Below are 57529 nucleotides of genomic sequence, written 5' to 3' on the forward strand. Positions count from 1 at the left end.
CACGCGGCTGTTCGCCGAGGGCGAATTCTGGTTTTCGCTCATCAAAGTGGTAACCATCGTGGCGTTTATCCTGCTGGGCGGGGCGGCGATGTTCGGCATTCTGCCGATGAAAGACGGCTCGCCCGCGCCGCTATTCCACAACCTGACCGCCGCAGGCTGGTTTCCTGCCGGGACGCTGCCGATTCTGATGACGATGGTGGCGGTTAATTTCGCGTTTTCCGGCACCGAGCTTATCGGCATCGCGGCTGGCGAGACTGAAAACCCGCAGCAGGCCGTGCCGGTCGCGATTCGCACGACCATCGTGCGGCTGGTGATTTTCTTCCTCGGCACCGTGCTGGTGCTGGCGGCGCTGATCCCGATGGATCAGGCGGGCGTCGTGAAAAGCCCGTTCGTGCTGGTGTTTGAGAAAATCGGCATCCCTTATGCCGCCGATATCATTAACTTCGTGATCCTCACCGCGATTTTATCAGCGGCTAACTCGGGCCTGTACGCCTCCGGGCGGATGCTCTGGTCGCTTGCCAATGAGCGCACGCTGCCGCGCGGTTTCTCGCGCCTTACGCGTCGCGGCGTGCCGCTGACGGCGCTGTCGGTGAGTATGCTGGGCGGCGTGCTGGCGCTGTTCTCCAGCATCGTGGCGCCGGATACCGTCTTCGTGGCGCTCTCGGCGATTTCCGGTTTCGCGGTGGTGGCGGTGTGGCTCAGCATCTGCGCCGCGCATTTTATGTTCCGCCGCCGTCATCTGGCCGAAGGTCGGGCACTCGATGAATTACATTACCGCGCGCCCTGGTATCCGCTGACGCCTGTCCTGGGCTTCGTACTCTGTCTTATCGCCTGCGTCGGGCTGGCGTTCGATCCTGGCCAGCGCATCGCGCTCTGGTGCGGGCTGCCGTTTGTGGCGTTCTGCTACGGCGCGTATTATCTGACGCAATTTTTCCGCACGCGCCGCACCGAGGAGCCTCGCCATGTCGCTGAATAACCCGTTAACCCCTCTTTTAAACCAGCAACCGTTTGTGGTGCTGGACGGCGCGCTGGCGACCGAGCTGGAAGCGCGCGGCTGCAATCTCGCCGACAGCTTATGGTCGGCGAAAGTCCTGATGGAGCAGCCGGAGCTGATTTACGCGGTGCATCTCGATTACTTCCGCGCCGGGGCGCAGTGCGCCATTACCGCCAGCTACCAGGCGACGCCTGCCGGTTTTGCCGCGCGCGGGCTGGATGAGGCGCAGTCGCGGGCGCTGATTGCGCGAAGCGTCGAGCTGGCGCGTCAGGCCCGTGAGGCGTTTTATAAAGAACAGCCGGATGCCGGGCCGCTGCTGGTGGCGGGCTCCGTCGGGCCGTATGGCGCGTATCTGGCGGACGGTTCGGAATACCGCGGCGACTATGCGCTCTCTGCGGCTGAGTTTGCGGATTTCCATCGCCCGCGCGTGGAGGCGCTGCTGGCGGCGGGCGTGGATCTGCTGGCCTGCGAAACGCTGCCGTCGCTCTCTGAAGCCCGTGCGCTCGCCGCGCTGCTGGAAAGCTACCCGCAGGCGCGCGCGTGGTTTACCTTTACGCTTCGCGACAGCGGCCACATCAGCGACGGGACGCCGCTTGCCGACGTCGCGGCCGCGCTCGCGCCGTATCCGCAGATAGTGGCGCTCGGCATCAACTGCGTGGCGCTGGAGAAAACCACCGCCGCGCTGGCGCATCTGCATGACGCCACCCGGTTGCCGCTGGTGGTTTACCCGAACTCCGGCGAGCAGTATGACGCAGTGAGCAAAACCTGGCATCACAGCGGGCACGCCTGCCAGACGCTGGCGCACTATCTGGCGGAGTGGCGCGCGGCGGGCGCGGCGCTGATTGGCGGTTGTTGCCGCACCACGCCTGCGGATATCGCGGCGCTGAACGCGCAGCGTTGAGCATCATTGCCGGGTGCGCTTCGCTTACCCGGCCTACAAAATACGCAGCATGTAGCATGTAGGGCGGGTAAGCGCAGCGCACCCGCCATTTTTACCAGAGGATGGCCTGAATTGTAGGGCGGGTAAGCGAAGCGCACCCGCCAGTTGGGAAGCGCGAGCAGGACACATATAAGAGGCCGGTGAAATCGTTCCGTTCGCCATCACGTCATTTCCCTCTGTGCCTTTCTCTCACGCGAACGTGCAAAAGGGGCTCGCCGCCGCCCCCTCTGCAATCCCGGCTCCCGGCGGAAATCGGCCCTCATGGGCCGATTTTTTTTAGCCGGAGCAAAACCATTCCCATTACCGTTAATTTATTTTGAAATGTAGGGCGGGTAAGCGAAGCGCACCCGCCATTTTTACCAGAGGCTAACCTAAGACTCCTTCACCGCTTCCCACCGCACAAAATTCGCTAACCTTTGCCGGTTTTTTTCTAAAAACGATTCGGCATTAACGATGCTTTTTTATTCCTTTATCTGACGTCCCGCGCCGGAAATACTGCCCCTATAACAAGAGACTACAGGGGCAGACAGTATGGCAATCACATCGCGTATTACGCTCATCGGCGCGCTGGCGCTGTGGGCATTTCAGGCACAGGCGGTGGACGTCACCGTCGCTTACCAGACGTCCGCCGAGCCCGCCAAAGTGGCGCAGGCGGATAACACCTTTGCCAAAGAAAGCGGCGCCACGGTGGACTGGCGTAAATTCGATAGCGGCGCCAGCGTGGTGCGCGCGCTCGCCTCAGGCGACGTGCAGATAGGCAATATCGGCTCCAGCCCGCTGGCCGTCGCGGCAAGTCAGAATGTCCCCATCGAAGTCTTCCTGCTCGCCTCGCAGCTCGGCAACTCCGAGGCGCTGGTCGTGAAAAAATCGATTCGCACGCCGCAGGATCTTATCGGTAAACGCATCGCCGTGCCGTTTATCTCCACCACGCACTACAGCCTGTTGGCGGCCCTGAAACACTGGGGTATCCGCCCGGATCAACTGAGCATCGTTAACCTTCAGCCGCCCGCCATTATCGCCGCCTGGCAGCGGGGCGATATCGACGGCGCCTACGTCTGGGCGCCAGCCGTCAACGCGCTGGAAAAAGAGGGCACCGTACTGACCGACTCCTCGGAAGTCGGGAAATGGGGCTCGCCGACGCTGGATGTCTGGGTGGTGCGTAAAGATTTCGCCGAAAAACACCCCGACGTGGTGACCGCGTTTGCCCGCAGCGCGCTGGCGGCCCAGCGGGGATATCTCGACGATCCCGACGGCTGGCTGAAGCAGCCGGATTATCTGGATAAGCTCGCGCGCTTAAGCGGCGTGCCGCAGACCGATGTGCCGGGGCTGGTGAAGGGCAATACCTACCTTACCGCTCGCCAGCAGGTGGAGCAGCTTAACGGGCCGGTGAATCAGGCGATTGTCGATACCGCCGCGTTTTTAAAAGCGCAGGGCAAAGTGGCGCAGGCCGGGCAGGATTACCGCGCGTTCGTCACCGATCGCTTTGTGAAGCCGCTGGCTCAGCCGTAAGGGGGCGCGATGCTACAGGTCTCTCACCTTCACGCCAGTTTCGACGACAAGCCCGCGCTTGCCGATATCAGCCTGACGCTCAATGACGGCGAGCTGCTGGTGGTGCTCGGCCCGTCCGGCTGCGGCAAAACCACGCTGCTGAATCTCATCGCCGGGTTTTTACCGGTGGAAACCGGCAGCATTACGCTCGACGGCCGCGCCGTCACCGGGCCGGGCGCCGACCGCGGCGTGGTGTTTCAGCATGAAGGGCTGCTGCCGTGGCGCAGCGTGCTCGATAACGTCGCGTTTGGGTTGCAGCTTCAGGGCGTCGGTCGTGAAGCACGCCGCGCGCTGGCGCGGCAGATGCTCGCGAAAGTGGGGCTTGAGGGCGCGGAAAATCGGTTTATCTGGCAGCTTTCCGGCGGGCAGCGGCAGCGCGTCGGCATCGCCCGCGCGCTGGCCGCCGACCCGCAACTGTTGCTGCTGGATGAGCCCTTCGGCGCGCTGGACGCCTTTACGCGCGAGCAGATGCAGACGCTGCTGCTGCGCCTGTGGGCGGGGAGCGGCAAAAAAGTCCTGCTGATTACGCATGACATCGAAGAAGCCGTGTTTATGGCGACCGATCTCGTGCTGCTGTCGCCGGGGCCGGGGCGCGTGCAGGAGCGGCTGAGCCTTGATTTTGCGAGGCGGTTTGTCGCGGGCGAACCGGCGCGCGCGATCAAATCCGATCCGGCGTTTATCGCCCGTCGCGAATATGTCCTGAACCGGGTCTTTGAACTACGGGAGAGCGCCCATGAGCGTACTGATTAACGATAACGCAACGCGTGCGCCGGTGCGCCGCCGCCGTGTGGCCGCGCGTCCGGTGACGATAAGCCTCGCCACGCTTGCCACGCTGCTGGCGCTCTGGTGGGCGGCGACGGCGCTGCAACTGGTGAGTCCGTTGTTTCTGCCCGCACCGCAGCAGGTGCTGCGCCAGCTCCTGACGATTGCCGGGCCGCAGGGCTTTATGGACGCCACGCTCTGGGCGCATCTTGGCGCGAGTCTCGGCCGGATGCTGACCGCGCTGCTGGCCGCGGCGCTTATCGGCATTCCGGTAGGCATCGCCATGGGGCTGAACCCGACGCTGCGCGCTATTCTCGATCCGCTGATCGAGCTATACCGGCCCATTCCGCCGCTCGCCTATCTGCCGCTGATGGTTATCTGGTTCGGCATCGGCGAGACCTCCAAAGTGCTGCTGATCTATCTGGCGATTTTCGCCCCGGTGGCGATGTCGGCGCTCGCGGGCGTAAAAAGCGCGCAACAGGTGCGCATTCGCGCCGCGCAATCCTTAGGCGCGAGCCGCTGGCAGTTGCTGTGGCATGTGATTTTGCCCGGCGCGTTGCCGGAGATTTTAACCGGCCTGCGCATCGGGCTTGGGGTCGGCTGGTCGACGCTGGTCGCCGCCGAGCTTATCGCCGCCACGCGCGGGCTTGGGTTTATGGTGCAGTCCGCCGGTGAGTTTCTGGCGACAGACGTCGTGCTGGCGGGCATCGCGGTGATAGCCCTGGTGGCTTTTATTTTAGAACTGGGGCTGCGCGCGCTGACGCGCCGTCTGACGCCCTGGCATGGAGAAACGCAATGAGCGAACGCATAACCATCACGCCGCTGGGGCCGTATATCGGCGCCCTGGTTTCCGATATCAACCTGGCGCGACCGCTGAACGACAGCCAGTTCGAGCAGCTGTATCACGCGCTCATTCGCCATCAGGTGCTGTTCGTGCGCGACCAGCCGATGACTCCGCAACAGCAACGGGCGCTGGCGATGCGCTTTGGCGATCTCCATATCCACCCGGTTTACCCGCATGCGGAAGGGGTGGAGGAGATTATCGTGCTGGATACCCATAACGATAACCCGCCGGATAACGATAACTGGCACACCGACGTGACCTTTATCGATACGCCGCCTGCGGGCGCGATCCTGGCGGCCAAAGCGCTGCCGCCCACCGGCGGCGATACGCTCTGGACGAGCGGCATCGCGGCTTTTGAGGCGCTCTCCGCGCCCTTTCAGCAACTGTTAAGCGGCCTGCGCGCCGAACACGATTTCCGTAAGTCGTTCCCGGAGTGGAAGCATACGAAAACGGCGGAGGAGCATCAGCGCTGGCTCACGGCGGTGGAGAAGAATCCGCCTCTGTTGCACCCGGTGGTGCGCACGCATCCGGTGAGCGGCAAACAGGCGCTGTTTGTGAACGAAGGCTTTACGACGCGCATTGTCGATGTGTCGCCCAAAGAGAGCGATGCGCTGCTGAGTTTTCTTTTCGCGCACATTACAAAGCCGGAGTTTCAGGTGCGCTGGCGCTGGCAGGAAAACGACGTGGCGCTGTGGGATAACCGCGTAACGCAACACTATGCCAACGCCGATTATCTCCCCGCCCGGCGCGTGATGCACCGCGCGACGATCCTCGGCGATAAGCCCTTTTACCGGGCCGGTTAATCTGCGGGCGCTACGGCGCCCTTTCTTTTACGCAGCGCTTGTACATTCGGTTACACGCCGATACCAATCACTCACTGAAGCGGCGGTATGGGTTCTCTATAGTGATTTCCAGAGCCCCGACGCGGGGTAACTAAAAGCCAATTCGAGGGTATAGAGATGAAAAAAGTATTAGCGCTGGTTGTTGCCGCCACTATGGGTCTGTCTGCTGCTGCGTTCGCTGCTGATAACACCGCTGCACCGGCTCCGGCTGCTGCTGCAACCACCACCACTGCTGCGCCGGCTAAAGCGCCTGCGGCTAAAACGCATCACAAAAAATCGCATAAAAAAGCTGTTGAGCAGAAAGCTCAGGCTGCGAAAAAACACCACAAAAAAGCCGCTGAGCAGAAACCGGCTGCTGAGCAGAAAGCCCAGGCTGCTAAAAAGCACCACAAAAAAGCGGCCGCTCAGAAACCGGCTGTAGAGCAGAAAGCTCAGGCTGCGAAAAAGCACCACAAAAAAGCAGTAAAACATGACGCTGCTAAACCGGCTGCCCAGCCTGCTGCATAAGTTGTACGATTCCCCCAGTAATTAAAAACACCCGGCTTGCCGGGTGTTTTTTTATGGCTGGCGTTCAGGCTGGCTGACTGGTGGGTGCGGCTTCGCTTACCCACCCTACGATGAGCATTGTTCTGTTTGTAGGGCGGGTAAGCAAAGCGCACCCGCCGTTCGGGGTTTCTCGATCTCGTTCAGAAAGAGCGTCGGTATGAGAGAATATATACCAGGGCGGTGAATAGGTTCCGTTCGCCATAAAGTCACCTTCATATGGGCGCTTTGCTCACGCGAACGTGCAAAGGGGGCTCGCCGCCGCCCCCTTTGCAATCCCGGCTCCCGGCGGAAATCGGCCCTGAGGGGCCGATTTTTTTTAGCCGGAGCAAAACCATCCACTTTACCAACCGATTAACGCCCGCGCGGAAAAAACGGTGGGTGCGCTTCGCTTACCCACCCTACGGGCGAAACATAATTTGTAGGGCGGGTAAGCGAAGCGCACCCGCCAACAACACCGATTACGGCGATTCAACCGCGGGCGCAGGCGCGCCGATATACCGCTCCCGACGTGACGCTTTAAGACGCGTTAAATCCACTAACACCAGTCCGTCCACACAATCGTTAAACGCCGGATCGCTGCCGAAATCGATAAACTGCACGCCGCCGGGCTCGCACAGCTCTGAATATTGCTTGTAAAGCGGCGGAATACCGCACCCCAGATTCCCCAGCAGCGACTTCAGCCGCGTTAAATCTTCCTGATAACTTTCGCCGCCAAACTGCGCCAGCGCCTCCGGCAACGACACCGGGTAAGGGCGGCGCGAGGCGGCGAGCGGATGCTGCGCCGGGAACCAGAGCCGGTAGAACGCCACCAGCAGATCCCGCGCGGCAGGCGGCAGGCCGCCGGATATCGACACCGGCCCGAAGAGATAACGGTATTGCGGGTAGCGCGCCAGATACGCGCCGATGCCCGACCACAAATAATCGAGCCCGCGACGTCCCCAGTACTGCGGCTGGATAAAGCTGCGGCCAAGCTCAATTCCCTGGCTTAAGATCGCCTCCATCCGATCGTCATAGTGAAACAGGCTGTAGCTGTAAAGCCCCTGCGGCCCGCGCTGCGCCACCTGGGGCGCGGTCGGGATAAACCGGTACGCGCCGACAATTTCCAGCGCCGCGTCGTCCCACAGCACCAGATGCCAGTAATCGTCATCATAGGCGTCGGTGTCGCGCCGTTTGCCGCTGCCTTCGCCGACGGCGCGAAAGGCGATTTCGCGAAGCCGCCCCAGCTCGCGCAGCACCGGGGCTTCTTCCATGCCGTTGCGTCGCCACAGATAAATCGTTTTGCCGTCCGGCGTCTCGCCCAGCGTCTCCGCCTGGGCCAGCGCCCGGCGCAGCACGGCCCGGTCTTCCGGGCGTGCGATGGCGCATTCGGTTTTAAAGCAGCCCGGCTGCCCTTTGCCGAGACGCGACACGTGCAGGCGAAAACGCGCCGCCGTGTCGCGCGGGTGCGCGTTTGCGTCATGCCAGGCGCTCCACGGAATTCGCTCGCCGATATTGACCGGCAGCGTCGTGCCGCGTTTGCGAAACATCTCGCGAATAAGCATCAGCATGGCGAGCGGCGGGGCGACCAGCGCCGCGCCATAGAACGCGAGACTGTTGCGCCCGGCGATATGCACCGGCAGCACCGGCGCGTGGTAGCGGCTCGCGAGCTTCACGAAACCGGCGTTCCAGACGCCGTCCTGAATGCCGTCGAGGCCGGGGCGCGATACTTCGCCGGACGGAAAGAAAATCAGCGCGCCGCCGCGCTCAAGATGCGCTTCCATCGCTTTAATGGCGGTTTTGCGGCTGCGGTTGCCGATGTTATCCACGGCGATAAAGAGCGACGACAGTGGCTCCAGATGGCTCAGCATCCGGTTCGCCACCACGCGTACGTCGCGCCGCACGCGGGAGATGGCATAGAGCAGCGCCAGTCCGTCGGCGGTGCCGGTCGGGTGGTTGGCGACGACAACCAGCGGGCCGTTATCCGGGATCTGCTCAAGCGACCGGGCCGGAAGATCGCAGCGAATATCAAGATGTTCCAGCACCTGCTCGACCATATCGAGCCCTTTGAGATGGCGATGCCGGGCGGCGAATTCCTGAAACTCTTGTTCATACAGCAGGCGTTTGAGCGTTTTTTTAAGCCAGGGGGCGGGGGTTTTCTGCGGGTAGAGATCGTCAAGAACGTTATCGATGCTGAACACGGTTGTGTCTCCTCGGGAACCGTCTGCGAACAGTGATAGACCCGGAAGATGACGGCCCGATGTCAGGGGCGTGAAGGAACGGTCACAGCGTGCTGAGGAGGAGACAACGCGGCGGACAGAACGCCCGCCGCGACAGGTCAGAGAATGTTTTTCTCGGCCAGATCGAGCGCGAAGTAGCTGAAGATAAGATCCGCGCCCGCGCGCTTGATGGCGCCGAGGCTTTCGAGGATCACTTTCTCTTCGTCAATCGCGCCCGCCTGGGCGGCGAATTTGATCATCGCGTATTCGCCGCTTACCTGGTAGGCGCCGAGCGGCAGGCTGGTGCGCTCGCGCACGTCGCGCAGGATATCGAGATAAGCGCCCGCCGGTTTGACCATCAGCGCGTCCGCGCCTTCGGCTTCATCCAGCAGCGATTCGCGGATGGCCTCGCGGCGATTCATCGGGCTCATCTGATAGGTTTTGCGGTCGCCTTTCAGCGCGGTGCCCGCGGCTTCGCGGAACGGGCCGTAGAACGATGACGCGAATTTGGTGGAGTAAGAGAAAATCGCGGTGTCCGTGAAGCCCGCGGCGTCCAGCGCCTGGCGAATGGCTTTCACCTGGCCGTCCATCGCGGCGGAGGGCGCGATAAAGTCCGCGCCCGCGGCGGCGGCAACCACAGCCTGACGGCCCAGGTTCACCAGCGTCGCGTCGTTATCCACGCCGTGTTCACACAGCACGCCGCAGTGGCCGTGGCTGGTGTATTCGCAAAAACAGGTGTCTGACATCACGACCATTTCCGGCACGGCGTCTTTGGCGATACGCGACATGCGCGCCACCAGACCGTTTTCATTCCAGGTGTCGCTGCCGCACTCGTCGGTGTGGTGCGAAATACCAAAGGTCATTACGGAGCGGATGCCCGCTTTCGCAATACGCTCAATTTCACGAGCGAGGTATTTCTCCGGAATACGCATCACGCCCGGCATCGCGGCGATCGGTTTGTAGTCGTCCAGCTCTTCCTCAACGAAAATCGGCAGCACCAGATCGTTGCGGCTTAACGAGGTTTCTTCAAACATGGCGCGCAGCGAGGCGTTCTGACGCAGGCGGCGCGGGCGGGAACTCAATGAAAAATCGGCCATAATTGCTTCTTATCAGAGAAATGGGACAGGCTTTATTTTAACCCGAAACAGACAGGGATGTTTGACGATTGTGGGCGCTAAGTCACGCGCCGCCGCAAGGGACAAGGCCTGCCGGGGAGTTTGCACGGGCAGACCCTGACGCGCGCGTTATGAAACGCGTTCCTGGAGCAGCTCAATCAGGCGCTCCAGCGCGAAGACCGCGGCCTGATCGATAACGGTTTTCGGATCGCCGTTGAAGTGACGTTTTTCCGCTACGGTTTCCCCGTCAGGCATACCCCAGCCAAACCACACGGTGCCCGGCGGCGTGCCGTCTGAGCCGCCAGATGGCCCGGCATAACCGCTTACCGCGAGGCTGACATCTTCGCCCGAGCGCTCGCGGGCGCCGGCGGCCATTTCATGCACCGTCTGCTCGCTGACGGCGGTATACAGGCGCAGCGTCTCTTCTTTTACGCCCAGCATGCGCTGCTTGGCTTCATTGGTGTAAGTGATAAAACCGCTCGAATAAAACGCAGTGGTATCTTCGGTGGCGCACAGGGAGTAGGTCACAAGCCCGCCGGTGCAGGATTCCGCGGTCGCCAGACGAAGCTTGTGCTGACTGAGCCAGATACCGGCCTGTTTCGCGGCGTGCTGAAGTTTTTCGTTCATTCGATTCACGTTCTCCATGCCATTAAGATATTCACATTATAGATGAGTATTACGCAGGTAATGGGAAAAGTGCCGGTAACGCAGCGGCGCGCTTTTTTTATAAGTGGTGGCTATTTTATTTTTTAAGCCAATAATCCATGGCAGGATATTAAAATGGATAATCATTTTGCGGCGATTTAAAAAGCCTGCAGAAGACCAGGCGAGAGCGCAAAGGGCGATGAGGAAAAACCAGGTTTTATTCTTAAAGAATAAGCGAGTGTGGAACCGTACAATCCGTAAAGAAGAATTGAACCTTTAATTTTCCAGCGTGCATAATTTTGTCGTTAATACATCACGCTTGTATTACGGCACACCATTTGATGGACCAACTTTGTGACGTCCCTGAGGAGGGATGATAAATGCACTCCTGGAAAAAGAAACTTGTAGTCTCACAATTAGCCGTGGCCTGCACGATGGCTATCGCTTCTCAGGCCTCCGCTGCCACGGATATTTCAGGCAAAAGCTACGACACGTTTTATTATGACGGCGGCATTATGTATCAGGGCTATGTCGGTTACGATTATGGCGCTGATTATTATAACGGCAATATTTATCCGCAAATTTCCGGCGCGCATGTCGATGGCGTTATTTCCACCTGGTATCTCGATGACGGCACCAGCAATAATGCTAACCGCAACGCGCTAACCATTAAAGACAGCACCATTCACGGGATGATCACCTCTGCATGCATGACAGACAACTGCGATAACCGCACCGGAGATTATCGCTATAATCGTCTCGCATTAACTGTCGATAATTCCACCATCGACGATGATTTCGAACACTACACCTATTATAACGCCGACGATAAAACGACGGCGTCTCAGGATATTTTTAACCTTGGCACCGCTATTACGCTGGATCAGGAAACCGATTTGGTTATCCAGAATAATTCCCATGTCGCAGGTATTACTCTGACGCAGGGGTATGAGTGGGAAGATAATCAGGACGTCACTTCTTCTACCGGCGCAAATAGCAGCGAGATTTTTAATAACAGCATTGTGGTAAAAGATTCTGTTTTGAGCTCCGGCTCATGGACGGATGAAGGCACCGACGGTTTTTATGGCCACACCGGTAAAGCCAGCGATTACGACAACGCCATTACCGCTGACGATATTGCGCTGGCCGTGGTCGCCAGTCCGGGGGCGGATAACGCGATGCAGACGACGGCCGCTTTCGATCGGTCAACGATTAACGGCGACATCTATTTCGAAAGCACCTTTGATGAAAACTTTGGCGGTTATGACCGCACCACGCTGGATGAAAACGGCAACCCGGTGACCACGCACGTTGACGCTTATGACGTGAACGGCGACGGCACGCTGGATTCCAACGGCTGGGATAACACCGACCGCCTGGACGTGACGCTCACCAACGGCAGTAAATGGGTAGGCGCGGCGATTTCTAACGTGGAAGCGACCGCCGAGCTGTATGACTATCAGCCGAACAGCCTCTGGCCTGGCTCTACTTTTGGCATCGAAGACAGCGACACCGCGTTTAACGAAGCGGGCCACGTGACGGGGAACGAGGTTTACCAGAGCGGTATTTTCAACGTGACGCTGCAAAACGGCTCCGAGTGGGATACCCGCAAAGCCTCGAACATCGACGCGCTGGCGGTCGATAACTATTCGCAGGTGAATGTCGAAAGCTCATCGCTGCTGGCGGATTCCATCACGCTGACCAATGCTTCAACCCTTAACATCGGCGACGATGGCGCGGTGGCGACGGATTCACTGACGCTGGACAGCGGCAGCCAGGCGACGCTCACGGAAGATACCGCGTCGCTGTACGCCAACACGCTGACCATCGATAACGGCGCGCAGCTCAATCTCGGGCTCGGCCAGGTGGATGCCGATAATGTCGTGCTGACCGACGACGGCGTGCTGAATGTGGCGAGCCGCGACTACGTGCTGGACGCCTCCCTGAATAACGCGCGGTACGTCACCAACGATCCGAATCAGCCGGATTATGACGAAGGTGTGATTGCGCTCAATTCAGACGGCCATCTGGCGGTGAACGGCGATGTGGCGGGCAATTATCGGGTGCGTATCGATAACGCCACCGGCGCGGGCGCGGTCGCGGACTATAACGGCAACGAAGTGCTGCGCGTATATGACGATAACGACGCCACCTCGGCGCGTTTTACCGCCGCCAACAAAGCGGATTTGGGCGCGTACACCTATGAAGCGCAGCAGCAGGGCGACACCGTGGTGCTGAAACAGCGCGAGCTGACCGACTACGCCAATATGGCGCTGAGTATTCCTTCCGCCAATACCAATATCTGGAATCTGGAGCAGGATGTGCTGAGCACACGCCTCGCGCAGGGACGCCATACCCCGGCGGATACCGGCGGCGCGTGGGTGACGTACTTCGGCGGCAACTTTAACGGCGATACCGGCGAGCTGAGCTATGACCAGGATGTGAATGGCCTGATGGTCGGTATTGATAAACAAGTGGAAGGCAATCACGCGAAATGGATGATCGGCGCGGCGGCAGGCTTTGCGAAAGGCGATATGGACGATCGTACCGGCAGCGTCGATCAGGACAGCCAGTCCGCGCGCCTGTACTCTTCCGCGCAGTTCGCTAATAACGTGTTCCTCGATTCCAGCCTGAGCTACAGCCATTACAGCAATGACCTGAGCGCGGTGATGAGCAACGGCGAAGCGGTGTCCGGCGATGCGTCCTCTGACGCCTGGGGCTTTGGCCTGAAACTGGGCTATGACTGGCAGTTTAATCAGCAGGGCTACCTGACGCCGTACGCCAGCATTTCCGGGCTGTTCCAGGATGGCGACGGCTATCAGCTGAGCAACGACATGCGCGTCAACAGCCAGTCGTATGACAGCCTGCGCTATGAGCTGGGGGCGGATCTCGGTTACACGTTCAATTACGGTAACGATCAGGCCTTCACGCCTTACGCGAAACTGGCTTACGTCTATGACGACGCAAACGGTAATAACGCCGACGTGAACGGCGACAATATCGATAACGGCGTTGAAGGCTCCGCCGTGCGCGCAGGGCTTGGCGGTAAGTTCAGCTTCACGAAAAACTTCAGCGCCTATGCCGATGCGAACTACCTGGGCGGCGGCGATGTGGATCAGGACTGGGCCGCCAATGTCGGCGTCAAATATACCTGGTAATCTCGTCAGTTAGCGTCAAAAGCTGCCTGTCCCGCGCGGACAGGCAGTTCCCTCCAACACACCTGAAATGGATATCTCGCGTGTTAGATCTGGTCAAACCCTTACATCATCTCGACGCCCTTCAGCGTCATCTCGGCCCGGCAGGAACGCCTTTTGATATTGACGCCCATTGTGAGCTTTCGTTTATCAACGAGCAGGGCGAGCAGCAGTGCTGGTTTTTTAAGGAAGGAAGCCTCAATGTCTGGCGTGAGCAAAACCATATCCACGTCGATTTAATGACCTCGCCGCTCTATTTAAGCTTTTCCGACGCGGTGATCCCGGATCCGCTGCGCTATACGCTGGTGACCGAAACGCCGTGTCGCGGTTTTCGTATGCCGGTGCGGCGGGCTATCGATATCATCGAACACCGCCAGCTGTGGAAAGCCTTCTGCCACTGGCAGACCTGGCTGATGCGCTGGTTTGAGTGGCGCGACGCGCAGTTTATCGGCACCACGACCTATTCGCAGATCCGCGCCACGCTCTTGACGATGGCGGGCTGGAGCCCGGAGGTGCGCGCTCAGGTCGGCGTCATTCACCATATTCAGAACCACACCCACATTTCCCGTTCGGTTATCGCCGAGGTGCTCGCCGAGCTGCGCAAGGGCAAATACATTGAGATGCAGAAGGGAAAGCTGGTGGCGGTGAATAAGCTGCCGCTCAATTACTGAAAGACAACGGCGCCGCGGGGGCGCCGTCTGGCGATTACAGGGCGGGCGTCTGGCGCGGCGTGTTGCCGCTAAGCTCAGTCACCAGATCGTTTACCCCGTCGCTCATGTTGGTAAAGCGCGTCAGCGGCGAGCGGGTCACCACCACAAAAGCGCCGATATTGCTCTGCGGCACCATTGCCATATAGGTGATAAACCCGCCGCCGCCGCCAGTTTTCTGAATGATGCCGGGGCGGCCGTCTTTCGGCGCCATGTAGACCCAGCCCAGCCCCAGCGCGTCCGCTTTGCCCGGCACATCCATGCCGATGACGCGCGTAAGCTGCGTGCGCTGATAAATAAGCGTCTGCATGCGGTCTGCCTGCGCGCTGCGGCGATGGAAATCGGACGCCAGGAACTGCTGCATCCAGCGCATCATATCGTCTGGCGTGGAGTAAACGCCGCCGCTGCCGATGGCCGCCAGCGTGTTATTGCACGGGCTGGCGCCTTTTTCCGCCACCATCAGGCGCTTGCACTGATCGGGCGACGGCGTAAAGGTGGTGTCTTTCATGCCGAGCGGGCGAGTTATCTGCTCTTCAAACAGCTGGGTGTAAGGCTTGCCCGCGGCGTTAGCCAGCGCATCGGCCAGCAAGTCGAAAGCCAGATTAGAATAAGAGGCCGTGGCGCCAGGCGCCGCTTTTAACGTGGCGGTGGAAAGCCACTGCCAGCGCTGTTCGCGCGTCGGCCAGACAAACACCGCGCGTTTTGCCGCGCCGCCGGGCTGTTCGCGGGGCAGGGCGCTGGTATGCGTGGCGAGGTTCACCAGTCTAATCGGCTCGCCCTGATACGTCGGCACGCGCGCGCCGGGCGGCGCGTAGCGGCTTAGCGGATCGTCAAGCTTCACCACGCCCTGATCGAGCATTTTCACCAGCATTTCGCTGGTCATCAGTTTGGTGAGCGAGGCGATGCGGATAACCGAGTCGAGCTGCGGGCGCACGTTATTGCCGGGGCGCGTTTCGCCGAAGCTTCGGAACACGCGCTGGTTGCCGTCAATCACGACAATCGCCATGCCGGTCGCGCCGCTGCCGTAGAAAATATGGTTAGCGTAACGGTCAACGATATCGGACGCGAAGACCGGGTCGGGCGAGGTTGGCGCGGCCTGGGCCGCAGAAAAGGCTGCGCTTATCAGCAGGGCGCAGGAGAGCAGACAACGTTTCAACGAAGCAATCCATTCAGTGAACGAGAATAGAGGGTATTTATACTACTGCGCGCGGATCTGCAAAGGCCGGAAAAGCGCGTCAACGACCGAAAAAACGTAACGATGCGTAACAGCTCGTTTTTTTGCGCAAAATTTTTCCAGCGGTGCTTCGCGTATCGCCTGTGATAATCTCCTGCTTTCCCTGAAAAGGAGTGCGTGATGGCTGTACCACGGGTTGTGATGGTTATCGATATGCAGAACGGCGTTTTCGCCACGCCGCGTTTTGACCGCGAAGGGCGCGTCGCCCGCATCAATCAGCTGATGGCGGGCGCGGAGCAGGTCATCATTATTCAGCATACGGAGCCGGGCGGGCTGGAAGAAGACTCGCCGGGGTTTGCGTTTCTGCCAGAGCTTAACGTGCCGCCGAATGCCTTACGCGTGACCAAAACCGCCTGCGACGCCTTTTACCGCACGCCGCTTGAAGCGCTGCTGCGCGAGCACAATATCAGCGCGTTTGTGGTATGCGGCTGCGCCAGCGACTACTGCGTGGATACCACCATCAAACAGGCGGCGAGCCGCGGCTTTCAGCTGACCATCGCCCGCGACGCCCATACCACCGCCGATCGCCGCGCGGCCACCGCCCCGGTGCTTATCGAGCATTACAACGACGTGTGGAGCACCCTGACGGTGCCGGACAACCCGCTGCGCGTCGTGGCTACCGACGATATTTTGCGCGCCTGGCAGGCGAACTAAACGGCGCGCGTTTTGTCTCAACACGTCGCAGAGGGCTGGCGCGCCGTTACACGTCCGGAAACACTCCGGGCGGCGCTGTCGTCGTCTGCGGCGTTACACTCAAGACCCCCTGCCGCGAGGGCAGGACACAAGCCATACAGCAACAGCAAAAACAAAAATATTTGCAGGAGTGATTGATGTTTAAATCCTTTTTTCCTCGTCCCGGCGCTTTTTTTCTTTCGGCGCTGATCTGGGCGATGATTGCCGTCGTCGTCTGGCAGATGGGCGGCGGCTGGCTTGCCGAACGGTTTGGCGTGACGGGCGAACTGCCCATCAGCGCGGCCCGTTTCTGGTCGGGCAATTTTATCCTTTTCTACGCTTACTACGCGCTGTGCGTGGGGCTGTTCGCCGCCTTCTGGCGCGTCTATTGCCCGCACCGCTGGCAGCGCTGGTCGGTGCTGGGTTCGGCGCTGCTGATCTTCGTCACCTGGTTTATGGTGGAGCTGAGCGTCGCCATTAACGCCTGGTACGCGCCGTTCTTCGATCTGATCCAGACGGCGCTCGGCGCGCCCAATAAAGTCAAAATCGGCCAGCTTTACAGCGGTCTCATGGTGTTTCTGGGGATTGCGCTTATCTACGTCACGGTCGGCGTGATGAATAACTTCTTTATCAGCCACTATATTTTCCGCTGGCGCACTGCCATGAATGAATACTACATGGAGCACTGGCAGCGTCTGCGCCATATCGAAGGCGCCGCGCAGCGTGTGCAGGAAGACACTATGCGTTTCGCCTCCACGCTTGAAGATATGGGCGTGTCGCTGCTGAAAGCCGTGATGACGCTGATTGCTTTCCTGCCTGTGCTGGTGGCGCTCTCGCCGCATGTGAAAGAACTGCCGGTCGTGGGCGAAGTGCCTTATGGGCTTGTGATCGCCGCGATTGTCTGGGCGCTGATGGGCACCGGCCTGCTGGCGCTGGTCGGGATCAAACTGCCGGGCCTGGAGTTTCGCAACCAGCGCGTTGAGGCGGCCTATCGTAAAGAGCTGGTTTACGGCGAAGACGATCCGACGCGCGCCGATCCGCACACGGTGCAGGCGCTGTTCAGCAACGTGCGCTACAACTATTTCCGGCTCTACTTCCATTACACCTATTTCAACATCGCCCGCATTCTCTACCTGCAGGTGGATGCGATTTTCGGCCTGTTTTTGATGTTCCCGTCGATTGCGGCAGGGTCGATTACGCTCGGGCTGATGTCGCAGATAGGCAACGTGTTTGGCGAAGTGCGCGGCGCGTTCCAGTATCTGATTAGCTCCTGGACCACGCTTGTGGAACTGATGTCTATCTACAAACGTCTGCGCAGCTTTGAACGCACGCTGAACGATAAACCTGACCCCGAACCTGAAGCGCAGGAAGCGCTGTAAGGGCGTTTGCCGCTGCGTCTTCGGAGCGATCCGCTTTTCGCGGCGGCAAAAACGTGGCAGGGTAAACGCCCTGAACCCCGCCAGACAGGATTATCATGGCCGCCACGTTTGTCTTGCCCGCCCGCTTTCGTCCTCTTACGCTCGTCGCGCTGCTGACGCTCGCGGGCTGTACCAGCCAGACCACGACCACCGAAAAGGGCGCGAAACCGCTCGACGTGCGCGCCGTGGTAAAGCAAAAAATGCCGGCGAGCGTGAAAGACCGCGACGGCTGGGCGCGTGACATCGCCCGCGCGTTTGAGACGCAGAAAATCCCGGCGACCGAAGAGAATATCTGTTCGGTGCTGGCGGTGGCGGAGCAGGAATCGAATTACCAGTCCGACCCGCAGGTGCCGGGGCTTGGCAATATCGCCTGGAAGGAAATTGAGCGCCGCGCCGGTAAACTGCACATTCCCGCCTTTGTGGTGCGCACCGCGCTGCTTATCAAATCTCCCAACGGCAAAAGCTACAGCGAGCGGCTCGATAACGTGAAATCCGAGCGCGAGCTGAGCGCGATTTTCGATGATTTTATCGGCATGGTGCCGCTCGGCCAGACGCTGTTTGGCAACTTAAATCCGGTACATACCGGCGGGCCGATGCAGGTCAGCATCGCGTTTGCCGAGCAGCACGAACGCGGCTATCCGTATGACATTGACGGCACGCTGCGCCAGGAGGTCTTTACGCGTCGCGGCGGGTTGTGGTTTGGCATTTACCATCTGCTGAACTATCCGGTCGATTATTCGCGCCCGCTCTATCGCTTCGCGGATTTCAACGCGGGCTGGTATGCGAGCCGCAACGCGGCGTTTCAGAATGCGGTCAGTAAAGCGAGCGGCGTTAAACTGGCGCTTGATGGCGATTTGATTCGCTATGACAGCAATGAGCCGGGCGCTACCGAAAACGCGGTGCGTAAGCTTGCCGACAGGCTGGATATGAGCGAGAGCGAGATCCACCGGGCGCTGGCGAAAGGGGATAGCGAGGATTTCAGCGACAGCGCGCTGTACAAAAAAGTCTTTGCGCTGGCGGATAAACGCGCGGGCCGCGCATTGCCGCGTGAGTTACTGCCAGGTATTCAACTGGAAAGCCCGAAGATCACGCATAAGCTCACCACAGCGTGGTTTGCAAAGCGTGTGGACGACCGTCGGGCACGCTGTATGAGTAAAGGTTAAAAGCGACGACGTCGCAGGCGGAAGAAAAACGCCATGACCATCGCAAAGACGCAGCCTGCGAGAAACGGCACCAGTGCAAAGATGGTGCCGACAGCGAGCCCCATTTTGATTTGCGGACGACCGTTTTCCTGCATTTGCATCAGATTATCCAGAACGCCTGGCGCATGCACCACGACATTCAGGAGTTGCGCGCCAACCCAGAAAGAGAACAGTACAAACAGCGCGTAGGCGAGGTTGCCGAGCGCGGTGGATCTTCCTGGTTTCCCGGCGATTATGGGTTTGGGTAACGATATCTCAGCCATACAGACCTCCGGGGATTTTACCTTCGTACTGGCGTCACGCCAGGGTGCTACAAGGGGAAGTTTGGCAGGAGATTTTATTTGTCAATATCGGATTCGTGGTAATTTGGCGGGCAGATTACTCCTGAATGTCAAAATTATGTCGATTCTCACATTTCTGTAACTCAATTAATAAATGCTTAACATTCGGACTTTTCTTGCCTCACAACGCGTTATTACCGGTGCGCTTACGTCAGTTTACTGACGCTTTTAAACGTCTTTAAGCGTAACCGTAACGTGCGTCACACCGCGCGACGCGGGCCACAGACAGGCACGACGCGATATGCGAAGATGCTTTTTTTGACGCTTTCGGAGTAACCATGCAACTCTCTGCCAAAATTCGCCGTGACTGGCACTATTATGCGGTCGCTATAGGCCTGATTTTTATTATGAATGGCGTGATTGGTCTGCTGGGATTTGAGGCGAAAGGCTGGCAAACCTATGCGGTGGGGCTGGTGACCTGGGTTATCTGTTTCTGGATAGCGGGCTTTATTATCCGCCGTCGCCCGGAAGCACCGAGCGCGGCGGAGGCAGAAGAGTAACGCCTGGCGTTTAGCCGGTGATGGAGCTTTTCAGCGCCGCATCGGCCTGATGGCGCTCCAGCGCCAGCTCAATCAGGCGGGTAATCAATGGCTGGTAACCGATACCGCTCGCCTGCCACAGCTTCGGATACATGCTGATATTGGTAAAGCCCGGCAGCGTGTTGATCTCATTAATGATCACCTCGTTGTCCGGCGTCAGGAACACGTCAACGCGCGCAAGACCGGCACATTCCAGCGCCTGGAACGCGCGAACCGCGATAGCGCGGATCTTCTCATTCACGTCAGGCGCGATATCCGCAGGCACCACCACGCGGGCGGCCTGATCGTCGATGTATTTGGTGTCGTAGGAATAAAACTCGCTGCTCACCACGATCTCCCCACAGGTGCTCGCCTGCGGCTCCTCGTTGCCGAGCACCGCGCACTCGATTTCACGGCCTTTAATGCCGGTTTCCACCACCACTTTATGATCGAACTCAAACGCCAGCGCGACGGCCGCGTGATACTGCGCTTCGTCGTTAACCTTACTGACGCCGACGGAGGAGCCCTGGTTCGCAGGTTTGACGAACAGCGGCAGACCAAGCTGCGCTTTTACTTCCGCGAAGGTGATGCGCTGGCGGTTCGCGCGGGTGAGCGTAATAAAGGGCGCGACCGCAAGACCGGCGTCGCGCAGCAGACGTTTGGCGACGTCTTTATCCATGCTGACCGCCGAGCCCAGCACGCCGGAGCCGACAAACGGAATGTTCGCCATGCGCAGCATCCCCTGCAGCGAGCCGTCTTCGCCGAGCGTGCCATGGACTATCGGGAAGATAACATCCAGCTGCGGCAGCGCCTGGCGGTTGTCTGATTCGATGAGTTGCTGCTGGCTGAGGCCCGGGATCAACGCGACATTTTTCTCGGAGCGGTGCAGTGCAATGCGCGCCGGATCTTCGGCGTTCAGCAGATAGCGGGACGCGTCGTTCACATGCCACTGGCCCTGTTTATCAATGCCCAGCAGCACGACGTCGAATTTTTCTTTATCAATCGCATCGACGATATTTTTCGCCGACTGAAGCGACACCTCGTGCTCCGCCGATTTTCCGCCAAACACAATGCCCACGCGCAGTTTTGCCATTTTTACAACCCATCCTCAAAGCAGACGAAAGTCCACAACATAGCACGCCCGGCAGGCGGATTCATGTGGTTCGTGGCGCGCAGCGGCGTGGTGTGGCGCGCAGCGGTTATACTTTGATTTTGTCTCTGGTTTTCTGGCGGTGGCATGGCGAAAAAAGGGATAGCGATGGTGACAACCCTGGCGTTAACGGCGCTCGCAGGCGTCTGGCTGTATGACTATTTGCCGGCCTGGTATAACCCGTTCGCGCCGCTCTCGCCGCTCGATCCGCCCACCATGGTGACGCGCTACAAACTGCGCCAGATGGCGAATAACCCACAGGCGTGCCTGGCGCTGCTCGATGAAGCCCGCAAGCGGGATATGATCCAGTACCGTGTACAGAACGCCACTAAGGGCGACTGCCCGCTGGCGGCGCCCGTGCGGGTGTTACGCTTCGGCGAGGTGAAGCTCAGCAGCTCGTTTCTGGCAAGCTGTCCGCTGGCGCTCAGCAGCGCCATGTATGTACAACAGCAGGCGAAACCGATTAGCGCGTCGATGATGGGCAGCCCGCTGGTGCGCATCGACCACTACGGCAGCTACGCCTGCCGTAATATCTACCATCGCGCCAATGCGCGCTTAAGCGAACACGCGACGGCGGATGCGCTGGACGTCAGCGCGTTTCGCTTCGCCAACGGCCAGCAGATAAGCGTGCTGAAAGGCTGGAAGGAGAGCGGCCCGCGCGGCGACACCCTGCGCGCCCTGTTCGGCCAGAGCTGTCTCTACTTCGGCAATGCGCTCGGGCCGGACTACAACGCCGCTCACGCCAACCATTTTCACTTAGGCATGCGCGGCTTCGGCATCTGCCGCTAAGGATAATCGTCGGCGCCGGGCGCGCTTTGGTGTGATAAATGTCACAAATGATTTTATATTAATAATAAGCGTCCAAAATATTACAGGCCGCACATGTGCGCACTTACACGGCGGCGCATCCTGATACCCTGACTCATCATTAATTTAGATATATTGCGCGTATGGAATCCTGGAAGGTCAATCTTATCTCCGTCTGGTTTGGTTGTTTTTTCACCGGCCTTGCCATCAGTCAAATCCTTCCGTTTCTGCCGCTTTATGTCGCCGAGCTCGGCGTGCAGTCGCACGAGGCGCTGTCGCTCTGGTCAGGGCTTACCTTCAGCGTCACGTTTCTGGTTTCCGCTATCGTCTCGCCGCTCTGGGGGAGCCTTGCCGACCGCAAAGGCCGCAAGCTGATGCTGCTGCGCGCCTCGCTCGGCATGGCGGTGGCGATTTTACTCCAGGCGTTCGCCACCAGCGTCTGGCAGCTCTTCGCGCTGCGCGCGCTGATGGGGCTGACGTCCGGCTATATTCCCAACGCGATGGCGCTGGTGGCTTCCCAGGTGCCGCGCGACCGCAGCGGCTGGGCGCTCAGCACGCTCTCCACCGCGCAGATAAGCGGCGTGATCCTGGGCCCGCTGATGGGCGGTTTTCTGGCCGACAGCGTCGGGCTGCGCCCGGTGTTTTTGATTACCGCGCTGCTGCTGATGATAAGTTTCGCGGTGACGCTGTTTCTGATTAAAGAGGGCGTGCGGCCGACGCTTGCCAAAGGCGAACAGCTGAGCGGCAAAGCGGTGTTCGCGAGCCTGCCGGCGCCGTGGCTGGTGCTGAGCCTGTTTATCACGACCATGGTTATCCAGCTCTCCAACGGCTCCATCAGCCCCATTCTGGCGCTGTTTATCAAAGAGCTGACGCCAGACAGCAGCAATATCGCCTTTTTAAGCGGGATGATCGCGGCGGTGCCGGGCGTGTCGGCATTATTGAGCGCGCCGCGTCTTGGACGATTAGGCGATCGCATCGGCACCGCGCGGGTATTGATGGCGACGCTTATCGTGGCGGTGGTGCTGTTTTTCGCGATGTCGTTTGTCACCTCGCCGATGCAGCTCGCGGTGCTGCGCTTTCTGCTCGGCTTCGCCGACGGCGCGATGTTCCCGGCGGTGCAGACGCTGCTGGTGAAATACTCCTCCGATAACGTGACCGGACGTATCTTTGGTTATAACCAGTCCTTTATGTATCTCGGCAATGTGCTGGGGCCGCTGATGGGGGCCGGGATCTCCGCCGCCGCAGGTTACCGCTGGGTATTCATCGCCACGGCCATCGTGTTGCTGATTAACGTCTGGCAGTTCGGCACGGCATTAAGAAAAAACGCACGTCGTTAATAACAGAGCCGCCGCCTGGCGGTGAATTAATGGGCCCAGTAAGAACAGACGGTGAACCTTTTTTCTGCCGCGCCCATATTTTGCCGGTAAAACGTTTCGCTGACAGCGATTTTTTGTGGCGCCGCACAAAACCGATGCGATGGTAAAAAAAGCCGTTGCGATCACTAGGCAACCTCAATGGGTAATGATAACTTCTTGCCAACAACTTCACGGGAAGACAGTTATGAAAAATCTTATAGCTGAACTACTGGTCAAGCTGGCAGAAAAGGAAGAAGAATCTAAAGAGTTAGTGGCTCAGGTCGAGGCGCTTGAAATTGTCGTCACTGCTCTGCTGCGCCATCTGGACAACGAGACGCAACAGACGCTGATTGCAAGCGTGGAAGGGGCGCTGGACGGCGTTCAGCCTGAAAGCAATGTGCCTCAGCGTGATACCGAGCTGCTTCAGCAATACGTAAAAAAGCTGCTGCGGCACCCCAGAACCTGAGCGTATAACGGGCGAGCCGCGTTATTTTAGTGTCATCGGATTCTGTTACGCTTACCTGCTGTATTATCCGCAGGGGTTTATTCCGGCACGCTTAACACGCTGTTGTCTGAATAAACGCATCGCCTGCGGATATTCCTTTCTTTATTCTGTTGTGCCAGCGCAATGGTGCGGATAATACGCGGCTGTCTGCCGCGTTGTCGCGCTCATACTTTTTTCTTATTGCTCATGCCGATAATTATCCGGGTGGTTATACGCTGGCGCGTAAATATATTCTCTCCTGCCTTATACGCTTATTTTTTTTGGTACGCCTGGCGCGTTGCATAATAATGCACAGCGATTTTTCTGCGCTGTCCGGGTGATGGCGTGGCGCAGGCTGCGCGTACTTCCAGCACAGGCCGTAGCGAGGGAGCACGCGCTGTGAACAGAACCAGAAAGCTCTCTGATTGTCCATGAGATAAACGGCGGATAGCAGATGCGTTGTTTAAAAATTGTCGTGCTGAGTCACATTAAATCGCGCCATGCGGGGTTATATCGCGAGGTGAAGCGATTTTTCGGTTTTATAACCTTCATCACAAAACGTGATGCCACAGCAATTTTATCCATATCTACGGCGTTTCCCGCCTGACGATTTACCGGCGTTACCACTACCGTTATGGCAATGGCCGATTGCCTTTAACGGGAGAAAAAAGATGTCCTCGGTAAGTGAAGTCACGCCTGCTGCCAGCGCTCAGGAACGTAAAGCGCGCCGCATGAATCTGTTTGTTTCTTTTTCCGCTGCCGTCGCGGGCCTGCTGTTTGGCCTCGATATCGGCGTTATCGCCGGGGCGCTGCCCTTTATCACCGATCACTTCAGCTTAAGCAGCCGCGCCCAGGAGTGGGTGGTGAGCAGCATGATGCTCGGGGCCGCGCTGGGCGCGCTGTTTAACGGCTGGCTCTCGTCGCGTCTCGGGCGTAAGTACAGCCTGCTCGCGGGGGCGGCGCTGTTTATTATCGGATCGATTGGATCAGCCTTCGCCCATTCGCTGGAAGTGCTGCTGGCCGCCCGCGTCATTCTCGGCGTGGCGGTCGGGATCGCCTCTTACACCGCGCCGCTGTATCTCTCTGAAATGGCCTCTGAGAAAGTGCGCGGCAAAATGATAAGCCTCTATCAGCTGATGGTGACGCTGGGCATTCTGCTGGCGTTTCTTTCCGATACCGCACTCAGCTACAGCGGCAACTGGCGCGCCATGCTTGGCGTACTGGCGCTGCCAGCGGTGGTTCTGCTGGTGATGGTGGTGTTTTTGCCCAACAGCCCGCGGTGGCTCGCGGCCAAAGGCATGAACATCGAGGCGGAAAGGGTGCTGCGAATGCTGCGTGATACCTCGGAAAAAGCGCGTGAAGAACTGAATGAAATTCGCGAAAGCCTGAAGGTGAAGCAGGGCGGCTGGGCGCTGTTTACCGCTAACCGCAACGTGCGCCGCGCCGTGTTTCTCGGGATGCTGCTCCAGGCGATGCAGCAGTTTACCGGCATGAACATCATCATGTATTACGCGCCGAAAATCTTCCAGATGGCGGGGTTCGCCAGTACCGAAGAGCAGATGATAGCCACCGTCGTGGTGGGGCTGACCTTTATGCTCGCCACCTTTATCGCGGTGTTCACCGTGGATAAAGCGGGTCGTAAACCGGCGCTGAAAATCGGCTTTAGCGTCATGGCGATCGGCACGCTGGTGCTCGGCTACTGCCTGATGAAAGTCGACCACGGCGAAATCTCTACCGGCATCTCCTGGCTTTCCGTCGGCATGACCATGATGTGCATCGCGGGCTACGCCATGAGCGCCGCGCCGGTGGTGTGGATTTTGTGCTCGGAAATCCAGCCGCTGAAATGCCGCGACTTCGGCGTTACCTGTTCAACGACCACTAACTGGGTGTCGAACATGATTATCGGCGCCACCTTCCTGACGCTTATCGACCATATCGGCGCCGCGGGCACCTTCTGGCTCTATACCGCGCTGAACCTGGTGTTTGTCGGCGTCACGTTCTGGCTTATCCCGGAAACTAAAAACGTCACGCTTGAGCATATTGAAAAGAACCTGATGGCGGGCAAGAAGCTGCGCGATATCGGGCAGTGAAGCAACAAAAAGGGCTACTCGTGGTAGCCCTTTCTTTTTAGCCCTTACTGAGCTTTTCCGATTTGGCCATACACTGGGCCATCGCTTCTATCACCGCCGCGCGCATCCCGCGCTCTTCGAGCACCCGCACCGCTTCGATGGTCGTCCCGCCCGGCGAGCAGACCATATCTTTCAGCTCGCCCGGATGTTTGCCGGTTTCCAGCACCATTTTGGCGGAGCCCATCACCGCCTGCGCCGCGAATTTATACGCCTGCGCGCGCGGCATGCCGCCGAGCACGGCGGCGTCGGCCATCGCTTCGATGAACATAAAGACATACGCGGGCGCTGAGCCGCTGACGCCCACGACCGGATGAATCAGATATTCCGCGACCACTTCCGCCTCGCCGAAGCTTCGGAACATCGCGAGCACATTCTGGATGTCCTCTTCGCTGGCGAGCGCGTTCGGGGTGATGGAGGTCATTCCGGCCTGCACCAGCGACGGCGTGTTCGGCATGGTACGAATAATTTTACGATCGTGTCCCAGCACGTGCGCGAGCTGATCCAGCGTGATCCCGGCGGCGACAGAAACCACCAGCGAATCTTTATTCAGGCTGGAGGCGATATCGCTCATGACTTTAAGCATGATGTTAGGCTTGACCGCGCCAAACACGATGTCCGTCGCCTGAGCGACTTCCTGCGCGCTGGAGGCGGTGTTCACGCCAAATTCCTGCCTGAGCGCCTCCCGGCTCTCTTCCGACGGCGTATAGACCCAGACGTTTTCCGCCCGCGCCTGGCCGCTTGCCAGCAGGCCGCTGAGAATGGCCTTGCCCATATTGCCGCAACCGATAAAGCCTGTTTTCTTTTCCACAGCATCACTCCGTTTTATCGCGTCCAGATTCACATGCGCTATAGCTTAACGCGCTTTCCGGCAATCCGTTAAGGCTTCGGCTACGCTTATCCTGAATCCGGGAGGTGGGGAATGGACAAAATCGTTTCTGACGAAAGCGCCAGCCGCGACGCGCCGGTACGTGAGCATATGCACGCCCAGCGTATTGAATGGCGCATCCAGCGGGGCGGCAACTGGCTGCTGTTCGCGATTGTGTTGGTTGCGCTGCTGGGCGGGTTTTCCGACGGCTGGCTGAGTGAAACCTCGGCGACGAATCAGGAGAAAAGCCTGACCGTCGAGTATCAGCGTTTTCTGCGCGCCGAAAGCGACGAGCCGTTTGCGCTGCGCATTCAGGGGCCTAAAAATCAGCCGGTGACTATCGCGTTTGGCGGCGATTTTGCCGATCGCTTCGTGCTGCAAACGCTTCAGCCGCAGCCGGTGGTGACCCATACCGGGCAGCACACGCTGACGCTCACCTTCGCGCCGACGCCCGATGGCGCCCACGCCGTCTGGATAGTGACGCAGCCGCAGTCGGCCGGGCGCTTAACCTCCACCGTGACGCTGGAAGGCGCGTCGCCGGTGCATCTGACCCAGTGGGTTTATCCGTAGGAGAAGATCATGGACAGCGTATTGCGCGCCGCAGGCATGTACTTTCTGCTGCTGGTGGTGCTGAAAATCGCCGGTCGCCGCACGTTGCTGGAGATGAACTCGTTTGATTTCGTGCTGCTGTTAATCATCAGCGAGGCGACCCAGCAGGCGCTGCTCGGCAACGACTTTTCGTTTACGGGGGCGGCGATCACCATCATTACGCTTATCGTGCTTGATATTCTGCTGAGCTATGTAAAAAACGCGTTTCCGCGTCTCGATCTGCTGCTCGACGGCTCGCCGTTGATCCTGGTGGAGAATGGCCGCCTGCTGACCACGCGTATGAAAAAAGCGGGGATCTCGCGGGAGGATATTTTAAGTTCGGCCCGCACCAGCCAGGGGATCGACCGGCTGGAGGAGATAAAATTCGCCATCCTTGAGAAAAATGGCAAAATCTCCATTATTCCCGCCGACAATCAGGAGTCGTAATGCCAGTCTGGGTGGATGCCGATGCGTGTCCGAAAGTGATTAAAGAAGTGCTGTTCCGCGCCGCCGAGCGCACCGAAACGCCGGTGATTCTGGTGGCGAACCAGCCGTTGCGCGTGCCGCCGTCAAAGTTTATCCGCGCCCGCCAGGTGCCTGCGGGGTTTGACGTCGCGGATAACGAAATTGTGCGTTGCTGCGAGCCGGGGGATCTGGTGGTGACGGCAGATATTCCGCTCGCGGCGGAAGTGATAGCCAAAGGCGCCGTGGCGCTCAATCCGCGCGGTGAGCGCTACAGCGAAGCCACCATTCGCGAACGCCTGACGATGCGCGATTTTATGGATACGCTGCGCGCCAGCGGCATTCAGACCGGCGGCCCGGATGCCTTAAGCCAGCGCGACAGGCAGCAATTCGCCGCTGAACTGGATAAGTGGCTCAGCGGCCAAAAGCGTCAGGCTTAAACCCAATTGTCGTCGTCGCCGCCGAAATCGTCGCCGCCAAAGTCATCGCCGGCGAAATCGTTATTCCAGTCGTCGTCGCTGCTGGCAGGCACGTAGTCGTTGCCGTTGTCCTGTTGCAGCCCGGCGTCCTGGTTCAGGAACTGGCTGTCATCCGCCTGGTTGTAATCCTCAACGGCGTTCACCGGGCTGTTGTCCGCCGGTTGCGCCGGTTCGTTAATGATATTGACGATCTCCTCCGGCTGGCTGTGGCTGAACATGCTGGTCAGCATATTGCCGAGCACCACGCCGCCCGCCACACCTGCGGCAGTCTGCAAAGCGCCCGCCATAAAGCCGCCGCCGCGAGGGGCGTTATTGTACTGGCCGGGCGCGGCTTGCGGCGCGTAGCCCGCCTGCGGTGCGCTCTGGTACTGCTGCGCGCCGGGAATAGGGTCGGAGCCGCGCGGCGTCGCCTGCGGGCGCGGGGCTTCCGGCTCGCTCTTGTTGCCGCCGAACAGGCCCGCCAGGAAACCGCCGCTGCTCTGCTGACGGCTTGCTGAATGTTTCAGCTGCGCCACTTCGGCTTCGAGCGCCTGAATACGGCCATTCAGCTGTTTCATGGCCGCTTCCTGGATAAGCAGGGTCTGCGCCATATAATAAGCGGCGCCAGGCTGGTTGCGCATATGCTGCTCAATCCAGCGTTCGGCGTCCGCGTCGCGCGGCGCGCTGTTTTCACCGGCGGCTTTGAGTCGGTCAAAAAGCCCGTCAATCAGACGTTGCTCTTCAGATTGCATGATTCATCCCTCTGTCATTGAACGCGTCAATAGTTAAGTCTGGAGAAAAATCGCCGCTTGTAAATATCCGGCGCGTAAAGGAAATAAGAAATATGTAACCGGGTGCGGCGAACGGTGGGGTTGTGTTCACCGGGTGCTTTCAAGTATGGTGGGCGCGCCTGGCGAATGCTCGCCAGTGGTAGCGTGGCTTTACACCCTTAAGACAGAAGAAGGGTTGCGCGGCGCGGGCCGCCATTCATCTTTAACCTTTTTGTAAGTTTAAATTTACGCCTGTCTTGTGTACTAGTTTGTTGTTAAACTCACGGCTTACGGCCTGCTGTCTAACCCTTTCGCCTTGCGTGAAAGGTGAGGTAATCCATCCATGAATCAACCCATTTATTTAGTCGGCGCGCGCGGCTGCGGAAAAACCACTACCGGCGAGGCGCTGGCACGCGCGCTGGCATACGGCTTTGCCGATACCGACCGCTGGCTGCTGGAGCAGACGCAGATGACGGTCGCCGAGGTGGTGGAGAAAGAAGGCTGGCCGGGTTTTCGCGATCGTGAAAGCGAGGCGTTGCAGGCAGTCACCGCGCCCGCGACGGTGGTCGCGACCGGCGGTGGCATGGTGCTGCGTGACGAAAACCGCGAGTTCATGCGTGCGCATGGCATCGTGATTTATCTCAACGTGCCCGTCGAGGTTTTGGCGCAGCGCCTTGAGGCGTTCCCGGAAGCGGGCCAGCGCCCGACGCTCACCGGCAAGCCGGTGACGGAAGAAATTGCCGATGTGCTGGCGGTACGCGACGCGCTTTATCGTGAATGCGCCCACCATGTGATTGACGCCGCCGACGCGCCCGCGGTGATTGTTTCGCGCATTATTGACGCGCTGCATGTTGCCCATGCCAGCTAAGTGGCGGGATTGTCTATACTTAACGCTCCTCCCCGATAAATTAAGGAAGAGCTATGCCGACCAGACCCCCTTATCCGCGCGAGGCGCGCGTGGTGCCTGTTGAGAAAGGCGTACCGGGTAAAACCGTCACCAGTTATCAGCTGCGCGCCGATCACCCCGAGCCCGATTCACTTATCAGCGAACATCCCACCGAACAGGAAGCGCTGGACGCCAAGCGCCGTTACGAAGATCCGGACAAATCCTGACCGCGACCGGCGGCAGGCGCAGTCGTTGCGCTTACCGCCACTCCTAAAATCAGTAGCTGCCGCTTTGCATCACACCTTTTATCCAAAGCTAATGTTAACGATACGTTATGATTATTTTTCGGTAGCCTGCGGCAGGCTTTTCCCGGCTGTATGCGTAAGCTGCTACGCTTTTTGATTCATCTTTCGTTTTCGCTCAAGTATTCAGCGGAAAGTGTCGTTAACTCTTTGAGAGGCTGTAAACCAAGGCGATTAACATGCGTGCGACTCTGGCCATACTTACCCTCGGCGTGGTACCTGTCAGCGAGGTACTGCCGTTGTTAACCGAACATATTGATGAGCAGCAAATTACCCATATCAGCCTGATGGGGAAACTGTCGCGCGCCGAGGCGATGGAAGATTATGGCGCAACGGGCCAGGAAGAGACGCTCATCGCCATGCTGTCCGACGGTGAAAAAGCGACGGTCTCAAAAGCCAAAACCGAAAGGGCGCTGCAAAGCGTTATCGAAGTGCTGGATAACCAGGGCTATGACGTGATTTTACTGATGAGTACGCAGCGCTTCAGCGGTCTGCGTGCGCGCAACGCCATTCTGCTGGAGCCGGATCGTATTATTCCACCGCTGGTCTCGTCGATTGTCGACGGGCATCAGGTGGGGGTTATAGTCCCTGTTCCGGAGCTGATGGCGACACAGACCCGGAAATGGCAGGTGCTCGAAAACCCGCCGCTTTACTCACTCGCCAATCCGTTTTACGGCACCGAAGACGAGCTGGTCGGCGCCGGGCGCGATCTGCTGACCCGCGGGGCGGATGTTCTTCTGCTCGACTGCCTTGGCTTTCATCAAAAACACCGCGATCTGCTGCAAAAGGCGCTCGATGTGCCGGTGCTGCTCAGTAACGTCCTGGTGGCGCGACTCGCTTCCGAACTGCTTATCTGAGCGCCTCGCACAATTTGCGTGACAGCGCTCAGGCTGGCCCTCTATATTGTTTTTCCAACCATTTTTTCGATAAGGGCCTGCTTATGCTTCAGAGTAACGAATACTTTTCCGGTAAAGTGAAATCTATCGGCTTCACCAGCAGCAGTACGGGCCGGGCGAGCGTAGGCGTGATGGCGGAAGGGGAATACACATTCGGCACCGCGCAGCCGGAAGAGATGACCGTCGTCAGCGGCGCGCTCAATGTCCTGTTGCCGGGCGAAACCGAATGGAAAACGTTTGAGGCGGGGCAGGTGTTCCATGTGCCGGGGCACAGCGAGTTTCATTTGCAGGTGGCCGAGCCGACATCATACCTCTGCCGCTACCTGTAAGCGCGCCGCCCCGGGCGGGGCGACGCGAAGGCATCAGCGTTGGGCTTCTCCGCCCAGCGCTTCCACTAAGTTCTGAATCAGCGCCGCCAGTTCGCCCGTCATCAGCGTGAAATCGGCGTCAAAGCGTTGCGCCACATCTTCACGCGCAATGTCGTCGTTCTGATCGCGCAGCTCATCAGCAAATTTCAGGCGTTTCAGCGAGCCGTCGTCGCACAGCATAAACTGCACGCGCTGCTGCCAGTCGAGCGCCAGTTTAGTGACCACTTTACCCGCTTCGATATGCACCGCGATTTCGTCGCTCACCAGCTCCTGCTTTTTACAGCGGATCACGCCGCCATCTTCCAGTATGGCTTTAAGCTCTGCTTCATCCAGCAGCTGAAAACCCTGCGGCACGTTATTGGCGCGCACCCATTCGGTGAGCGTCAGCTCAATCGGGTTTTCCAGCGTCAGCGGCACCACCGGCAGCGAGCCGAGGCTTTTACGCAGCAGCGCCAGGGTATCTTCCGCTTTTTTGGCGCTCGCGCAGTCCACCACGATAAGACCCGTGGCGGTATCAATCCACATCATGGTCTGGCTGAAGCGGCTGAAGGCGCGCGGCAGCAGGGAATGCAGCACTTCATCTTTCAGCGAATCTTTTTCCGTCTTTTTAAGCTTGCGGCCTTGATCGGCCTCCAGACGGGCGATTTTCGCCTCCAGCGCCTGCTTGATAACCGGCGCGGGCAGGATTTTCTCTTCTTTGCGCGCGCAAATCACAATCTGGCCGTTAACGGCGTGGGTAAGCGCGTCGCTGCCGCCGCCCATGGGCGGCACCCAGCCGGTTTTCGCCATATCCTGGCTGCCGCACGGGGTGAAGGTAAACGCAGCTAACTGTTTTTCCATCTCATCCGCACGCAGCGCGGCGTCGCGGTTTAAACGGTAAACCATTAAATTTTTGAACCACAGCATGTTAATTTCCACGGCCTGGTAGTTAAACGCAGCGGGCATGATAACGAATCAGCCGCGGCGTTTCATTGCCTTTCACGGACAGGTTATCTACTCTCCTGGTAAGTCATTGAATATGAGGAAGCAGACGTGCGTATTGGGATCGATTTAGGCGGCACCAAAACCGAAGTGATTGCGCTCAGCGACGACGGCGAGCAGCGTTTTCGCCACCGCGTGCCGACGCCGCGTGACGACTATCCGCAAACTATCGAGACGATAGCCGGTCTCGTTGAGCTTGCCGAAAAAGAGACCGGCGAGCGCGGCACCGTGGGCGTCGGCATTCCGGGCACGCTCTCGCCTTATACGGGCGTCGTTAAAAATGCCAACTCAACATGGCTGAACGGCCAGGCGCTGGATAAAGATCTCAGCGCGCGGCTGGCGCGCGAGGTGCGGCTCGCCAACGACGCCAACTGTTTTGCCGTGTCGGAGGCCGTCGATGGCGCGGCGAAAGGCGCGCAGACGGTCTTTGCGGTCATTATCGGCACCGGCTGCGGCTCCGGCATTGCGCTGGGCGGCGCAAGCCATATCGGGGCCAACGGCAACGCGGGCGAGTGGGGGCATAATCCGCTGCCGTGGATGGATGAAGATGAGCTGCGCTACCGTGAAGACGTGCCGTGCTACTGCGGCAAACAGGGCTGTATCGAAACCTTTATCTCCGGCACAGGCTTTGCGACTGACTATCATCGCCTCAGCGGCCAGCCGCTCAAGGGCAGTGAAATCATCCGGCTGGTGGAGGCCCAGGACGCGCTGGCGGAGCTTACGCTCAGCCGCTACGAGATGCGGCTTGCGAAATCGCTGGCGCATATCGTCAATATTCTCGACCCGGACGTGATTGTGCTGGGCGGGGGCATGAGCAATGTCGACCGGCTCTATAAAACCGTGCCGCCGCTGATGAAACACTGGGTGTTTGGCGGCGAGTGCGAAACGCCGGTGCGCAAAGCGGTGCATGGCGATTCGAGCGGCGTGCGCGGCGCCGCGTGGCTCTGGCCCGTGGTGCGTTAATCTAAAAAGAAGGGGCGCAACGCCCCTTTTTTTATCGGCCTTAATCGACCTGATACTCCCGCGCCAGGCGGCTCACGCCAAGGCCGTTAATTTTTCTGACCTTAATCTGCACCGGGATACGCTCTTTCATCGCTTCCACGTGACTGATGACGCCGATGGTTTTGCCGCTGGCGTTCAGCGCGTCCAGGGCATCCAGCGCCGTATCGAGCGTCTGCGCATCCAGCGTGCCGAAACCCTCATCAAGGAACAGCGAATCGATACGGGTTTTGTGGCTCACCAGATCCGAAAGCGCCAGCGCCAGCGCGAGGCTCACCAGGAAGCTTTCGCCGCCGGAGAGCGTGCGGGTGTCGCGCACCGCGTCCGCTTGCCAGGTGTCCACCACTTCCAGCTCCAGGTCCTCGCTCAGTTTGCGTTTAAGCAGGTAGCGGCCATGCAGGCGCGTCAGTTGGTTATTGGCCAGCCACACCAGATTATCCAGCGTCAGCCCCTGGGCGAACTTACGGAATTTATCGCCTTTCTGCGAGCCGACCAGATGGTTGAGCTGGCCCCATTCATCGGCCTCGCGCCGCGCCTGGTCAATCTGCCCGAGAAGGGCGGCAAGTTGCGTGCGGCTCTCTTCATCCTGGCGCAGCTGCTGGCGCAGTTCGCCCTGGCGCGTGGTGTTGTCACGCAGTTGTTCCGTGATAACCGCCAGCGCGGCCTCGCTCTGACGGGCGTCAGCGGCGTCGTCCATCAATGCCGGGCGCGCGCTCAGGTGGCGCTCCAGCGCCTGCTGCGCTTGGGCAAGCAGCGTCTGCTGCGTCTCGCGCTCGCGCTCCAGCCGCTGTTTTTGCGCTTCGAGCTGACTGCGGATGGCCTCATCCAGCAGGGCGGCGACAAATGCCGCTTTATCCACAAACGGGCTGGCGGTAAGCGCCGCGTCGAAATCGTGCTGGGCGCTCTGGCAGCGTGCGCGCTCCTGCTCAAGCTGCGCGCCGAGCGTCTGCCACTGCGCTTCCAGCGATAAACAGCGCGTATGGATCTCCTGGCCCGCGCGCGGCAGTTCGTCTGCGGATAACGATGCCGCCTGCGCGTCGCCCTCCTGCGGCAACAGGGTCAATAGCGCTTCACAGGCGGAAAGCTGTTCACGCAGGCGCTGCTGGCGTTCGTGGTGCTGCTGCCAGCGGCGCGCCTCTTCTTCACGTTCGGCGAACCACGGCGCGGGGTTGTCATCATCCGGCGCGGGCAGGGCGAAGGCGTCGAGCTGGTCGCGCAGCGCGTTCTGCTGAGTCTGACAGGCGGCGTCCAGCGTGGTTATCTGACGCAGCGCGCCGTCAATAGCGGCGTCCAGCATCTGGCGCTCGCGCAGCAGATGCAACTGCTGTTCGCGGCGGGTCTGCGCGTCAAGCCAGGGGGTGAGATCCTCGCCCGGCGCATAATCCAGCGCGGCGGCGGCGCACAGCGTCTGCCATTGTGAGGTGAGCGCTTGCTCCTCTTCCAGCAGGCTTGCCGCTTCGCTTTCCTGCTGCTGGCGCTGTTTCATCAGCGCGTCGAGCTGGCCGCGCAGCGCCGCGCCTTCGGTGCCGAGCTGCTCTTTCTCCTGCTCAAGCTGCGCAAGACGCAGGCGGCTCGCGTCAGGCGTCAGCGCCTGGTACGCCTCAACGGCCGGGTGTTCGGTCGCGCCGCAGAGCGGGCAGGGGCTGCCGGGTTGCAGTCGCGCGCGCTCTTCAACGAGGCTCGCGATGCGCTGCTCCAGCTCGCACACCGCTTTCGCGCGGGTGACTTCATCCTGTTTGGTTTTGTAATCCTGACGCTTTTGCGCCAGCTGTTGTTCGGCGAGCTGAATTTGCGTATGCAGGGCGCTGGTGGTCTCCTGCAGGCGCGCTTTACGGCGCGTCAGCGGCGCGAAAGTTGACTGAAGCGTCGAAAGCTTCTGGCGCAGCGGCCGCTGGTCGTTAAGCTGCGCCAGCGCCTGAGCGGCGTCCTCCGGTGAGAGCGCCAGCCCGGCGTCCGGCAGCGCGTCGCGCTTGCGGCGGGTGGCGTCGAGCGTCTCGTTCAGCGCGCGCAGCTGCGCGCGATCGCGCTTTTGCTGCGCCAGTACCGCGCGCCAGCCCGCGAGCTCGCTGCTCCACAGGCGGTAGCGGTCATGCTCCGTCAGCCACTGGCCGAGTTGCGTGAGTTCTGCCGTCTGCGCCTGCGCCTGTTGCGCGGCGGCCTGGCGGATCTCCCGGCGGCGCTGCTGGCTTTCCTGTAAGCGAACGCTTACTTCTTCATGCTGGCGACCAGTGGCGGCAAGGGCGGTTTCCAGCTCCTGACTCCGCAGCCAGGCCGGGCGCAGTTTTTCCGCCGGTAGCGCCGTTTCAAGACGCGCCAGCTGAGGCGCCGCGGCCTGTAGCGCCTGATCCGCCGCCGCCGCCGCATGGCCCGCCGCGTCGAGCGCGCTGGCAAGCGCCGTGCGCTGCGTCAGCCACAGGTGTTCTTGCTGTAACTGGCGCTGGCGGGCGAGCAGCGTTTTTTCATCGTCAGTGAGCGCCTGCAAACCTGTGGTTAAGCTTTCGCGCTGCGCATCGTCCAGCAGCCGCACGCCCTGCGCCTGGGATTCGAGCTTCTCAAGCTGGCTGCGCGCCTCTTTATGCTGTTCGAAAATACGCGCCGAGACCTGGCCGTAGATTTCGGTGCCGGTCAGCTCCTCCAGCAGTTCGGCGCGGGCTTTGGCCTCGGCATTGAGAAAGGCGGCGAACTGCCCTTGCGAGAGCATCATGGAGCGGGTGAAACGGTCGTAATCCAGGCCCGTCAGCGCGGCTATTCTGTCGAGTTTATCTTTGATTTTATCGGCGACGATTTTGCCGTCTTCGCAGCGCGCCAGCTCCACGCGCGGCGCCTGCAGGTTGCCGTCCGGCAGGCCGCGCGCGCGGCTCTGGCTCCAGAACGCGCGCCAGGCGACGCCTTTGACTTCAAACTCCACCTCCGCCAGGCATTCGGCGGTGTCACGCGTCATCAGGTCATTCTGGCTTTGCGACAGCGCGTTCAGGCGCGGCGTGCGGTGGTAGAGCGCAAGGCAGATGGCGTCGAGCAGCGTGGTTTTACCCGCGCCGGTCGGCCCGGTGATGGCGAACAGCCCGTTGCTCGCGAACGGCTCGGCGGTGAAGTCGATTTTCCATTCGCCTTTCAGCGAGTTCAGGTTTTTCAGCCGCAGGGTTAAGATTTTCATGCTTCGTCCTCCTCGTGCAGGCTTTCCAGCGTGCGGGCGAAGAGCGTGCGCAACTGCGCTTTCTCCGGCTCCTCCAGGGCTTCCAGCTCCAGGCGGCGTTCAAATACCTCCTCCACCCCCAGTTCGCTGAGCGTTTCGGTGCTGAGCGTGCCGAGCGCGCGCTCGCGCATTTCGCGGCTGCGGCGCAGCAGAACGACTTCCACCGGCAGGCTTTCGGTCAGCTGGCTTATCTGGCGGTGCATATCATGCAGAAACTCGCCGGTGTCGATTTCGATATCGAGCCACACTCTGGGCTCGTCCGGCGCGTCGCGCCATTGTTCGAGCTGCGCGGTGATGGATTCCAGGCTGCCTTTCAGTACCGCCAGCGGCTGGCTGACCGGCACCGGCAGGGCCGTGACGTCGCGCAGTTTGCCGTCGGCGAATTCCACCAGATAAACGCTTTTCGCTTTGCCGGTTTCATCAAAGCTCAGCGCAATCGGCGAGCCGCTGTAGCGGATATGCTCGCAGCCCGCGACTTTCTGGGCGCGGTGAATATGCCCTAGCGCGATATAATCGGCGGGCGGAAAGCGGTCCGCCGGAAAGGCGTCGAGCGTGCCTATATAGATGTCGCGCACCGCGTCGCTTTTGGTGACGCCCACGGTGGTAAGATGGCCGGTCGCGATAATTGGCAGATTACGCTCGCCGCGAAGCTGGCAGGCGGCCTCATAGCTTTGCTGATAGTGCTGGCTGATGGCCTCCAGCAACTGCTGCTGTTTTTCCCGGCCCGACTGCCCGCTGAGGCTTCGCAGCACGTCGCGCGGGCGTAAAAACGGCACCGGGCAGAGCACCGCGCCCGGCTCGCCGTCGCGGCGGTACAATAACGTGGCCTGGCTTTCCGGCGTGAGCTGCGCGCTCGCGATAACCTGCGTGTTCAGGCAGGCCAGCAGCTCGCGGGATTCATTGAGCGTCGCCACCGAATCGTGGTTGCCGCCAAGCACGATAAGCGGGCAGTTTGCCGCCTGAAGTTTGACGACAAAGCGGTTATAGAGCTCGCGCGCATAGCTGGGCGGCGCGCCGGTATCAAAGATGTCGCCCGCGACAATAATCGCATCTACCTGATGCGCAACCGCCGCGTCCAGCAGCCAGTCGAGAAAGGCTTCATGTTCGGCGGCGCGGCTTTTGGCGTAAAAATTTTGACCAAGATGCCAGTCTGAGGTATGCAGAATACGCATGGGATGCCCTGTGGCGAAAAAGCGAGAAGGGGATTATAAACATCCAGTACGGCGGGTGTCCTGTTTCGTCGCGCCGCCGGGTTTTACCGCTCGCGCTAACAGGTCATCTTACGGTCATCTTTTTCATAAATCTGTCATAAATCTGACGCATAATGGCGCCGCATTACATACTGTTTACTTTATTTAACAGGGCGAATCATGGCGAGACGTATTCTGGTCGTTGAAGATGAAGCACCTATCCGCGAGATGGTGTGTTTCGTACTGGAACAAAATGGCTTCCAGCCGGTGGAAGCGGAAGATTATGACAGTGCGGTGAATCAACTCAATGAGCCCTGGCCCGATCTGATTCTGCTGGACTGGATGCTGCCCGGCGGATCGGGGATCCAGTTTATTAAACATATCAAACGCGAAGCGCTGACCCGCGAGATCCCGGTGGTGATGCTGACCGCGCGCGGTGAAGAAGAAGATCGCGTACGTGGCCTGGAAACGGGCGCCGACGATTACATTACCAAACCGTTCTCCCCGAAAGAGCTGGTGGCGCGTATTAAAGCCGTCATGCGCCGTATCTCGCCGATGGCGGTGGATGAAGTCATCGAAATGCAGGGCTTAAGCCTCGATCCGTCATCGCACCGCGTGATGACCGGCGAAAATCCCCTCGATATGGGGCCGACCGAATTCAAGCTGTTACACTTCTTTATGACGCACCCGGAGCGCGTTTACAGCCGCGAACAGCTGCTGAACCACGTCTGGGGCACCAATGTGTATGTGGAAGATCGTACCGTGGATGTGCATATCCGCCGCCTGCGCAAGGCGCTGGAACACAGCGGTCATGACAGAATGGTACAAACGGTGCGCGGTACGGGTTATCGGTTCTCAACCCGTTTTTAAACCCAAAACAGGAGTGTGACGCGTGCTGGAACGGCTGTCATGGAAAAGACTGGTGCTGGAGCTATTGCTGTGCTGTATTCCGGCGCTGGTGCTCGGGGCGATATTCGGCTATCTGGCATGGTTTTTACTGGCGGCGGTAACCGGATTGCTGGTCTGGCATTTCTGGAATCTGCTGCGGCTCTCCTGGTGGCTGTGGGTGGATCGCAGCATGACGCCGCCGCCCGGCAGCGGCAGCTGGGAGCCCTTGCTCTACGGCCTGCACCAGATGCAGTTGCGCAATAAAAAACGCCGTCGCGAATTGGGTAATCTTATCAAACGCTTTCGCAGCGGCGCGGAATCCCTGCCGGACGCCGTGGTGCTGACCACGGAAGAGGGCGTCATCTTCTGGTGCAACGGTCTTGCGCAACAGCTTCTCGGCCTGCGCTGGCCCGACGATAACGGCCAGAACATCTTAAACCTGCTGCGCTACCCGGAATTCACCAGCTATCTGCGCGGCCAGGAGTTCAACCGGCCATTGCATCTGGTGCTCAATAACGGGCGTCATCTTGAGTTTCGCGTCATGCCGTACAGCGAAGATCAACTGCTGATGGTGGCGCGCGACGTCACGCAAATGCATCAGCTCGAAGGCGCGCGGCGCAACTTTTTCGCCAACGTCAGCCATGAGTTGCGCACGCCGCTGACTGTGTTGCAGGGCTATCTGGAAATGATGCACGAGCAGACGCTCGAAGGGCCGCTGCGTGAAAAAGCGCTGCACACGATGCGCGAGCAGACTTACCGCATGGAAGGGCTGGTGAAACAGCTACTGACGCTCTCGAAAATCGAGGCGGCGCCCGCGATGCAGCTCAACGAAACGATCGACGTGCCGATGATGCTGCGGGTGGTGGAACGCGAAGCGCAGACGCTCAGCCAGCAGAGGCAGACGTTTACTTTTGAGGTGGACCTGCAGCTTAAAGTGCTCGGCAACGAGGAGCAATTGCGCAGCGCGATTTCAAATCTGGTGTATAACGCGGTCAACCATACGCCCGCCGGGACGCACATTACGGTGCGCTGGGAGCATGTGGCGAACGGCGCGCGCTTTAGCGTGGCCGACACCGGGCCGGGGATTGCTGCGGAGCATATTCCGCGCCTGACCGAGCGTTTCTACCGGGTGGACAAGGCGCGTTCGCGCCAGACCGGCGGCAGCGGGCTGGGGCTTGCGATTGTGAAACACGCGCTGACGCACCACGACGCGCGTCTTGAGATAGAAAGCGCGCCTGGCAAAGGCACCACGTTTTCGTTCCTCCTGCCGGAGCGACTGATTGTCGCCACGCCTGCTAAAGCCGTTTCTACGGTTTAATTCGTAAAGCTTCCTTTCCAGAGCCAGCCATAAGCTGGCCTTATTCATTTTTTTTGCCGCCTCTGAACGCTTTTTTCAGCGTTTGGCGCTTTTTTGCTCGCGCGAATCGCCGGAGGTTTTTTACGATTTTAGATTTTATCACTGCCCTGAAACTTAGATCTGGCATAAAGGTCTGGTTTTAAGATCCCGTCTTGCCTTTAAACGTTATAAGCGTTTAAATTGCGCCCCTGCTATTGCCAGACCGACTGTTTTTGCGTGGTAAATCGAAAAACAATTCTTCGCCAGCGTAATCGGGAAGCATATCCCGCTGTCAGCCCGGGAAATAGCGGCGTTTTCGTCAGGTGACTGGCGGTAAAAAATTATTCAATTTCAACACCACATCCACAGGCAGTAAATCTTATGACCCATCACTTAAAATCGCGCGACATTATCGCACTGGGGTTTATGACCTTTGCGTTGTTCGTCGGCGCGGGCAATATCATTTTCCCTCCTATGGTTGGTTTGCAGGCCGGTCCGCATGTCTGGACGGCGGCGATCGGCTTTCTTATTACCGCCGTGGGTCTGCCTGTGCTGACCGTGGTGGCGCTGGCGAAAGTCGGCGGCGGCGTTGACAGCCTGAGCCATCCGATTGGCCGCGTGGCAGGTATTCTGCTGGCGACCGTCTGCTATCTGGCCGTCGGGCCGCTGTTCGCGACGCCGCGCACCGCGACCGTGTCGTTTGAAGTGGGCATTGCGCCGCTCACCGGCGACGGCGCGCTGCCGCTGCTTATTTACAGCCTGGTCTACTTCGCGCTGGTGATTCTGGTGTCGCTCTATCCGGGCAAACTGCTGGATACTGTGGGTAACTTCCTGGCGCCGCTGAAAATCATCGCGCTGGTGGTGCTGTCTGTGGCGGCGATTGTCTGGCCGGCGGGCGATATCAGCGTGGCGACGGATGCCTATCAGAAAGCGGCGTTCTCCAACGGCTTCGTCAACGGCTATCTGACGATGGATACGCTGGGCGCGATGGTGTTCGGGATTGTTATCGTCAACGCGGCCCGTTCGCGCGGCGTTACTGATTCCCGTCTGCTGACGCGCTACACCATTTTCGCGGGCCTGATGGCGGGCGTCGGCCTGACGCTGCTCTACCTGGCGCTGTTCCGTCTGGGCTCTGACAGCGCGACGCTGGTCGATCAATCCGTTAACGGCGCGGCAATCCTCCACGCCTATGTTCAGCACACCTTCGGCGGCGCGGGGAGCTTCCTGCTGGCGGCGCTGATCTTCCTGGCGTGCATGGTGACGGCGGTGGGCCTGACCTGCGCCTGCGCCGAGTTCTTCGCGCAATACCTGCCGCTCTCTTACCGCGCGCTGGTGTTTATCCTGGGTCTCTTCTCCATGGTGGTGTCGAACCTCGGCTTAAGCCAGCTGATTCAGTTCTCTATTCCGGTGCTGACGGCCATCTATCCGCCGTGTATCGCACTCGTTGTACTGAGCTTTACCCGCGGCTGGTGGCATAATTCAGGCCGTGTTATCGCCCCGGCGATGGCGATCAGTCTGCTGTTCGGTTTGATTGATGGGGTGAAAGCCTCGGCGATAAGCGGTATCCTTCCGGCCTGGACTCAGAAACTGCCGATGGCGGATCAGGGGCTGGCCTGGCTGCTGCCGACCATCGTGATTACGGTGGCGGCGGTGGTCTGGGATCGCGCGGCCGGACGGAGCGTCACAACTACCGCTCACTGATCGTCGGTTGATTGTTGAACCACGGGGCCTGGCTCCGTGGTTTTTTATTGTATGACGTGGTACTGGAAAGATGGAAAACGAGAACAAGCTCAAGCGCGGATTGAGTACAAGACACATCCGCTTTATGGCGCTGGGTTCAGCGATTGGCACCGGCCTGTTTTACGGCTCGGCGGACGCCATCAAAATGGCGGGCCCGAGCGTACTGCTGGCTTACATCATTGGCGGCGTGGCGGCGTATATCATCATGCGCGCGCTCGGCGAGATGTCAGTGCATAACCCGGCGGCGAGCTCCTTCTCTCGCTATGCGCAGGATAACCTCGGCCCGCTCGCAGGCTATATCACCGGCTGGACCTACTGCTTTGAAATTCTGATTGTCGCCATCGCCGACGTTACCGCGTTCGGCATCTATATGGGCGTCTGGTTCCCGACGGTGCCGCACTGGGTCTGGGTGCTGAGCGTGGTGCTTATCATCTGCGCCATTAATCTGATGAGCGTGAAAGTGTTCGGCGAGCTGGAGTTCTGGTTCTCGTTCTTTAAAGTCGCCACCATTATCATCATGATCGCGGCCGGTATCGGCATCATCATCTGGGGCATCGGCAACGGCGGCCAGCCGACCGGCATCCATAATCTCTGGAGTAACGGCGGCTTCTTCGCGAACGGCTGGATTGGCACCGTGATGGCGCTGCAAATGGTGATGTTCGCCTACGGCGGCATTGAGATTATCGGCATCACCGCCGGTGAGGCCAAAGATCCGGCCACCTCCATCCCGCGCGCTATTAACTCCGTGCCGCTGCGTATTCTGGTGTTCTACGTGGGTACGCTGTTCGTGATTATGTCCATCTACCCGTGGAATGAAGTCGGCACCAACGGCAGCCCGTTTGTTCTGACGTTCCAGCATATGGGGATCACCGTTGCGGCGGGCATTCTGAATTTCGTGGTGCTGACAGCCTCGCTGTCGGCGATTAACAGCGACGTGTTCGGCGTGGGCCGTATGCTGCACGGCATGGCCGAGCAGGGCAGTGCGCCGAAAGTGTTCGCCAAAACGTCGCGCCGCGGCATTCCGTGGGTGACGGTGGTGGTGATGTGCTTTGCGATGCTGCTGGCGGTTTATCTCAACTACATCATGCCGGAAAACGTCTTTCTGGTGATTGCGTCGCTCGCGACCTTTGCGACCGTCTGGGTCTGGATAATGATCCTGCTCTCGCAAGTGGCGTTCCGCCGCCGCCTGAGCGCGGATGAAGTGAAGGCCCTGAAGTTCAAGGTGCCGGGCGGGGTGGCGACGACCATCGTCGGCCTGATTTTCCTGGCGTTTATCATCGCGCTGATTGGCTATCATCCGGATACCCGCATTTCGCTCTACGTTGGTTTTGCGTGGATTGCGCTGCTGCTGGTGGGCTGGGTGTTCAAACGCCGCCGCGACGCTCGTCTTTCCGCGTAACGCTCCCCTCCATCCCCGCCGCCTGGCGGGGATGTCATTTTCGCTCTACGATCAACGTCGTTTCTCCGCCTCCCTTCTCCTCCCCCAATAAAATCCAGAATGAGGAAGGCGCGCGGTTGCCCGTGTGGAAAGATGCGCCTGTTTTCTGTCGATTAAGGATCAAAGTGTATGTTGAATGCCTGGCATCTCCCCGTTGCGCCCTTTATTCACCGGCAGGGGGAGAAATTACTGATCACCCTCTGGCTTGCGGGCGACGCGCTGCCGGAAAAGGTCGTACTGCGTTACGAGCGCGATAACGAAGAAACGCCATTTGAGATGAAGCGCCTGGCCGCCGCGCCGCATCCGCAGGTCAGCGCGTGGCAGGCGAGCATTTCGCTCGGCGATGGTCAGCCGCGCCGCCGCTACTGCTTTAAGCTGTTATGGGGCGATCGCCAGCAGTGGTTCAGCCCGCTGGGGCTGAGCGAGTTTCCGCCCGCCCGGCTGGCGCTCTTCGCCATCGATGCGCCGGATGACGGCCCGCAGTGGGTGCAGGATCAGGTCTTCTACCAGATCTTCCCGGACCGCTTCGCCCGCAGCACGCCGCGCGGGGCGCAGCAGGACAAGATCTACTATCACCACGCTCAGGGGCACGACATTATCCTGCGCGACTGGCACGAGCCGGTAAGCGCAGAGGCAGGCGGCTCAACGTTTTACGGCGGCGATCTCGACGGGATCGCTGAAAAAATCCCGTACCTCAAAAAGCTCGGCGTCACGGCGCTCTACCTCAACCCCATCTTTAGCGCGCCGAGCGTGCATAAGTATGACACCGCCGATTACCGCCATGTCGATCCGCAGTTCGGCGGGGATGAAGCGCTGCTGCGCCTGCGTGAAAAAACGCGCGAGGCGGATATGCGCCTGATTCTGGACGGCGTCTTTAACCACACCGGCGACACGCATCCGTGGTTCGATCGCCACAATCACGGCACGGACGGCGCCTGTCACCATCCTGATTCGCCGACGCGCAACTGGTACAGCTTCACCGATGACGGCTATGCGTTCTGCTGGCTCGGTTACGACAGCCTGCCGAAACTCGATTTCGCCGAGCGCGGCGTGGTGGAGGAGATCTATCAGGGCGAAGAGAGCGTGGTGAAGTACTGGCTGAAAGCGCCCTGGAGTATCGATGGCTGGCGGCTTGATGTGGTGCATATGCTCGGTGAAAACGGCGGCGCGAAAGAGAACCTGCGCCACGTCGAGGGGATCACCCGCGCGGCCAAGACGGTGAATCCGCAGACGTTTGTCTTCGGCGAACATTTTGGCGATGCGCGCCAGTGGCTGCAAAACGACGTGGAAGATGCGGCCATGAACTACCGTGGTTTTACGACGCCGGTGTGGAGCTTTCTCGCAGGCGTGGATCACGGGCTTGAGCCGCAGCAGCTTGACGCCGCCGACTGTGCCCGCTGGATGGAGGAGTACCGCGCCGCGCTCTCGCACCAGCAGCAGTTGCGCATGTTTAACCAGCTCGACAGCCACGATACCGCGCGCTTTAAAACTATCGCCAAAGGCGACCCGGCGCGCCTGCGGGCGGCGGCGGTGTGGCTTTTCTGCTGGCCCGGCGTGCCCTGCGTTTTCTATGGCGATGAAGTGGGCGTGGAGGGCGGCAACGATCCGTTCTGCCGCCAGCCGTTCCCGTGGGATAACGCGCAGCAGGACGGCGAACTGCTGGCGCTGTATCAGCGGCTCGCGCGCCTGCGCCACCGCAGCCGGGCGCTGCGTTCCGGCGCGTGCCAGGTGGTGTACGCAAAAGGCGATGTCATCGTGTTCGCGCGCGTCTTCCAACAGGAGCGCGTGCTGGTGGCGCTGAACCGCGGCGCGGCCTGCGAAGTGACGCTGCCATTCTCCCCGCTGCTTGATGACAGAGCCTGGACGCGCGAGGAGGGCGATGGCGCGCTGGAAGGGCGGACGCTGCAGCTCGCCGCCGGGGCGGCGCTTATCCTGCATTCACGATAAGCGTAACGAAACGCGGTAAAGGAATACCGCTTTTCATCCAGATATGGGAAAGTAGCCGCACTTCTGCCGCAGGGTCTGAAATCAATGGATGAGATTTTTGTATTTGCTGCTCTGATTGCGCTCTTCTGCGTGGTTGTGGTGCCCGTGCTGGCTATCATGGCGCTAAAACGCAGCGCGCGTAACGAAACCGAACTTCATCGCCTGCGCCATCGGGTCGAGACGCTGGAGGCGCGGCTTGCCGCGGCGTCGGCGTCGCCTGCCGCAGAAGCCGTGCCGGTAGCCACGCCGGAGCCTGCGCCTGTGATTATCGCGCCGGAGCCTGTGGCAGCGCCTGAGCCTGAACCGGTGCCGCAGGCGGACGCGCCGCCGGTCTGGTCGCAGGCCGTGCGCAACGCGGCGAAAGCCCCTGCGCCCGCCGCCGCGCCGCGCCGCGAAGAACCCGCGCCGCGCCGCGAAGAACCCGCGCCGGAACCGCGCCATGCCGCGGCGTCAGGCGGGCTTATCACCAGCCTGACGCGCTGGTTTATGCAAGGCAATCCGCTCGCCAAAATCGGCGTCATCCTGCTCTTTTTAGGCATCTCCTTCCTGCTGCGCTACAGCGTTGAGCGCGACATGCTGCCGCTTGAGCTGCGCGTTGCCGGCGCGGGCGTCGCGGCGCTGGTTCTGCTGGCGTTCGGCTGGCGACTGCGCCACAAAACGCCGGTTTATGCGCTGATCCTCCAGGGCGGCGCGGTGGGCGCGCTCTATATCACGATTTTCGGCGCGTTCCGGCTCTGGCAGATGCTGCCGATGCCGCTGGCCTTCGGCCTGATGCTGGTGGTGTGCGCCGCAAGCGTCGCGCTGGCGGTGCTGCAACGCGCGTTAAGTCTCGCGATGCTGGCGAGCCTCGGCGGCTATCTCGCGCCGCTGCTGCTCTCGACCGGCGGCGGCAGCCATATCGCGCTCTTTTCGTTCTATCTGCTGTTGTCGGTGGGCATTGCCGCCGTCAGCGTCTGGCAGCACTGGCGTGAACTCAACCTGCTCGGTCTGCTGTTTACCTTTGGCGTGGCGGGTGTCTGGGGCATAAACGGCTATCAGCCGGACGAATGGCTGAGCTGCCAGCTCTTTCTCATCGCTAATATTCTGCTCTTCGGCGTGGTCTGCGTGGCGCTGTCGCTGCGCGCGCAGGGGCGCAAGAAAATCGTCGACGGCGTGCTGCTGTTCGCGCCGCCGCTGGTCGGCTTTGGGATGCAGTATGCGATTACCCGCCACTGGACGTATGGCCCGGCGTTTTCGGCGCTCGGCTTCGGGCTGGTCTATTTGCTGCTCGCGCGCGCCGCGCTGCGTCGCTATCCGCAGGAGGGGCGTATCCTGGCGCTGGGCGGGCTGGCGCTCGGCGGCGCGTTTGTCACGCTCGCTATCCCGCTGGCGCTATCGGCCCGCTGGACGGCGCTCGCCTGGGCGCTGGAAGGTCTGGGGCTGTTGTGGTTTGGCATGCAGCAGGCCCAGCGGCGGATGAGCTACAGCGGCAGCGCGCTGCTGACGCTGGCGGCAGCCAGCGCCGTTTATGCCTGGATTGACGGCATTACGCTGCTGAACGCGGCGTTTATCAGCGCGGTGCTGGCGCTCTGCTGGCTGGCTGGCGGCTGGCTGTGGCGTCTGCCGCAGCGGCGGGTGAGCCGGGCGCATCTTGGCGTAGGGATCGCGTTCTGGCTGGTGGCGCTGTTGCAGGCCGCCCGCTGGGCATTCGCGGATATCTCCCAGGGCCTGGCCCTGACGCTTGCGCTGCTTACGCTCTCCGTCATGCTGTGGCGCGCGGCATCGCGCAAAGCGGCGTGGCCGGATCTCGCTTGCGCCGTCTGGCTGCTGTGGCCGGGCATGGCGCTGATGCTTTCTGAACAGATAATTATCGACGGCGCGCTGGTGCTGGCGGGTTGGCACAGTCTTGTCTGGTGTCTGGCGCTGCCGTGCGCGCTCTGGCTGCTGCGCCGCGATGCCGGCGCGTTGCCGGCGCGCCGCCAGCTGGCGCTGCATCTGTCGCTATTCTGGATGCTGCTGCTTGCCGCAGGCGCGGAAACCTGGTGGTTTACCGATGACCTGCCGTGGGGCAACGAGGCCTGGCAGACGGGGATTATTCTGGCCGTCAGCGCCGGTATCGTGCTGCTGGTGAATGAAGCGATCCGACGCGGCTGGTGGCCGTGCGCGCAGTGGCCTGCGCTCTACAGCGGGCCAGGGCTGCTGCCGGTCGCGCCGGTGCTGGCGTTTTTACTGTTCGCGGGTAACCTGATGAACGGCGTGACGGTCGACTGGCCGTATCTGCCGTTGATTAACCCGCTTGAGCTTGGCGCAGGCTTTGCGCTGCTGGCGGCGCTGAACTGGTGGCAGTTGCTTACGCGCTTCTGGTCGCCGTTATTGAAGCAGGCGCAGCCGTGGGCGCCGCTCGCCTGGCTTGCGCTGCTGTTCTGGTGGGGCAACGGGCTGGTGCTGCGCACGCTCGCGTGGACGGGCGATATTCCCTGGCAGTCCGACGCGCTGTGGGATTCGCGCCTGGTCCAGACCACGTTCGCGCTGCTCTGGATGCTGCTGGCGCTGCTGGTGATGGTGAGCGCCACACGCAAAGGCGCGCGTCGGGGCTGGTTTTGCGGCGCGGGCCTGCTCGGCGTGGTGATTGTGAAGCTGATGCTGGTGGACAGCGCGGGCGGCGGCGGTCTTGCGCGCGCCGTGGCGTTTATCGGCGTCGCGGTGCTGGTGCTGATTGTCGGTTATTTCTCACCGCTGCCGCCGAAAGCGGCGCGGCCGGTTAATGCCCGTCAGGGAGAGGCAGAATGAAACAGTTATGGGTGGCCCTTGCCTGGGCGTTCGCCGCCACGTGCGCGGCCAGTGACGATACCTCGCGCGCCGAGCGCCCGCAGGATTATGCGCGCGGCGTGGAGCTTGCGGTGGAAGGGCAATCGCCGTGGTACCGGCTGCCGCTGCCGGAGGCCGTCTATTCGCAGAGCGCCTGGCCGGATCTGCGCGATATCCGCGTGTTTAATGCGCAGGGCGCAAGCCTGCCGTTTGCGCTTGAAACCACCACACCGCCCGCGCCTGCGCCGCAACGCGCGCCGCTGACGGTCTATAAGCTTGACGCGCAGCCGGTGAAAACCAGTGAAGAAGGGCAGAGCGCCGTGCTGCTGACGTCGCCGTCTGGCGTGCAGATCCGCATGGAGAACGCGCCGGTTGAGCAACTCAGCGCCAGCTGGCTGATTCCTCTTGACGAGAGCAACCGCGAGCGCGCGCTAACGCAGCTGCAACTGGCGTGGCCGCAACAGGTAAACGGCTGGCAGGCCCGCGTGGACGTGCTCGCCAGCGAGACGCTGCGCGACTGGCAGCCCATCATCGCCGATGCGCCGCTGATGGATTTAACGTCCGGCGATCGGCGGCTGTTGCAGAATACGGTGGATTTCAGTGACGGCCTGTCGCTCTTTGGCGCGAAATACCTGCTGGTGGTAGTGAAAAACGCCAGCGCGCCGCTCGATTTCACGTCCGCCACCGGGCAGTGGCAGGCGCCGCACCCGCAACCACGGCGTATTTCGCTTGCCGCCAGCGGCACTAAAGAGAAATTCGACACTGCTATCTATCACTGGGCGCGTCCGCAGCCGTTCGATGCGCTGACGCTGCGCCCGGCGCTTGAGAACGCCGTCGTACCGGTGGAGATAGACTATCGCAGCGCGGATAACATGGCGTGGCAGCCGCTCGCGCGTACCGTTATTTATCGTCTGCCGGAACGCCCGGCGGTGACGCTGCCGCTGCACGGCGAGCTGATTTCCGCGCTGCGCGTGCGGGCGATTAATCAGCGCTTTGGCGACGCCTTCCCGGAAGTGACGGGCGAGCATGACGAAAAAACGCTGGTGTTTAATGCCCAGGGCAGCGGCCCGTTCCTGCTCGCCTGGGGCAATGGCGCCGCTAAAGCGCAGGCGCTGGCGCTGCAAACGCTGGTGCCGGACTCGCACGATCCTGAGCTGTTGCCTTACGCGCAGACGGTAAAAGCGGTGACGCTCGGCGGCGACGCGCGGCTGACGGCCAAAGACGCCAGCGCGCAGCGCAACGCGCTGTATACCTGGATTATCTGGGGTGTGCTGGTGGCGGGCGCCGCCGGGCTGCTGCTGCTCGCCTGGCGGTTGTGGCGCGATATTCGCGGTGAGAAAGCGGCGTAATCAGAGCGTTTGCTCGCGCGCCATTTCCATCATCCGCGGGTAAAAGCGCCAGAACTGGCGCTCCAGCGCGACGTAATGGGTGTTGAGATCCTCCCAGGAGTCGCGCAGGGCCGCGAGTTTCGGACGGCGGCTCGCCATGCCGTTGAGCACGCGGGCGATATAGTCCATCTCGCGGTAGCGCTCCATCCAGCGTTCGCTCCAGAGATAGTCATTGAGGTTCACAAAGCGCTCCGGCGCGTCGGGCAGCGTGGGTAAAATCAGCGCATGCGCGTGTGCAAGGAACGCCTCCAGCGGGAGCTCAGGCGAGATTTGCGCCCAGTGGCGCGAGAGAAAGTGATCCCACATGACATCCAGCGTCACCGGCGCTACGCGGCGGGTTTCCGGGCGAAACCACTCGCGCGCCTCGCGCACCTCCGGCAGGTTATCGGTCAGCACATCCACGCGCCGGTGCATGTAAATTCCCGCCACGACATCCGCCGGGTAGAGCCCGTCCGGTTTGCCGCGCACGAAGTCCGCCATCAGGTTGCCAGGCAGCGAACTTTGCGCCAGATGCGCCAGATGCAGATGGGCAAGAAAATTCATAACGATCCTTTCCTTAAAGAGAGATAAAGCGGCTAATCAGTTGCAGGGAGCGCGCCCCGGCACTAGACTAGCCGCCTGTTTTTTATGTCAGAGTTCCAGCCATGCGTTTGACCGATTTCTCCTTTGAACTACCCGAATCCCTGATAGCTCACTATCCGCAAGCCCAGCGCAGCGCCTGTCGCCTGCTGTCGCTCGACGGGCCGACGGGAGATCTCACGCACGGCACTTTCACCGATTTGCTCGATAAGCTCAACCCCGGCGATCTGCTGGTCTTTAACAATACCCGCGTGATCCCGGCGCGCCTCTTTGGCCGCAAGGCGAGCGGCGGCAAGATTGAAGTGCTGGTGGAGCGTATGCTCGACGACCATCGCGTGCTGGCCCATATCCGCGCCTCTAAAGCGCCGAAGCCGGGCGCTGAACTCCTGCTGGGCGATGATGAAAGCGTAAACGCCACGATGACCGCCCGCCACGACGCGCTGTTCGAAGTGCAGTTTAACGATGAGCGCCCGGTGCTGGATATTCTTAACAGCATCGGCCATATGCCGCTGCCGCCTTACATTGAACGCCCGGATGAAGAGGCCGACCGCGAGCTTTATCAGACCGTCTACAGCCAGAAACCGGGCGCCGTCGCGGCGCCGACCGCGGGCCTGCATTTTGACGAGCCGCTGCTTGAGCGCCTGCGCGCGAAAGGCATTGAGATGGCGTTTGTGACGCTGCACGTCGGCGCGGGGACATTCCAGCCGGTACGCGTGGAGAGTATCGAAGAGCATGTGATGCACTCTGAATACGCCGAAGTGCCGCAGGAGGTGGTCGACGCGGTACTGGCGGCGAAAGCGCGCGGCAATAAAGTGGTGGCCGTGGGCACCACCTCGGTGCGATCGCTGGAGAGCGCCGCACAGGCGGCGCAAGACGCGCTCATCGCGCCGTTTTTCGGCGACACCCAGATTTTTATCTATCCGGGCTATCAGTACCAGGTGATCGACGCGCTGGTGACCAACTTCCACCTGCCGGAATCGACGCTCATCATGCTGGTGTCTGCGTTCGCGGGCTATAAGCACACCATGAACGCCTACCGCGAAGCGGTAAAAGCGGAGTATCGCTTTTTTAGTTACGGCGATGCGATGTACATCACGTACAATCCGCAGGCCATTAACGAGCGTCCGGGCGAATAACCGGTCGCTTGTCGCTCTTTTCTCTCTCTTTAACCGGAGAGGGCCGGGGTAAGGGGCGCCCTTACCCTGTAACAGTAATCATCAGACTGTCTCTCTGATGTGGAGAAAAACGTGAAATTCGAACTTGATACGATCGATGGCCGCGCACGCCGCGGCCGCCTGGTATTTGACCGCGGCGTTGTGGAAACCCCGGCCTTTATGCCCGTGGGCACTTACGGCACCGTCAAAGGCATGACGCCGGAAGAAGTAGAAGCCACCGGCGCGCAGATTATCCTCGGCAACACCTTTCACCTCTGGCTGCGTCCAGGCCAGGAGATCATGAAGCTGCACGGCGACCTGCACGACTTTATGCAGTGGAAAGGCCCGATCCTGACCGATTCCGGCGGCTTCCAGGTTTTCAGCCTGGGCGATATTCGCAAAATCACCGAGCAGGGCGTGCATTTCCGCAACCCGATCAACGGCGATCCGATCTTCCTCGACCCCGAAAAATCGATGGAGATCCAGTTCGATCTCGGTTCTGACATCGTCATGATCTTCGATGAGTGCACCCCGTACCCGGCCGACTGGGATTACGCGAAGCGCTCCATGGAGATGTCGCTGCGCTGGGCGAAACGCAGCCGTGACCGCTTTGATAGCCTTGGCAACAAAAACGCGCTGTTCGGTATTATTCAGGGCAGCGTTTACGAAGATTTACGCGATATCTCCGTGAAAGGTCTGGTAGAGATAGGCTTTGATGGCTACGCTGTCGGCGGCCTGGCTGTCGGCGAGCCGAAGGAAGATATGCACCGCATTCTTGAGCATGTCTGCCCGCAGATCCCGGCGGACAAGCCGCGCTACCTGATGGGGGTGGGCAAGCCGGAAGACCTGGTCGAAGGCGTGCGTCGCGGCATCGATATGTTCGACTGCGTCATGCCAACGCGTAACGCGCGTAACGGCCATCTTTTCGTCACCGAAGGCGTAGTGAAAATCCGCAACGCGAAGTACAAAAGCGATACGGGGCCGCTTGATCCTGAGTGTGATTGCTATACCTGTCGCAATTATTCACGCGCCTACTTGCATCATCTTGACCGTTGCAACGAAATACTGGGCGCGCGGCTTAATACCATTCATAACCTTCGCCACTATCAGCGCTTAATGGCTGGTTTACGCAAGGCTATTGAAGAGGGTAAATTAGAGCACTTCGTCGCGGATTTCTACCAACGCCAGGGGCGGCCGGTGCCACCGTTGAACGTTGATTAATTTAATAATGAGGGAATTTGAATGAGCTTTTTTATTTCTGACGCGGTAGCCGCTGGCGGTGCGCCGGCGCAGGGCAGCCCGATGTCTCTGATCCTGATGCTGGTCGTGTTCGGTCTGATTTTCTATTTCATGATCCTGCGTCCGCAGCAGAAGCGCACCAAAGAACATAAAAACCTGATGAGCTCCATCGCCAAAGGCGATGAAGTGCTCACCAACGGTGGTCTGGTGGGTCGCGTGACCAAAGTAGCGGAAAACGGCTACATTGCTATCGCCCTGAACGACACCACCGAAGTGGTTATCAAGCGTGACTTCGTCGCAGCCGTCCTGCCGAAAGGCACCATGAAGGCGCTGTAATCCATTGTTTTCCCAAAGGGAACTGCCGTGTTAAACCGTTATCCTTTGTGGAAGTACCTCATGCTGGTCGCCGTACTTATCGTCGGCCTGCTTTATGCACTTCCCAACCTGTATGGTGAGGATCCGGCTGTTCAAATCACTGGCGCGCGCGGCGTCGCCGCCAGTGAGCAAACGCTGATCCAGGTCCAGAATACGTTACAAAAAGAAAAAATTTCCGCGAAATCTGTGGCTCTGGAAGAGGGCGCTATCCTTGCGCGCTTTGACTCCACCGATACTCAGCTGCGTGCTCGTGAAGCGCTGATGAGCACGATGGGCGATCAATTCGTCGTCGCGCTTAACCTCGCGCCTGCCACCCCACGCTGGCTTACTGCTATTTCTGCCGAACCGATGAAGCTGGGTCTTGACCTGCGCGGCGGTGTTCACTTCCTGATGGAAGTCGATATGGACACGGCGCTCAGCAAGCTCCAGGAACAGAATATGGACAGCCTGCGCAGCGATCTGCGCGAAAAAGGGCTGAGCTGGACGAACGTGCGTAAAGCCGATAACTACGGCGTGACGATTCAGTTCCGTGACAGCGATATCCGCGACGCGGCGGTCTCTTATCTGACGGCTCGCCATCGCGACATGGTTGTCTCAAGCCAGGGCGACAACAGCCTGCGCGCGGTGATGTCTGATGAGCGTCTGCGCGAAGCGCGCGAATATGCCGTTCAGCAGAACATCAATATTCTGCGTAACCGTGTGAACCAGCTGGGCGTTGCCGAGCCGCTGGTGCAGCGTCAGGGCGCTGACCGCATTGTGGTCGAATTGCCGGGTATTCAGGATACGGCGCGCGCTAAAGAGATTCTGGGCGCGACCGCGACGCTGGAATTCCGTCTGGTCAACAGCAATGTCGATCGCACCGCTGCCGCCGCCGGGCGTATTCCTGGCGACTCTGAAGTGAAGATGACCCGTGAAGGCCAGCCTGTCGTGCTGTACAAACGCGTGATCCTGACCGGCGACCATATTACCGATTCCACCTCCGGCGTTGACCAGTACAACATGCCGCAGGTGAATATTTCGCTCGATAGCTCGGGCGGCAATATCATGTCCAACTTCACCAAAGACAACATCCATAAACCGATGGCGACGCTCTTTGTGGAATATAAGGACAGCGGTAAGAAAGACGCTAACGGCCGCAGCATCCTGATGAAACAGGAAGAAGTGATCAACGTCGCGACCATTCAGGCGCGCCTCGGTCAGAACTTCGTGATTACCGGCATCGACAACCCGAACGAAGCGCGTCAGCTTTCGCTGCTGCTGCGTGCGGGCGCGCTGATTGCGCCGATTCAGATTGTGGAAGAACGCACGATCGGTCCGACGCTGGGTATGCAGAACATCACTCAGGGTCTGGAAGCGTGTCTGGCGGGCCTCGCGGTCTCCATTCTGTTCATGATCCTGTTCTATAAGAAGTTCGGTCTTATCGCCACCACGGCGCTGCTGGCGAACCTGGTGCTGATTGTGGGCATCATGTCGCTGCTGCCGGGCGCGACGCTCACCATGCCGGGTATTGCGGGGATTGTGTTAACCCTTGCTGTCGCGGTGGATGCGAACGTGCTGATAAACGAGCGTATTAAAGAAGAGCTCAGCAACGGCCGTTCGGTGCAGCAGGCGATTGATGAAGGTTATCGTGGGGCGTTCAGCTCGATTTTCGATGCCAACGTCACGACGCTGATTAAGGTCATCATCCTGTACGCAGTGGGGACCGGCGCCATTAAAGGGTTTGCTATCACGACCGGTATCGGCGTGGCGACCTCCATGTTCACCGCTATTGTCGGTACCCGTGCCATTGTAAACCTGTTGTACGGCGGCAAACGCATCAACAAGCTGTCTATCTGAGGAGTGCGTTGTGGCACAGGAATATACTGTTGAACAATTAAACCACGGCCGCAAAGTCTATGACTTTATGCGCTGGGACTACTGGGCCTTCGCCATTTCGGGGCTGCTGCTTGTCGCCTCTATCGTGGTGATGGGCGTGCGCGGGTTTAACTGGGGGCTCGATTTTACCGGCGGTACGGTTATCGAGATTGGCCTGGAAAAACCGGCGGATCTGGATTTGATGCGCGAGTCGCTGGAAAAGGCGGGCTTTGAAGAACCGCTGCTGCAGAACTTCGGCAGCAGCCGCGACATCATGGTGCGTATGCCGCCTGCGCAGGGTGAAACCGGCGGGCAGGCGCTCGGCACCAAAGTGTTGACGGTGATTAACGAAGCCACCGGCCAGAACGCGGCGGTGAAACGTATCGAGTTCGTGGGGCCGAGCGTGGGGGCCGATCTCGCCCAGGCGGGTGCGATGGCGCTGCTGGTCGCGCTGCTTTCCATTCTGGTTTACGTTGGGTTCCGCTTTGAGTGGCGTCTGGCGGCTGGTGTGGTTATCGCGCTGGCGCACGACGTGATCATTACCATGGGCGTGCTGTCGCTGTTCCAGATCGAAATTGACCTGACCATCATCGCCTCGCTGATGTCGGTTATTGGTTACTCGCTGAACGACAGCATCGTGGTTTCCGACCGTATTCGTGAGAACTTCCGCAAGATCCGCCGCGGCACGCCTTACGAAATCTTTAACGTGTCGCTGACCCAGACGCTGAAAAGGACCTTGATCACTTCCGGTACGACGCTTGTCGTGATCCTGATGCTTTACCTGTTCGGCGGCGCGATGCTGCAGGGCTTCTCGCTGACTATGCTTATCGGTGTCTCTATCGGTACGGCGTCGTCCATTTATGTCGCTTCCGCCCTTGCGCTGAAGCTTGGCATGAAGCGTGAACACCTGCTGCAGCAGAAGGTGGAAAAAGAGGGCGCGGACCAACCGTCCCTCCTGCCGTAATCACGCCATCGGGTTACAGTGAATAAAAACCGCAGGTTTCGGCCTGCGGTTTTTTTTCGCCCTGATAATGGGGGAGCGCAGTGATAACAGGCGCATGGCATAGGGCTAAACAGCAGGCCATCTATCATAAACGGCCATAAAAAAAGCCAGCAGAGGCTGGCTTTTTCACAGGTTCACCGGGGTAAGGCTTAGAAGTTATAACCTACTACAAGGTAGCCACCCCAGCCCGTAGTGCGGGTGTTGTAGTTGGTAAACGCCAGTTCAGCATCGTCGTTCCACTGACCGCCGTTGTGCCAGTAACGCGCGACCACGGAGTAGTGCCAGTGATCGTAGTTCAGCGCCAGGATATGGCTGGAGGCGATGGAGTCGTTAGTGCGCGCTTTCACGCCATTAAGCGCATAACCGCCTTTATCGCCGAGGTCTGAGCCCCAGTCAAAGTTGGTGAAGCCGATATAGCTCAGGTTGCCGCCCCACAGCTGGGTGATAGGCACGAAGTATTTCACTTTGAAGCGGTAGCCGTCCCATTCGTTCTGGTTCTGCGCGCCATAGTTTTGCCACTGGTATTTGGCATAAACGTTCATGGAGAGGCTCATCGGCAGGCCGGTGTCGATATCAGTGCCAAGACCCATATACCAGGTGCTCTGGCGACCCGAGGAGTTGCGGCCCATATCGTAGATATAGTTATTCGCGAAATACCACTCTTTGAACGGGCCGAACGCCAGGCTGGTGCCGGTCAGCTTGTCGATAGAGAAACGCGGTTCGATTTCCACAAACAGCGGAGAGCCGTGGTTCCAGATCCCTTTGGCATCGGTGTTGCCGCCGAAGAACACCGGGGCGTCCGCGTAGCCGTAGAAATCAAACCAGTCTTTTTTCGCGAACGCTTCATATTCCAGATAGGTATCGTTACGGATGGTTGGTCCGAAGCGGGTATGGTAGCTGCCCACTACGTTTACGCTCTGGTGCCACCAGTCGGAAACGAATTCACTGTTGCTGGTTTCTGCCGCGCCGGCAGTAAAAGAGGTGGAGAGCGCCAGGGCTGCACCGGCAGCTAAAACAATTTTTTTCATAATAGAGCCACTGTTTTCAGGAAATCCCCATTTCTGGGTGGAGTAACGCTTTCGCGCAAGGCGGATTAACCGCCACCGCATAAATTGTGCTGCCTATTATAAGTATCCAGCCTCACAAAAATATGTGGCGTTTCACATTCTTGTCATGTACGTAATCGATTGCGTTCACGTTTGCGTACATCGGAACGCGGATTCTAGCGGCATAAGGGAACTAAGCCAATGCCTAGCGCACCCTTTTTACAGAGCAATGAGGAAGGAGTGCGAAATTCAGACCGCCAAAAAAGCAAGCACAGGGTACGGCGCGAATGTAACAAACTCCGCGCCGCTGGCGGGAGGGACTCAGGGCGCGACGACGGCATCGCCCGCGATAAGCGGCTGGATATCGTGCACGCGGATAAAGCCTAACTGTTCTGGCGTGATGCCGGTAAGCGTCAGCGGAATGGAAACATCGCTCGGCGCCAGCGTGCTGGCAGGCGCGCTGAACGGCTGGTTCTGCACATTTACTTCCTGATAGTTTTCGGTGGTGCCCTGCAACTGACCCCACTCGACGGTGCCGGTAAAGGCGGGCAGCGGCTCGTTGGATTCGCTCTGAATAAACAGCGTCGCCTGGGTACCGTTCGCGCCCGCCGCGACGTTGCGCAGCGACATCTTCAGCATACCGAGCTGGCTGCTTAAGCGGGCAGGCGTGTTCGAGCCCGGCAGCAGATAAACACCGCTTTTCGATTTCACATTCAGCGCGTTCTGCTGCGTGATTTTGACGGTCTCCTGCTTCAGCTTCGTCATCTCATGATTGAGCGTGCTGACATTCTGATGCATCTGACGCACTTCGCTTTGCGGGGCGCACGCGCTTAAAGCCAGCGCGCTGGCGACGACTGACCATTTCAGATAACGTGTTGTCATTATTCGCTTTTCCTGAAAAAGTGGCGGTGTATTCATGGTAGAGCGTAACGGCGCGTCTGGCATAGCGCCTTTGTCTCAAAAAGGTTGCGTCTTTGTAGTCCCGCCAGTTCAGGGTAAACTGTTGTTCAGTTAACTCTTTCAGTCAGGAAGCGCTATGCATTGCCCGTTCTGTTTCGCCGTTGACACTAAAGTGATCGATTCCCGCCTGGTGGGAGAGGGCTCCTCGGTGCGTCG

52 protein-coding genes (2 of these 52 cut by a window edge) are annotated in these 57529 nt (G+C 59.7%); 38 read left to right on the forward strand and 14 right to left on the reverse strand.

All coding sequences use genetic code 11. From position 1 onward, the window contains the following. The 7 genes from mmuP to asr form a co-directional block, all read left to right on the forward strand. A protein-coding gene (mmuP, locus tag AACV31_RS13150) for an S-methylmethionine permease (RefSeq protein ID WP_007763896.1) crosses the window boundary here: on the forward strand, nt 1-976 show its 3' portion. 425 nt of this gene lie to the left of the window's left edge; only the last 976 of its 1401 coding nucleotides appear in the window; its start codon lies off the left edge, out of view; the stop codon is at nt 974-976. Next, nucleotides 963-1895 carry a homocysteine S-methyltransferase gene (gene mmuM / locus AACV31_RS13155; protein WP_165153110.1) on the forward strand — a complete coding sequence of 311 codons (933 nt, stop codon included), beginning with the start codon at nt 963-965 and terminating at the stop codon, nt 1893-1895. Before mmuP ends, mmuM begins: the two co-directional genes overlap by 14 nt. Before the next feature lie 570 nt (nt 1896-2465). Further along, nucleotides 2466-3443: a taurine ABC transporter substrate-binding protein gene (gene tauA / locus AACV31_RS13160; RefSeq protein ID WP_165153112.1), complete on the forward strand. Its 978-nt coding sequence runs from the start codon at nt 2466-2468 to the stop codon at nt 3441-3443. A 9-nt stretch (nt 3444-3452) separates the two neighbouring features. Beyond that, nucleotides 3453-4232 carry a taurine ABC transporter ATP-binding subunit gene (tauB, locus tag AACV31_RS13165; protein WP_165153114.1) on the forward strand — a complete coding sequence of 260 codons (780 nt, stop codon included), beginning with the start codon at nt 3453-3455 and terminating at the stop codon, nt 4230-4232. Continuing rightward, nucleotides 4216-5043: a taurine ABC transporter permease TauC gene (gene tauC / locus AACV31_RS13170; RefSeq protein ID WP_165153116.1), complete on the forward strand. Its 828-nt coding sequence runs from the start codon at nt 4216-4218 to the stop codon at nt 5041-5043. Before tauB ends, tauC begins: the two co-directional genes overlap by 17 nt. Next, a complete protein-coding gene (gene tauD / locus AACV31_RS13175) occupies nt 5040-5891 on the forward strand; it encodes a taurine dioxygenase (RefSeq protein WP_165153118.1) in 852 nt (283 codons plus the stop codon). The genes tauC and tauD overlap by 4 nt, the downstream gene beginning before the upstream one ends. Before the next feature lie 156 nt (nt 5892-6047). Continuing rightward, entirely contained in the window at nt 6048-6437 is a 390-nt protein-coding gene (gene asr / locus AACV31_RS13180; RefSeq protein WP_075197537.1) for an acid resistance repetitive basic protein Asr, read from the forward strand. A 497-nt stretch (nt 6438-6934) separates the two neighbouring features. Here the strand turns inward: asr and AACV31_RS13185 are convergent, their stop codons facing one another. The 3 genes from AACV31_RS13185 to AACV31_RS13195 form a co-directional block, all read right to left on the reverse strand. Continuing rightward, entirely contained in the window at nt 6935-8653 is a 1719-nt protein-coding gene (locus tag AACV31_RS13185) for a lysophospholipid acyltransferase family protein (RefSeq protein ID WP_165153120.1), read from the reverse strand. Nucleotides 8654-8790: 137 nt separating this feature from the next. Further along, nucleotides 8791-9768, reverse strand: a complete 978-nt coding sequence (gene hemB, locus AACV31_RS13190) for a porphobilinogen synthase (RefSeq protein WP_012815483.1) — start codon at nt 9766-9768, stop codon at nt 8791-8793. Between the two features lie 147 nt (nt 9769-9915). Next, nucleotides 9916-10413 carry a CinA family protein gene (locus AACV31_RS13195; protein WP_075197539.1) on the reverse strand — a complete coding sequence of 166 codons (498 nt, stop codon included), beginning with the start codon at nt 10411-10413 and terminating at the stop codon, nt 9916-9918. A gap of 398 nt (nt 10414-10811) precedes the next feature. Here AACV31_RS13195 and AACV31_RS13200 point away from each other — a divergent pair, with 398 nt between their 5' ends. After that, complete coding sequence (locus tag AACV31_RS13200) at nt 10812-13589, forward strand: autotransporter outer membrane beta-barrel domain-containing protein (RefSeq protein ID WP_165153122.1); 2778 nt, start codon at nt 10812-10814, stop codon at nt 13587-13589. A gap of 80 nt (nt 13590-13669) precedes the next feature. After that, on the forward strand, nt 13670-14296 hold the full coding sequence (locus AACV31_RS13205; RefSeq protein WP_007764475.1) for a helix-turn-helix domain-containing protein: 627 nt from the start codon (nt 13670-13672) through the stop codon (nt 14294-14296). Nucleotides 14297-14330: 34 nt separating this feature from the next. On the opposite strand, the gene ampH is transcribed toward AACV31_RS13205, so the two are convergent. Then, complete coding sequence (gene ampH, locus AACV31_RS13210) at nt 14331-15488, reverse strand: D-alanyl-D-alanine-carboxypeptidase/endopeptidase AmpH (protein ID WP_165153124.1); 1158 nt, start codon at nt 15486-15488, stop codon at nt 14331-14333. A 198-nt stretch (nt 15489-15686) separates the two neighbouring features. On the opposite strand from ampH, the gene AACV31_RS13215 reads away from it, so the two are divergent. The 3 genes from AACV31_RS13215 (at nt 15687) to AACV31_RS13225 (ending at nt 18819) form a co-directional block, all read left to right on the forward strand. Beyond that, nucleotides 15687-16220, forward strand: a complete 534-nt coding sequence (locus tag AACV31_RS13215) for an isochorismatase family protein (protein ID WP_165153126.1) — start codon at nt 15687-15689, stop codon at nt 16218-16220. A gap of 176 nt (nt 16221-16396) precedes the next feature. After that, entirely contained in the window at nt 16397-17617 is a 1221-nt protein-coding gene (gene sbmA / locus AACV31_RS13220; protein WP_165153128.1) for a peptide antibiotic transporter SbmA, read from the forward strand. A 95-nt stretch (nt 17618-17712) separates the two neighbouring features. Continuing rightward, nucleotides 17713-18819, forward strand: coding sequence for a DUF1615 domain-containing protein (locus AACV31_RS13225; protein WP_165153130.1), 1107 nt, complete (start codon nt 17713-17715; stop codon nt 18817-18819). Here AACV31_RS13225 and AACV31_RS13230 read toward each other — a convergent pair. Next, nucleotides 18816-19121, reverse strand: a complete 306-nt coding sequence (locus AACV31_RS13230) for a DUF2755 family protein (protein ID WP_007764660.1) — start codon at nt 19119-19121, stop codon at nt 18816-18818. The genes AACV31_RS13225 and AACV31_RS13230 overlap by 4 nt on opposite strands. Before the next feature lie 356 nt (nt 19122-19477). Between AACV31_RS13230 and AACV31_RS13235 the strand changes: the two genes are divergently transcribed. Next, nucleotides 19478-19699 (forward strand): DUF2754 family protein, encoded by a 222-nt coding sequence (locus AACV31_RS13235; protein WP_105538689.1) that lies wholly within the window; start codon nt 19478-19480, stop codon nt 19697-19699. A gap of 10 nt (nt 19700-19709) precedes the next feature. Here AACV31_RS13235 and ddlA read toward each other — a convergent pair whose 3' ends face one another. Beyond that, on the reverse strand, nt 19710-20810 hold the full coding sequence (gene ddlA, locus AACV31_RS13240; protein WP_165153132.1) for a D-alanine--D-alanine ligase: 1101 nt from the start codon (nt 20808-20810) through the stop codon (nt 19710-19712). Between the two features lie 144 nt (nt 20811-20954). Between ddlA and AACV31_RS13245 the strand changes: the two genes are divergently transcribed. The 4 genes from AACV31_RS13245 to AACV31_RS13260 all read left to right on the forward strand — a co-directional run bounded on the left by AACV31_RS13245 (nt 20955) and on the right by AACV31_RS13260 (nt 25603). Continuing rightward, nucleotides 20955-21656, forward strand: coding sequence for an extensin-like domain-containing protein (locus AACV31_RS13245; RefSeq protein WP_075197546.1), 702 nt, complete (start codon nt 20955-20957; stop codon nt 21654-21656). Between the two features lie 161 nt (nt 21657-21817). After that, entirely contained in the window at nt 21818-23011 is a 1194-nt protein-coding gene (locus AACV31_RS13250; protein ID WP_075197547.1) for a multidrug efflux MFS transporter, read from the forward strand. 223 nt (nt 23012-23234) lie between these two features. After that, nucleotides 23235-23495: an anti-adapter protein IraP gene (iraP, locus tag AACV31_RS13255; RefSeq protein ID WP_007764753.1), complete on the forward strand. Its 261-nt coding sequence runs from the start codon at nt 23235-23237 to the stop codon at nt 23493-23495. A gap of 689 nt (nt 23496-24184) precedes the next feature. After that, nucleotides 24185-25603 carry a sugar porter family MFS transporter gene (locus AACV31_RS13260; protein WP_075197549.1) on the forward strand — a complete coding sequence of 473 codons (1419 nt, stop codon included), beginning with the start codon at nt 24185-24187 and terminating at the stop codon, nt 25601-25603. Nucleotides 25604-25640: 37 nt separating this feature from the next. Here AACV31_RS13260 and proC read toward each other — a convergent pair whose 3' ends face one another. Beyond that, complete coding sequence (proC, locus tag AACV31_RS13265) at nt 25641-26450, reverse strand: pyrroline-5-carboxylate reductase (RefSeq protein WP_075197550.1); 810 nt, start codon at nt 26448-26450, stop codon at nt 25641-25643. 111 nt (nt 26451-26561) lie between these two features. Between proC and AACV31_RS13270 the strand changes: the two genes are divergently transcribed. The 3 genes from AACV31_RS13270 to AACV31_RS13280 are packed head-to-tail and all read left to right on the forward strand — an operon-like array spanning nt 26562 to nt 27997. Then, complete coding sequence (locus tag AACV31_RS13270) at nt 26562-27077, forward strand: hypothetical protein (RefSeq protein ID WP_007764835.1); 516 nt, start codon at nt 26562-26564, stop codon at nt 27075-27077. Nucleotides 27078-27086: 9 nt separating this feature from the next. Then, on the forward strand, nt 27087-27542 hold the full coding sequence (locus tag AACV31_RS13275) for a DUF421 domain-containing protein (RefSeq protein WP_007764836.1): 456 nt from the start codon (nt 27087-27089) through the stop codon (nt 27540-27542). Beyond that, complete coding sequence (locus tag AACV31_RS13280) at nt 27542-27997, forward strand: YaiI/YqxD family protein (RefSeq protein WP_007764839.1); 456 nt, start codon at nt 27542-27544, stop codon at nt 27995-27997. The genes AACV31_RS13275 and AACV31_RS13280 overlap by 1 nt, the downstream gene beginning before the upstream one ends. Here AACV31_RS13280 and AACV31_RS13285 read toward each other — a convergent pair. Further along, complete coding sequence (locus AACV31_RS13285; protein ID WP_165153134.1) at nt 27994-28767, reverse strand: DUF2076 domain-containing protein; 774 nt, start codon at nt 28765-28767, stop codon at nt 27994-27996. The two genes, AACV31_RS13280 and AACV31_RS13285, sit on opposite strands and share 4 nt — an antisense overlap. Nucleotides 28768-29128: 361 nt before the next feature. Here AACV31_RS13285 and aroL point away from each other — a divergent pair, with 361 nt between their 5' ends. From aroL to ppnP, 4 genes are all read left to right on the forward strand, one after another. After that, complete coding sequence (gene aroL, locus AACV31_RS13290) at nt 29129-29653, forward strand: shikimate kinase AroL (RefSeq protein ID WP_012815502.1); 525 nt, start codon at nt 29129-29131, stop codon at nt 29651-29653. A gap of 53 nt (nt 29654-29706) precedes the next feature. Next, nucleotides 29707-29898, forward strand: a complete 192-nt coding sequence (gene yaiA, locus AACV31_RS13295) for a protein YaiA (protein ID WP_004386841.1) — start codon at nt 29707-29709, stop codon at nt 29896-29898. Between the two features lie 254 nt (nt 29899-30152). Then, complete coding sequence (locus tag AACV31_RS13300) at nt 30153-30830, forward strand: AroM family protein (protein ID WP_165153136.1); 678 nt, start codon at nt 30153-30155, stop codon at nt 30828-30830. Between the two features lie 83 nt (nt 30831-30913). Next, nucleotides 30914-31198, forward strand: a complete 285-nt coding sequence (gene ppnP, locus AACV31_RS13305) for a pyrimidine/purine nucleoside phosphorylase (RefSeq protein ID WP_007764979.1) — start codon at nt 30914-30916, stop codon at nt 31196-31198. A 33-nt stretch (nt 31199-31231) separates the two neighbouring features. Here ppnP and rdgC read toward each other — a convergent pair whose 3' ends face one another. Further along, on the reverse strand, nt 31232-32143 hold the full coding sequence (gene rdgC / locus AACV31_RS13310) for a recombination-associated protein RdgC (protein WP_075197582.1): 912 nt from the start codon (nt 32141-32143) through the stop codon (nt 31232-31234). Between the two features lie 126 nt (nt 32144-32269). Here rdgC and mak point away from each other — a divergent pair, with 126 nt between their 5' ends. Then, the gene (gene mak, locus AACV31_RS13315) at nt 32270-33181 is read left to right on the forward strand and encodes a fructokinase (protein ID WP_012815505.1); all 912 of its coding nucleotides are present in this window, start codon (nt 32270-32272) and stop codon (nt 33179-33181) included. A gap of 40 nt (nt 33182-33221) precedes the next feature. Here the strand turns inward: mak and sbcC are convergent, their stop codons facing one another. Beyond that, a complete protein-coding gene (gene sbcC / locus AACV31_RS13320) occupies nt 33222-36371 on the reverse strand; it encodes an exonuclease subunit SbcC (RefSeq protein WP_165153137.1) in 3150 nt (1049 codons plus the stop codon). Further along, nucleotides 36368-37582: an exonuclease subunit SbcD gene (gene sbcD / locus AACV31_RS13325; RefSeq protein WP_165153139.1), complete on the reverse strand. Its 1215-nt coding sequence runs from the start codon at nt 37580-37582 to the stop codon at nt 36368-36370. The genes sbcC and sbcD overlap by 4 nt, the downstream gene beginning before the upstream one ends. A gap of 198 nt (nt 37583-37780) precedes the next feature. On the opposite strand from sbcD, the gene phoB reads away from it, so the two are divergent. The 7 genes from phoB (at nt 37781) to AACV31_RS13360 (ending at nt 49124) form a co-directional block, all read left to right on the forward strand. Then, nucleotides 37781-38470 carry a phosphate response regulator transcription factor PhoB gene (phoB, locus tag AACV31_RS13330; protein ID WP_007720408.1) on the forward strand — a complete coding sequence of 230 codons (690 nt, stop codon included), beginning with the start codon at nt 37781-37783 and terminating at the stop codon, nt 38468-38470. Between the two features lie 22 nt (nt 38471-38492). Beyond that, nucleotides 38493-39806 (forward strand): phosphate regulon sensor histidine kinase PhoR, encoded by a 1314-nt coding sequence (phoR, locus tag AACV31_RS13335; protein WP_165153141.1) that lies wholly within the window; start codon nt 38493-38495, stop codon nt 39804-39806. Between the two features lie 399 nt (nt 39807-40205). Then, nucleotides 40206-41525 carry a branched-chain amino acid transporter carrier protein BrnQ gene (brnQ, locus tag AACV31_RS13340; RefSeq protein WP_165153143.1) on the forward strand — a complete coding sequence of 440 codons (1320 nt, stop codon included), beginning with the start codon at nt 40206-40208 and terminating at the stop codon, nt 41523-41525. 70 nt (nt 41526-41595) lie between these two features. Continuing rightward, nucleotides 41596-42963 carry a proline-specific permease ProY gene (gene proY / locus AACV31_RS13345; protein WP_007765310.1) on the forward strand — a complete coding sequence of 456 codons (1368 nt, stop codon included), beginning with the start codon at nt 41596-41598 and terminating at the stop codon, nt 42961-42963. Nucleotides 42964-43131: 168 nt separating this feature from the next. Beyond that, complete coding sequence (gene malZ, locus AACV31_RS13350; protein WP_165153145.1) at nt 43132-44949, forward strand: maltodextrin glucosidase; 1818 nt, start codon at nt 43132-43134, stop codon at nt 44947-44949. A gap of 84 nt (nt 44950-45033) precedes the next feature. After that, on the forward strand, nt 45034-47757 hold the full coding sequence (locus AACV31_RS13355; protein WP_165153147.1) for a DUF2339 domain-containing protein: 2724 nt from the start codon (nt 45034-45036) through the stop codon (nt 47755-47757). Continuing rightward, nucleotides 47754-49124: a DUF3999 family protein gene (locus AACV31_RS13360; protein ID WP_165153149.1), complete on the forward strand. Its 1371-nt coding sequence runs from the start codon at nt 47754-47756 to the stop codon at nt 49122-49124. The genes AACV31_RS13355 and AACV31_RS13360 overlap by 4 nt, the downstream gene beginning before the upstream one ends. Here AACV31_RS13360 and acpH read toward each other — a convergent pair whose 3' ends face one another. After that, a complete protein-coding gene (acpH, locus tag AACV31_RS13365) occupies nt 49125-49706 on the reverse strand; it encodes an ACP phosphodiesterase (RefSeq protein WP_165153151.1) in 582 nt (193 codons plus the stop codon). Between the two features lie 101 nt (nt 49707-49807). Between acpH and queA the strand changes: the two genes are divergently transcribed. From queA to secF, 5 genes are all read left to right on the forward strand, one after another. Beyond that, nucleotides 49808-50878, forward strand: a complete 1071-nt coding sequence (queA, locus tag AACV31_RS13370) for a tRNA preQ1(34) S-adenosylmethionine ribosyltransferase-isomerase QueA (RefSeq protein WP_075197561.1) — start codon at nt 49808-49810, stop codon at nt 50876-50878. Between the two features lie 111 nt (nt 50879-50989). Next, nucleotides 50990-52117 carry a tRNA guanosine(34) transglycosylase Tgt gene (gene tgt, locus AACV31_RS13375; protein ID WP_165153153.1) on the forward strand — a complete coding sequence of 376 codons (1128 nt, stop codon included), beginning with the start codon at nt 50990-50992 and terminating at the stop codon, nt 52115-52117. 21 nt (nt 52118-52138) lie between these two features. Further along, entirely contained in the window at nt 52139-52471 is a 333-nt protein-coding gene (gene yajC, locus AACV31_RS13380; protein WP_007720388.1) for a preprotein translocase subunit YajC, read from the forward strand. Nucleotides 52472-52498: 27 nt separating this feature from the next. Then, complete coding sequence (gene secD, locus AACV31_RS13385; RefSeq protein ID WP_075197562.1) at nt 52499-54346, forward strand: protein translocase subunit SecD; 1848 nt, start codon at nt 52499-52501, stop codon at nt 54344-54346. A 10-nt stretch (nt 54347-54356) separates the two neighbouring features. Continuing rightward, on the forward strand, nt 54357-55328 hold the full coding sequence (gene secF / locus AACV31_RS13390; protein WP_075197563.1) for a protein translocase subunit SecF: 972 nt from the start codon (nt 54357-54359) through the stop codon (nt 55326-55328). 188 nt (nt 55329-55516) lie between these two features. On the opposite strand, the gene AACV31_RS13395 is transcribed toward secF, so the two are convergent. Both AACV31_RS13395 and AACV31_RS13400 read right to left on the reverse strand, forming a co-directional pair. Next, on the reverse strand, nt 55517-56395 hold the full coding sequence (locus AACV31_RS13395; protein ID WP_105538571.1) for a nucleoside-specific channel-forming protein Tsx: 879 nt from the start codon (nt 56393-56395) through the stop codon (nt 55517-55519). 339 nt (nt 56396-56734) lie between these two features. Next, nucleotides 56735-57295: a DUF3251 domain-containing protein gene (locus tag AACV31_RS13400; RefSeq protein WP_075197565.1), complete on the reverse strand. Its 561-nt coding sequence runs from the start codon at nt 57293-57295 to the stop codon at nt 56735-56737. A 154-nt stretch (nt 57296-57449) separates the two neighbouring features. On the opposite strand from AACV31_RS13400, the gene nrdR reads away from it, so the two are divergent. Further along, nucleotides 57450-57529, forward strand: partial view of a transcriptional regulator NrdR gene (gene nrdR, locus AACV31_RS13405; RefSeq protein ID WP_007673903.1) — the start only. The gene runs 370 nt beyond the window's last position; 80 of the gene's 450 nt are visible here — the first part of the coding sequence; its start codon is at nt 57450-57452; its stop codon lies off the right edge, out of view.

The organism is Cronobacter sp. EKM101R (assembly GCF_963888145.1).
In the GTDB taxonomy this organism is placed as follows: domain Bacteria; phylum Pseudomonadota; class Gammaproteobacteria; order Enterobacterales; family Enterobacteriaceae; genus Cronobacter; species Cronobacter turicensis.

Bases quoted from the DNA above. Each gene is read 5' to 3' on its own strand.
- AACV31_RS13195 (WP_075197539.1), bottom strand. From the start codon at position 10,413: ATGAACGAAAAACTTCAGCACGCCGCGAAACAGGCCGGTATCTGGCTC.
- AACV31_RS13230 (WP_007764660.1), bottom strand. From the start codon at position 19,121: ATGGCTGAGATATCGTTACCCAAACCCATAATCGCCGGGAAACCAGGA.
- AACV31_RS13250 (WP_075197547.1), top strand. From the start codon at position 21,818: ATGGAATCCTGGAAGGTCAATCTTATCTCCGTCTGGTTTGGTTGTTTT.
- AACV31_RS13225 (WP_165153130.1), top strand. From the start codon at position 17,713: ATGGCCGCCACGTTTGTCTTGCCCGCCCGCTTTCGTCCTCTTACGCTC.
- malZ (WP_165153145.1), top strand. From the start codon at position 43,132: ATGTTGAATGCCTGGCATCTCCCCGTTGCGCCCTTTATTCACCGGCAG.
- AACV31_RS13285 (WP_165153134.1), bottom strand. From the start codon at position 28,767: ATGCAATCTGAAGAGCAACGTCTGATTGACGGGCTTTTTGACCGACTC.
- AACV31_RS13275 (WP_007764836.1), top strand. From the start codon at position 27,087: ATGGACAGCGTATTGCGCGCCGCAGGCATGTACTTTCTGCTGCTGGTG.
- mmuM (WP_165153110.1), top strand. From the start codon at position 963: ATGTCGCTGAATAACCCGTTAACCCCTCTTTTAAACCAGCAACCGTTT.
- AACV31_RS13270 (WP_007764835.1), top strand. From the start codon at position 26,562: ATGGACAAAATCGTTTCTGACGAAAGCGCCAGCCGCGACGCGCCGGTA.
- tauA (WP_165153112.1), top strand. From the start codon at position 2,466: ATGGCAATCACATCGCGTATTACGCTCATCGGCGCGCTGGCGCTGTGG.
- yaiA (WP_004386841.1), top strand. From the start codon at position 29,707: ATGCCGACCAGACCCCCTTATCCGCGCGAGGCGCGCGTGGTGCCTGTT.
- tauB (WP_165153114.1), top strand. From the start codon at position 3,453: ATGCTACAGGTCTCTCACCTTCACGCCAGTTTCGACGACAAGCCCGCG.
- rdgC (WP_075197582.1), bottom strand. From the start codon at position 32,143: ATGCTGTGGTTCAAAAATTTAATGGTTTACCGTTTAAACCGCGACGCC.
- AACV31_RS13280 (WP_007764839.1), top strand. From the start codon at position 27,542: ATGCCAGTCTGGGTGGATGCCGATGCGTGTCCGAAAGTGATTAAAGAA.
- iraP (WP_007764753.1), top strand. From the start codon at position 23,235: ATGAAAAATCTTATAGCTGAACTACTGGTCAAGCTGGCAGAAAAGGAA.
- sbmA (WP_165153128.1), top strand. From the start codon at position 16,397: ATGTTTAAATCCTTTTTTCCTCGTCCCGGCGCTTTTTTTCTTTCGGCG.
- brnQ (WP_165153143.1), top strand. From the start codon at position 40,206: ATGACCCATCACTTAAAATCGCGCGACATTATCGCACTGGGGTTTATG.
- AACV31_RS13360 (WP_165153149.1), top strand. From the start codon at position 47,754: ATGAAACAGTTATGGGTGGCCCTTGCCTGGGCGTTCGCCGCCACGTGC.
- AACV31_RS13235 (WP_105538689.1), top strand. From the start codon at position 19,478: ATGCAACTCTCTGCCAAAATTCGCCGTGACTGGCACTATTATGCGGTC.
- hemB (WP_012815483.1), bottom strand. From the start codon at position 9,768: ATGGCCGATTTTTCATTGAGTTCCCGCCCGCGCCGCCTGCGTCAGAAC.
- AACV31_RS13395 (WP_105538571.1), bottom strand. From the start codon at position 56,395: ATGAAAAAAATTGTTTTAGCTGCCGGTGCAGCCCTGGCGCTCTCCACC.
- phoB (WP_007720408.1), top strand. From the start codon at position 37,781: ATGGCGAGACGTATTCTGGTCGTTGAAGATGAAGCACCTATCCGCGAG.
- AACV31_RS13245 (WP_075197546.1), top strand. From the start codon at position 20,955: ATGGCGAAAAAAGGGATAGCGATGGTGACAACCCTGGCGTTAACGGCG.
- ddlA (WP_165153132.1), bottom strand. From the start codon at position 20,810: ATGGCAAAACTGCGCGTGGGCATTGTGTTTGGCGGAAAATCGGCGGAG.
- aroL (WP_012815502.1), top strand. From the start codon at position 29,129: ATGAATCAACCCATTTATTTAGTCGGCGCGCGCGGCTGCGGAAAAACC.
- AACV31_RS13300 (WP_165153136.1), top strand. From the start codon at position 30,153: ATGCGTGCGACTCTGGCCATACTTACCCTCGGCGTGGTACCTGTCAGC.
- tauD (WP_165153118.1), top strand. From the start codon at position 5,040: ATGAGCGAACGCATAACCATCACGCCGCTGGGGCCGTATATCGGCGCC.
- ppnP (WP_007764979.1), top strand. From the start codon at position 30,914: ATGCTTCAGAGTAACGAATACTTTTCCGGTAAAGTGAAATCTATCGGC.
- AACV31_RS13260 (WP_075197549.1), top strand. From the start codon at position 24,185: ATGTCCTCGGTAAGTGAAGTCACGCCTGCTGCCAGCGCTCAGGAACGT.
- sbcC (WP_165153137.1), bottom strand. From the start codon at position 36,371: ATGAAAATCTTAACCCTGCGGCTGAAAAACCTGAACTCGCTGAAAGGC.
- asr (WP_075197537.1), top strand. From the start codon at position 6,048: ATGAAAAAAGTATTAGCGCTGGTTGTTGCCGCCACTATGGGTCTGTCT.
- AACV31_RS13215 (WP_165153126.1), top strand. From the start codon at position 15,687: ATGGCTGTACCACGGGTTGTGATGGTTATCGATATGCAGAACGGCGTT.
- AACV31_RS13400 (WP_075197565.1), bottom strand. From the start codon at position 57,295: ATGACAACACGTTATCTGAAATGGTCAGTCGTCGCCAGCGCGCTGGCT.
- sbcD (WP_165153139.1), bottom strand. From the start codon at position 37,582: ATGCGTATTCTGCATACCTCAGACTGGCATCTTGGTCAAAATTTTTAC.
- yajC (WP_007720388.1), top strand. From the start codon at position 52,139: ATGAGCTTTTTTATTTCTGACGCGGTAGCCGCTGGCGGTGCGCCGGCG.
- proY (WP_007765310.1), top strand. From the start codon at position 41,596: ATGGAAAACGAGAACAAGCTCAAGCGCGGATTGAGTACAAGACACATC.
- acpH (WP_165153151.1), bottom strand. From the start codon at position 49,706: ATGAATTTTCTTGCCCATCTGCATCTGGCGCATCTGGCGCAAAGTTCG.
- tauC (WP_165153116.1), top strand. From the start codon at position 4,216: ATGAGCGTACTGATTAACGATAACGCAACGCGTGCGCCGGTGCGCCGC.
- AACV31_RS13355 (WP_165153147.1), top strand. From the start codon at position 45,034: ATGGATGAGATTTTTGTATTTGCTGCTCTGATTGCGCTCTTCTGCGTG.
- AACV31_RS13200 (WP_165153122.1), top strand. From the start codon at position 10,812: ATGCACTCCTGGAAAAAGAAACTTGTAGTCTCACAATTAGCCGTGGCC.
- queA (WP_075197561.1), top strand. From the start codon at position 49,808: ATGCGTTTGACCGATTTCTCCTTTGAACTACCCGAATCCCTGATAGCT.